Below are 57,100 nucleotides of genomic sequence, written 5' to 3' on the forward strand. Positions count from 1 at the left end.
TGTTGGGTCTCGCTTGATTGTATACCGCATGATAAGGCCCCCCTGTTTCATGCGCGGGAGTGGTTGAGTATTGTGGCCGATGATCCAACGCAGGACTGACCTCATGGCGAGTACCATTCATTCCAACGCGCGAACGACCCCCCAGATCCGGCGTGAGCTCCAGGAGGCACCGTCCAGCGTCAGCGACCCTGAACTGGCGCGGCGGTACGGCATCACCCGTGCAACGGTGCGCAAGTGGCGCCGCCGGCGTACGGAAGTGGAAGACCGCTCGCACTGTCCCCAGACCCTGCACACGACCCTGACGCCGGAGCAGGAGGCGATCGTTGTGCAGGTGCGGGAAGTGGCCCTGCTGTCGCTGGATGATCTGCTGATCGTCGCCCGGGAATTCCTGAACCCGGATCTCACGCGGGCATCGCTGGACCGCTGCCTGCGTCGGCACGGGGTGGGCAACCTTCAGGCGCTCAAGCGTGAGCAGGCCACAGAGCCCGTGGAGCCGGGGCACAAGCCGTTTCGGGAGTACGTCCCAGGCTTTGTCCATGTGGATGTCAAGTACCTGCCGCAGATGGCCGACCAGCCTTCGCGCGGCTACCTGCTCGTGGCCATCGACCGCGCGTCGCGCTGGGTCTATCTCGAGGTGCGGCGCTCGAAGACCGCCGAGGCAGCGTGGGGCTTTCTGAAGGGAACCTCGATCAATGACTTTTCCGTCCGCCAATCCATCATACCCATGGGGGACCATGGAATCGCCTCCTGTGATCCAGCGTGTTGATCGGAACCCGACGGGTACAAGGTCACCCAATAGGGGTGATTCTGAAGTGGTTTTCTCCTCTCCATGACCCTGGATAGTCCATCCACCTCATGCGGCCACCCCTTGCAGGTAGGGCCACCGCCGGAGGTTGTACACGATGTTGTTCAGGCCGATCTTCAATCGCGCCCGGGCCAGACCGATGGTCCGCACCAGTTGTCCCCCCATGGCCGCCTGACTGGCAAACACGTGCTCCACCCGCGCCCGCACCTTGGAGCGTTTGTGATTGGCCTTCTGCTGCCGCTCATTCAGCGGCCGGTTCTTTCGGCCCCGGGCGTGGATATGGCTACGGTACCCCTGGCGGGCCAGTTGCTCTTCCCGTTCCCGGGATCGGTAGGTCGAGTCGGCCCATACGTCCGCGCTGGTGTTGTGCTCGTCCAGGAGGAAGTCGACCATCTGGCTGTCGTGGACACTGGCATCGGTCACCTCGAAGTGCCGGACCAGCTTGTGCCTGCGGTCGATGCCCACGTGGTTCTTGTAGCCGTAGAAGGTCTTGCCGTGCTTCTGGGTCCAGCGGGCGTCGCGATCCTTCTGCCGCAGCTTGTTGGGCTGGTCTTCCCAGCCTTCGGGCATCCCGCCCTGCTTGATCGCCTCGTTTTCCTTGCGGCGGTTGCGCTGGCGGGGGGCCTGAACCATGCTCGCATCCGCGATCTGCCCTTGCCTGGGGATGAAGCCGGCGGCCTCGATCTCCCGCATCAGCGCGGCAAACAGCTCGTCCACCAGGTCCAGTTCCTTCAGCCGCTCCCGGAACAGCCACACCGTCTTCCCGTCTGGTACTCGTCCCTCCGGGGTCAGGCCCAGGAAGCGGCAGAAGGAGTAGCGGTCCCGGATCTGGAACTCCACCTGGTCATCCGACAGGTTGTACAGGTGCTGGATCACCAGGACCTTGAACATCAGCACCACGTCATACGGCTTGCGGCCGGCCTTGCTCTTGCGGGGCTTGTCGTACACCTTGGCCAGCGTCGGCCTAAAGGCCTCCCAGTCCACCACGCGGTTGAGCTGGGGCAACGGGTCGCCCAGCTTCTCCAGCAGGGCGTACCGGTCTTCCAGGTCAAAGAATCCAGGCTGCATGGCGAGGGTTCATCCGTTCAGCAGGCTTTGGGGGTATAGGGAACTTCGATCAATGAGTTCCCTTTCCTCAAATCAGTCATGCCCGTTCAGGTTCATGGATTCATAGCCCATGACCTTGCGTGATGATCGGAACCGGGCGGTTATGCGGGCAACCAGGAGAGGTAATCGCGAGGCGGTTGCACCCCTCATCATAGCTCCGGATAGCTCATCCTCCTCATGCGGCCACCCCTTGCAGGTAGGGCCACCGCCGGAGGTTGTACACGATGTTGTTCAGGCCGATCTTCAATCGCGCCCGGGCCAGACCGATGGTCCGCACCAGTTGTCCCCCCATGGCCGCCTGACTGGCAAACACGTGCTCCACCCGCGCCCGCACCTTGGAGCGTTTGTGATTGGCCTTCTGCTGCCGCTCATTCAGCGGCCGGTTCTTTCGGCCCCGGGCGTGGATATGGCTACGGTACCCCTGGCGGGCCAGTTGCTCTTCCCGTTCCCGGGATCGGTAGGCCGAGTCGGCCCATACGTCCGCGCTGGTGTTGTGCTCGTCCAGGAGGAAGTCGATCATCTGGCTGTCGTGGACACTGGCATCGGTCACCTCGAAGTGCCGAACCAGCTTGTGCCTGCGGTCGATGCCCACGTGGTTCTTGTAGCCGTAGAAGGTCTTGCCGTGCTTCTTGGTCCAGCGGGCGTCGCGATCCTTCTGCCGCAGCTTGTTGGGCTGGTCTTCCCAGCCTTCGGGCATCTCGCCCTGCTTGATCGCCTCGTTCTCCTTGCGGCGGTTGCGCTGGCGGGGGGGCTGCACCAGGCTCGCGTCCACGATCTGCCCTTGCCTGGGGATGAAGCCGGCGGCCTCGATCTCCCGCATCAGCGCGGCAAACAGCTCGTCCACCAGCTCCAGTTCCTTCAGCCGCTCCCGGAACAGCCATACCGTCTTCCCGTCCGGTACTCGCCCCTCCGGGGTCAGGCCCAGGAAGCGGCAGAAGGAGTAGCGGTCCCGGATCTGGAACTCCACCTGGTCATCCGACAAGTTGTACAGGTGCTGGATCACCAGGACCTTGAACATCAGCACCACGTCATAGGGCTTGCGGCCGGCCTTGCTCTTGCGGGGCTTGTCGTACACCTTGGCCAGCGTTGGCCTAAAGGCCTCCCAGGCCACCACGCGGTTGAGCTGGGGCAACGGGTCGCCCAGCTTCTCCAGCAGGGCGTACCGGTCTTCCAGGTCAAAGAATCCAGGCTGCATGGCGAGGGTTCATCCGTTCAGCAGGCTTTGGGGGTATAGTGCACGGGATGGGGCGATTTTTCGAGGTGCCCTGTTGTATACTTGCGGGCCTACCCTCGTTTAATCATGCACGAACCCTCATCTCCCTGCTCCGGATTTCTCATGCTCAACGACAAGGTTAAACCCCCGGGCGCCCAAAGCCTGTCTTCACAAGTCTGCTTTTTCATTCCTAGCTTTGGGGACGGCGGTGTCGAAAGGATGCTCGTCAACACTGCCCGAGGCATGATCTCTCTCGGAGCCCGGGTCGACTTTATCGTCAACCAGACACATGCCCCTTATCTCGAACAACTCCCCGAAAGCCTCAGGCTGATTGAGCTTAAGGAAGACTCAAAAAGGAGCATCATCCGAAAGTTTCGCGAGTACTTAAAAACATATAAACCGGATGCAGTGATCTCGGCAAAAGGCAGAGATCACCGCATAGCAATAGCCGCCAAAAAGGTGGGTCCGCCTGAAACCCGGTTCTACTTTCGGCTCGGAACTGCGGTGTCCGCAAGAATCGATAACCGACGGATCCACCCCCTGAGACGTTGGTGGAAGCTTCGTGGTATCCGACGCCTCTACGCACAGGCAGACGGGATCATTGCCGTGTCCGAAGGCGTAGCGGAAGACATTGCACAAAGCGCATGTATCCCTCGATCAGAAATCACCGTCATCCGCAATCCGAACATCACACCGGAATTCTTCCAGATGGGAGCAGAACCACCGGAACATCCGTGGTTCGAAAACTCATCGATTCCCGTCATCGTCGGCATGGGAGGCCTTCGTCGGCAAAAGGACTTCCCAACACTGCTCCGCGCCTTTGCAAAGCTGCGGACCCATCGACCCGCACGACTGGTGATCTTTGGGGAGGGCCGCCAGCACGAGAGGCTGGAATCACTGGCGCGGGGACTTGGTATCGCCGAAGACGTCGACTTGCCCGGCTTCACTCGCAACCCCTATTCACACCTGAGTTGCTCAGCGATGTTTGTCCTCTCATCGCTTTGGGAGGGGTCGCCGAATGTACTGACCGAAGCCATGGCTTTGGGCACCCCGGTTGTCGCGACTGATTGTCACAGCGGCCCCAGAGAAATCCTGGACGGAGGTCGGCTGGGCAAACTGGTCCCCGTTGGCGACCCTGAAGCCCTGGCCCGGGCAATGCAGGAGACACTGGACCGGCCGTGGTCGACTAACGACCTTAAGGCAGCCACAGCAGAATACACGATGGAAAAAAGCGCCGGGCGATATCTGGATACCATGGGAATCGATATCCGAAACGCCAACAGCCACATTCAGAGATAAGAAAATTGTATCATGTGCGGTATTGCCGGAATCCTGATGCGCTCAAACGTGCCAGACCGAAACACACTCGAAACCACGGCACAAATGCTCCGCCACCGGGGTCCAGACGATTTCGGCATTCACGTGGAAGGGCCGCTGGGGCTCGTCCATACGCGACTGTCTATCGTGGACCTGAAAGGCGGTCATCAGCCCCTAGAAGGCCCGGACGGCCAACAGGTGCTAGTGGCCAACGGGGAGATCTACAACGACCCCGAACTGCGCGAAGTCCATGCTCACCGCGGCATCCAACCGCGAACCAGGTCAGACTCGGAAAGCATCCTGCATGCCTATGCCTTGAAAGGCATCGACGGTGTGGCAGACCTTCATGGCATGTTTGCCTTCGCCCTCTTCGACCGCAGGGACGGCAGTCTTTTGCTTGGCCGAGACCGTATAGGCATCAAGCCTCTGTTCGTCGCGCGCCTGCAGGATCGCATCGCATTCGCATCGGAGATCAAGGCCCTCCTGCCCCTGCTGCCCCGACAGCCGGACCTTGAACCGGGCGCCATTGCCCAGTTCCTCGAAAACCAGTTTAGCACCGGGCCTCACACAGTATTCCGGGGCATCGAACGCCTGGAGCCAGGGACCTGCCTGCGCATCAGCCCGGATCTGGACTGCCAATCGGTCCGTTACTGGTCCGCACTCAACGTGAAGACCCAGGATATTGGCCTCGAAGAGGCGACTGAAACATTCGAGTCGCTTTTCAATAAGGTGATCCGAGAACACATGCGCGCCGACGTGCCGTTCGGGCTGTTCCTGTCCGGGGGCCTGGATTCCAGCATTCTGGCCAGTGAACTCACCCGACGTATGAATACGCCCCTCCAAACCTTTTCCGTAGGGTTCAAGGGGGCCAGGATGGATGACGAACTGGATGCTGCCACAGCGCTTGCCAAACGGCTCGGCACTCACCACACCCCTATGGAACTGACCCGCGATCAAGTCTTTGGCCGGCTGGTGCACAGTATCTGGGCAGCGGATGAGCTGATGCGGGACTACGCCAATCTCCCCACCTCGCTGCTCTCGGAAACCGCGGCCCGAGACCTGAAGGTGGTGTTTTCTGGCGAGGGTGGGGACGAAGCCTTTGCCGGCTACCGCCGGTACCGCCCCTCCATGGAAAGGCGGCTCAAAGCCCTCCTGCGTCCCGGATCCGGCGGTTTTCGCACTCGTGGCCAGTGGAGTGGCCGCCAGGCTTCCCGAACCTTCGGTCCAGCCCTGCACCGCGCCATAAAAGAGACCAGACAGCCCTTCATCAATGCCTGGCAGGGCACGCCCGGGTACTGGTCGGACATCCAGCGTTCCCAGTACACCGACCTGACCACCGCACTCCCCGACAACCTACTGGTCAAGACCGATCGCATGACGATGGGATTCGGGCTCGAGGGGCGGGTGCCGTTCTGCGACCATCGCATCATTGAGTTCGGGCTCTCACTGCCAGACGAACTCAAGATCCGGGGTCGAGAAGGCAAGCATTTCCTCAAACACTGGGCCGAAAGCCGCCTACCCGCCACGCATCTAAGACAGCCCAAGCGCGGTTTCCATGTTCCAATCGGTGAATGGCTCCAGGGGGAATTCCTGGACCGCTTGGGCAAACGACTGACTAACAACCGGGCGGTGAACGAGTGGTTCCGCCCCGAGGGCATCAGTGCGCTGATCGAGAATCAGCGCCGCTTTGGTACGGCCAGCCGGGAGCTTTGGTGCGTGATGCAGTTTGCCATCTGGCACCGGCTGTTCGTGGAAGGCCCTATCCAGGTGCCTCGGACATTCGAAGACCCACTGGACTGGATCATATGACCGTCGCTAAAATCAGCTGTTTCTTTTCCACCTCCGGCCACAGCGGCGTGGACCGCATCATGCAGCGGCTGCTGCCGGCCATGGCCGCACGCGGTCACGAAATCACTCTCCTCAAGCTCCAGGACCACGGACCGCATCTCGAGTCAAGCAAAAACCTCTCCGTCGTCGAGTTACGGGCCAGCCATGTCTCTACCTCGCTGGGGGAACTGGTAAACCATCTGAAGGAATGGCAACCGAATGTCCTGTTCACCGACAAGGACAAAGTCAATCGTATGGCCCGCCGAGCGCGGAACCGTGCCGGTACGGATACCCGGCTCATTATGCGAAACGGCACCACGGTGAGCGTGGACCTGGCCCAGAGAAAGCCCTTCGACCGCTGGCTGCAACGCCGCTCCATGCGACTTACGTATGCCGATTCCGACGCTGCCCTCATGCCTTCCAGGGGCGCGGCCGATGACTTTATCTCCGTCACCGGCCTCCAGCCCGAACGGGTACAGGTCGTACCCAGCCCGGTGGTCTGCGACGAGCTCTTCGAGCTGGCCAGGCAGCCTGTGGAGCATCACTGGCTAAAGGACAAGCAGTACCCAGTGATTCTGGGGGTCGGCGAGCTCTGCGTGAGAAAGGATTTCGAAACCCTGATCCGGGCCTTTGCCTACACCCGGACCCACCGGCCAGCCCGGCTGATTATCCTGGGGCGCGGAAAACGACGGGAACGCCTGATGGCGCTCGCCGACGAACTTGGTGTGGCCGAAGACGTCGATCTCCCCGGCTTCGATCCCAACCCCTACCGCTACATGCGCCGGGCCGACGCCTTTGCCCTTTCTTCCCGCTGGGAGGGCCTAGGCCTGGTGCTGGTCGAAGCCTTGGCCCTTGGTCTTCCGGTGGTGGCAACGGATTGCCCCAGCGGACCACAGGAAATTCTACAAGGCGGACGCATCGGACCTCTGGTACCCGTTGGTGACGATCGGGCCCTGGCAACGGGGCTTGCATCCTTACTGGATAACCCACCTGACAAAAAGCTCATGCAGGCAGCCGTGGCTCCATACCACGTGCGGGCGAGCACCTCTGCCTATTTGGAGGCCATGGGCCTGGATACTTTCCCGCAATAGGCGGTTTGCTCGGACCTCGTGCATCTTCAAGACCGATACCATAAAATCCCCGCAACTGGAGCATGGGTCTACCAAGGGAGCGTCCTGTACCCACCAACTCTCGCTTCAATCCCAATCGAAACCAGGAGACATAATCACCCGTGATGCGCCGATTCTTCGTTGTTGGATGCTCCAGGTCCGGCACGTCTCTCGTCCAACATCGCCTCGCGATGCACCCAGACATTTTCTCACTCCCGGAAACTGACTTCTTCGGCCGCCTGCTCGGCAATCGGATCTGGACATTACTGGGCACAGCCGGTCTGGTTCGTAGGAAGGCGGCCAAACGCGCACTGACCCACCTTGGCCACGTCATGGAACGCCCCATTGAGAAGCCTGACTGGAAGCCTCTGATGTCCACCGCAGAAAATGTCACCCTTTTTATCGAATCGATGGACCGCCTCGCGAGCGAACAAGAATGTTCGGCATGGATCGAGAAGACGCCAAAACACTTCCGCTACATCCCCCAGATCGCCTCTTACATCCCGGATGCTCAATTTCTACATGTTGTACGGGAAGGACGTGCCGTAGTCGCATCAATCCGTGATCGCGCCCAAAAATACCCAGCTGCCTTTGGCCATCAGATGGATCCGCGTTACGGGATCCGCTTGTGGAATGCCGCCGTGCGCCGTGCCGCTAACCGATGTGCGCGGGGAAAGGACCATTTCATTTTCTACGAGGATTTCTGCAAGGACCCTGAGCGGGCCTTGCGCCAGGCCTGCATGTTGTGGGGCCTAGCATATGATGCCCGGATGCTGAGTGATCAAGGTGCCACCCATTCTATCGCGCGCCCGGAGGAAACCTGGAAATCCAACGTTGCCCACAACATCAAGCCAGCCACCTCGAAATTCGAGGAGGTATTCTCCGAATCCGAGAAAGCCTTCGTGGAAAAACACCTGGACTGGGCTGCCTATGAATCGCTCCGCCACTGCGTGGAAGCCAGAGAAACCCGGCATGCCTCGCCCTGACTCACAACATTTACCCATCCTCCTCTCCCTCTCCGGTGAAGGTGGCGTGGAACGCATGGTCCTGAACCTGGTTCGCCAACTGGCTTTGGAGGGTTACGGGATCGATCTGCTGGTGATCCGGGAGGAGAGCCGTCACCTGGCGGATCTGCCCGCGAACGTGCGCATCATCCGCCTGGGGACGCGGCACGCCGGCCTGGCGGTACAACCCCTGACCCGGTATCTGCGCGCCCACCGCCCTTCGGTGCTGCTGGCGGCCAAGGACCGGGCCGGGCGGGCGGCCCTGAAGGCGGTGCGACGGGCGGGAACGGGTACCCGGGTGTTCATCCGCCTGGGCACCACCCTGTCCCAGGCCCTGGAGGGGCGTTCGTGGGTGCGTCGCTGGTTGCGCTACCGGCCCATGCGGCGCTGGTATCCCCATGCCGCCGGGATCATCGCCGTCTCCCGGGGCGTGGCCGACGACGTGCGCCAGATCACGAACCTGCCCCGGGAACGGCTGCACGTAGTGCGTAACCCGGTGATCACCGCGGACCTGGACTCCCGGGCCATGGCCCCGGCCCCGCACCCCTGGCTGGAGGACAAGGGCGATCCGGTCCTCCTCGCCATGGGCCGACTGACACGGCAGAAGGACTTCCCCACCCTGCTGCGGGCCTTCGCCCGGCTGCAACAGGCACGCCCCACACGGCTGATCCTCCTGGGGGAAGGCGGGGACCGGGAGGCCCTGGAGGCCCTGGCAAAGACACTGGAGATTTCCGAGCGGGTGCACATGCCTGGGTTCGCCGCCAATCCCTACCCCTGGCTGGCCCGGGCCCGGCTGTTCGTCCTCTCCTCCGCCTGGGAGGGCTCCCCCAACGCCCTCACCGAGGCCATGGCACTGGGGGTGCCCGTGGTCTCCACGGACTGCCGCAGCGGCCCCCGGGAGATCCTGCAGGGGGGACGCTACGGCCCCCTGGTTCCGGTGGGGGATGATGCAGCCCTGGCAGAGGCCATGGACCGGGTCCTCGGCAACCCGCCGGATCCACGGCAGATCCGTGAGGCCGTGGCGGAATACCGCGCCGAGACCAGCGCCCGGCGCTACCTGGAGGTCATGGGTCTCGAAGCCCCGCAATGAACGCCTCCACCTGCTCCACATAGCGCTTGTAGTCCCGCAGACAGCTGCCGATGGAGCGATGCAGGATGCGTCGGTCCACGTCGTTGTAGTCATGCACCAGGATGTTCCTAAGCCCGGCGCTGGCGGCGATCTCCCGGGCGAATTCCGGGGTACAGAGCCCGACATCCGCCAGGGCGAGAAAGGTGTCCCGGTAGGGTGCGTCGGGCGGGAGTCGTTCCGCCAGCAGGTGTTCGTTCACGCCCACGGCCCGCATGACGATCCGCTCGATGATGCGCTCCACGGCGGCAAGGCGGATATCATCGGCCAGCAGTTGGTCCAGGGTCAGGTCCTTGAAGCGCAGCAGATGCCCCAGGTCTTCGCCGATCAGCTGCAGTTTGCGGCGGATGAAGTCCTCACGAATCATGCAACTGCTGCTCCAGCCAGCGCAGGTCCGCGGAATCCACGTAGTCCCGGAAGGCATAGGCCCGGTACTCGCAAAAGAGATCCGGGTCCCCCAGAGACAAAGGCCCCGGGACAGCACCTCGTAACGCAGCAGGGGATCGGCCGCCTCCAGGCGGATCTATCCCCGGTGGACACCCGCAGCCCTGGGCTGGATACTTGGCCCCCGCTTCACCGTCCCGATGATCCGCCATGCTGCTCTCCCTGAAACACAACTTCCTCTTCGTGCACATCGCCAAGACCGGCGGCACCAGCGTGCGCGCGGCCCTGTCCCGCTACCGCTACCGGGGGCGCCACGGCCTGCCCCTGTTCCTGGCCGACAAGCTGGACCAGATGACGGGACACCGCATCGGCGCCAAGTTCCCGCGCCATGCCAAGGCCATCGCCGCCCGGGAGATGCTGCCGGCCGAGGTGTACGACCGGCTGTTCAAGTTCGTCTTCGTGCGCAACCCCTGGGACCTGCAGGTGAGTTCCTACTTCCACATCCGCCGGGAGCGGCCCCGGGTCCTGGAGGGGGTGGCGGACTTCGAGGCCTTCATGCGCCTGAAGTTCGACCCGGATCGCCCCTGGAATTACCTGCTGGACACCGCCCTGGAACTGCAGCGGGACTACGTGGTGGACCTGCACGGGCGCACCATCGTGGACTTCATCGGCCACTACGAGAGCCTGCAGGCGGACTTCGACCAGGTATGCCGGCGCATCGGCCTGCCCGGGATCCCCCTGCCCCACCGCCGCCGGGCCGAGGGCCGGGACGACTACCGCCGCTACTACAGCGACGAGACCGCCGCCCTGGTGGCGGAGCACTACCGCCCGGACATCGAGCTGTTCGGTTACCGCTTCGATCCGCCCCAGAACCCGGAAGGGGGGGATCTCACCCCGAGCGCACCCGGCGCGCGTTCAGGGCCATGAGCCGCCGGTAGAAGCCGGCCACGTCCTCGCTCACCCGGAGCACGTCGTAGTCCCGGGCGAAGGCCCGGGCGCGGGCCGCCAGGTCCTTGCGCCCCTGCTCGTCCTCCAGCAGACGGATCACGCGTGTGCCCCACTCGGCCACGTCCTCCGGGGTCTTGTAACCGTTGACCCCGTCCTGCACCACATCGTCGATGCCGCTGGCGCGCACCGCCACCACGGGCAGCCCCGCGGCCATGGCCTCCAGGATCACCATGCCCTGGGTCTCGGACTTGGAGGCGAAGACGAAGGCATCGCAGATCTGGTAGTAGGCCGGGATGTCGGCGGGTGCCACGGAGCCCACCAGCTCCACGCAGTCCTGCAGCCCCAGCTCAGCAATGCGCCGCTCCAGCCGCGTCCGCTCCGGGCCATCCCCCACCATGAGCAGGCGGAACGGCGCGCTGCTGTGGCGGCGCACCCAGGCCAGCCCCTCCAGCATGAAGTCGATGTTCTTCTCCCGGCCCAGGCGGGACACGCTCACCAGCAGGGTTCCGCCGCTCCCCCCGTGCTCGCGCCGCAGCCGTTCCAGGGTGCCGGGATCCGCCTGCTGCATGGCCTCGCAGTCCACCCCGGTGGGACGCACCAGGATCTGCGAGCGCACGCCGATCACGTGCAGGTACTCCTCGGCGGAATAGGTGGGCACCACCACCCCGTCGCACTTGTTGGCAAAGTGCTCCACCAGGTAATGGGCGATGAAATTACGGAACAGCAGCCCCGGCAGGGGCACGTAGTGGGCATACTGCTCCAGCCGGGTGTGATAGGTGAACACCACGGGGATCCTCAGGCGGCGGCCGATGAACAGCCCCAGGGAGCCGAGCCAGAAGGGATGATGCACATGGATCACGTTGGGGCGGAAGGCGCGGGTGGCCACAGCGATGCGCGTGGAGAGGACATTGGCCAGGCGGAAGTCGCCGTTTCGCCCCCAGTTCAGCAACGAGGGCACCCGCAGGACATGCTCCTCCTCGTCCGACTCGGTGCCGTATTCCGGGGCCACCACCAGCACCCGGCCCCCCTGGCGCTGCAGCCCGTGGGCCAGACGCTGGATGGAGATGGGCACCCCGCCGATGAAGGGCAGATAATTGTTGGTGAACATCATCACCCGCAGGGGCTGGGGCGTGTCCTCGGCGGAGGGATGGCTGAAGTCCCGGTAGTAGTTCTTCTCCATGAACACGGCCTTGTACAGCCGGATGGCCACCAGGGCCACCACGCACACCACCAGCAGGAAGTTGAGATAGCCCACATAGAACAGGGAATAGATGAGGAACCACAGCCCCTCCAGCATGCGCAGCAGGCGGCCCGGGGCCTGCTCCATCTTCACCGGGGAGACGGTCACCCCCTGGGGATCCACCTCCACCCGGACAAAATGGTAGAAGCTGTCCTCCCCGCTCAGGAGCTGACCGCCGCCCCCGCCCGTGGTCACGAACGCCGTCTCCCCCACCCTGCGACGGTCCAGTACCCGTTGCGACGGGGAGAAGACCGCCGCCACCGGGTGCTTCGCCACCAGGGCAAGGAAATCCCCGAGGAAATCCGGATGCCGCGCCAGTCCGGAGGCGCGGGCCTCCCCCTGGCGCTGGACGGGCAGGACCGGTTCCCCGAGGAAGACGAAGGCCCGTTCCCCCCGCGCCCGGACCGCCTCCAGTTCGTCCTCGAACCAGCGCAACTGCCAGGCCAGGGGGGTCTTGCCCGTCACATCCAGGAAGATAAAGCGCGCACCGCCCGCCGAGAAGGAGTAGAAATACGGCCCGAACATGTCGTAGAAGCGGAAGCTGCCGAACTCGCTCTCCTCCTCCCCGGCGAAGGTGAGCACATAGGGGATCTGCAGACGCTGCATGGAGCCGTAGAGGGCCTGGTAGTTGTCCTCCCCGCCCCCGCTGACCACATTGCCGGCGGAAACCAGGAAATCCACACCGGAGCGGTTCAGTGCGGGGATCATCCGCCGCTCGAAGACCCCGATGGAGTTGCGCACATTCCCCACCACGGCAAAGCTGAAGTCCTCCCGCCCCTGCAGATCGGCCTCGATGTGCTCGATCTGGCGGGCGTGCAGGGCCTCGAAGGTGTCCTTGAAGAAGCTCAGGTAGAGCTTGTACCCCAGCAGGCCCAGCAGGGTCAGGAGGACGACAAAGAAGGCGAGGCTGAGGAGGCTGCTGCGCCTAAACATCCCGTCCCGACCGCCAGGCCAGCACCTGGATGGCATCCCGCTTGAGGATCAAAAAGCCGATGAACATGCCCAGATAGATGGTAAGCAGGCGCCAGCAGAAGGTGACCAGCAGGACATGGCCCGGGGCCACCAGATTGGAGAAGAAATGGGCAAAGGCCCCCTCGGCGATCCCCGAGGCCCCCGGTGTGGGGGCGAAATACATGACGAAGGTGGTCACCGTCTGGATCCCGATCACCTGCAGATAGTCCAGATCATAGCCCAGGGCATGGAGCAGCACCGCCGGGAAGGAGAACAGGCTCAAAAGGAAGATCAGGGTGAAGAGCACGGCCAGCAGGCGCGCCCCGCCCCGCCCCGAGAGGAAATCCAGGAAACCGCGATGCAACAGCACCAGCTCCCGGCAGAGGCGAAAGCGCAGGCGCCGCGCCCGGGGTTCACGCATCAGATGCAGGCGCGCGGCCAGTTGCAGCAGCCGGGAAACGGGCACCAACAGCCAGCGGCTGCGGAAGATGGCCACCGCCAGCACCCCCAGGTAGGCGGCGATGAAGGTCACCAGGTACAGGGTCAGGCGCGTGGACCAGTTCAGCGCCTGGGTGAGGAAGTCCATGGAGAGCAGAAACACCGGGGTCAGGGAGAAGATCACCAGCACCGCCAGGGTGGTGCGGATGGTGGTGGCCGCCGCCGCCGTCCCCAGGGGGACGCCGGCATGGCGCAGATACCACACCTGCACCACCCCGCCACCGGTGGCCATGGGGGTGATGTTGGAGACGAAGATATTGACAAAGACCAGGCGCACCAGCATGGGCAGGGGCACGCGGTGGCCCAGGGCGCGCACCGTGTAGTACAGGCGCAGGCCGTCGGCGGCAAAGTAGACCAGCAGCAGGGCCGCGCACAGGACCAGGTTCTGCGGCGCCAGCAGACGGGGATCGAGGTGCAGGGGGCCCGCGTCGAAACGGTGGTAGACCAGGGCCCCGCCCAGCAGGGTGAAGGCCACGAACAGGGTGGAGAAGATCAGGAACCGGTTGTTGCGAAAGAGCAGCCGGATCTGGGCCTTGCCCGGAACGTTCATGGGGCGGATCCCCTGGAGGAGATGGATTCGATGGCGGGGGCACCAAGGCGGTGGCCAGGCCGTGGACCGGGCACGGGGCGCCCCTGGGACCGTCGTCCCATGCCTTCCGTCACGGCGCTGCATGGCGGGTTCGCCGGGGCTCACGCGCCGTGCCCGCCCCCCTCTTCGAGGATGAACTCGGTGCTGCAGTAGGGGCAGAGGATGCGCCCGTCCGGGGCATCCTCGATGGGCAGGTAGACCCGGGGATGGGCATTCCACACGGCCTCGTCCGGCCGCGGGCAGCACAGGGGCAGGTCGGCGGCGGTCACGCGTACGCGCCGGTGCCGGCAGGCCGGCGAGTAGCGGCCCGGCTCCAGGGCCGTCTGCGGGTTGGGCATCGTCACACCCTCCTGAGTCGTCTTCCAGCGTGAAGGCGCCGCAGATCCTGCCGCGGCATCAGAGGTAGGCCAGCCAGTCCTCATGCTTGGGATGGCGGCCCTGGACCACATCGAAGTAGAGCCCCTGCAGGCGCTCGGTGATGGGGCCGCGGCCCCCGTTGCCGATGCTGCGCCCGTCCAGTTCGCGGATGGGGGTCACCTCGGCGGCGGTGCCGGTGAAGAAGGCCTCGTCGGCCGCATAGACCTCGTCGCGGGTGATGCGTTTCTCCCGCACGGGGATCCCCACCTCCTCCGCCAGGGTCATGATGGTGCGGCGGGTGATGCCGTCCAGGGCGGAGGTGAGTTCCGGGGTGTAGATCACCCCGTCGTACACCATGAAGAAGTTCTCGCCGCTGCCTTCGGCCACATAACCCTCGGTATCCAGCAGCAGGGCCTCGTCGCAGCCGCAGCCCAGGGCCTCGTGCAGAGCCATCATGGAGTTCATGTAGTTGCCGTTGGCCTTGGCCTTGCACATGGTCACGTTGACGTGGTGGCGGCTGTAGGAGGAGGTCTTCACCCGGATGCCCCGCTCCAGGTTCTCCGCCCCCAGGTAGGCCCCCCATTCCCAGGCGGCCACGATCACGTGCACCTGGAGGTTGTCCGCGCGCAGCCCCATACCCTCGGAGCCGAGGAAGCACATGGGACGCAGATAGGCACTGGCCAGGCCGTTCTCGCGCACCGCCGCCCGTTGCGCCGCGTTGAGCTCGTCCGGGGTGTAGGGGATGCTCATGCCGAGGATATGGGCCGAGCGGAACAGCCGCCGGGTATGATCCTCCAGGCGGAAGATGGCCGGTCCGCGTTCGGTGGGATAGGCACGGACCCCCTCGAACACCCCCATGCCGTAGTGCAGGGTGTGGGTGAGCACGTGCGTCTGGGCCTCGCGCCAGGGCACCATCCTGCCGTCATACCAGATCACACCGTCGCGGTCGGCCATGGTGGACATGAACTCGTTTCCTCTTGCTTGTCAGGTCATCGGGGCCCCGGTGGGGGTCGGATGGACGGCGTCCCGGGCGTGCAGGGCGCCGCCCGCATCAGTGCATCAGTGTCTTCCAGATCTGCCGGACCCGGTCGCGCTCCTGGCGCCAATCCTCGCCACCGACCCGTGCCGGCTGATCCTGCAGGGTGAGCTCGTGGATGCGGTCCCGGAAGGCCCGGTAGGTATCCATGAGGAACAGGGCGTCCTCCCGGGGGATCAGGCCCGTCTCCATGAGGGTCTCGAGGATGCGGACATTGTCCGGATAGGTGGTCAGCCCCGGGTGGCGATCCGCATGGGCCAGGACCAGATATTGCACCATAAATTCGATATCCGCGATACCGCCGGGGTCCTTCTTGAGATCGAAAAGGCCGGGATCGCGGCTGGCATGTTCCTTCCACATCTTCTCGCGCATCTCCCGCACCTGGCGCCGCAGTTCCTCCGCATCCCGCTGGCGGGACAGCACGCGGGCGCGCATGGCCTGGAAGGCCTCGGCGATGCGCCGGTCCCCGGCCACGGGGCGGGCCCGAACCAGGGCCTGGTGCTCCCAGGTCCAGGCGGAGTGCAGCTGATAGTCCTCGAAGGCGTCCAGGCTCACCACCAGCAGCCCCGCGGCGCCGCTGGGGCGCAGGCGGGTGTCCACCTCATAGAGGCGGCCGGCGCCGGTGAAGGCCCCGAGAAAGTGCAGCACCCGCTGCGCCAGGCGGGCGAAGAACTCGCTGTTGTCCAGGCTGCGCCCGCCATCGGTGCAGGCCTGTTCGCCCCGGCTGTCATGGAGAAAGACCAGGTCCAGGTCCGAACCATAACCCAGCTCCAGCCCCCCCAGCTTGCCGTATCCCACCACGGCGAAACCGGGGGTGTGGGTCTCCCCGTCCACGACACAGCGGGGCCGGCCGTAGCGGGCCACCATCTGCTGCGTCACCAGGGTCACCACCTTCTCCAGGATCACCTCGGCGATCCAGGTGAGATGGTCGCTCACCTGCATCACCGGCAGCACGTCCATGATGTCCGCCGCCGCCACCTTGAGCACCTGCACCTGCTTGAACAGGCGCAGCCGGTCCATCACCTGCTCCAGGTCGTCCAGGGGCACCTGGACCAGCTCCTCCTCCATGGCCGCCGCCAGGCCATGGCGGTCGGGCGGATCGTAGAGGCTGCGGGGATCCAGGAGCTCGTCCAGCAGCAGCGGGTGCCGGGTGAGATGTTCAGCGATCCAGGGGCTGGCCTGGCACAGCCGCGCCAGCTGGGACAGGGCCAGGGGGTTCTCCACCAGCAGGGAGAGATAGACCGAGCGCCGGGCAATGGTCTGAACCAGGCGCAACAGCCGGTCCAGGGTCACGTCCGGGGCCTCCAGCCCCGACAGCAGTCCCAGGATCAGGGGCATGAGCCGGTCCAGGCGACCCCGGCCGGTGGCGGTGAGGGCACGGCAGGTGCTGCTTTCGCGCAGCTGGTCCAGATGCTCCAGGGCCCGGGCAGGTTCCTCCAGGCCCAGTTCCTGCAACACCCCCAGGGCCCGTTCCCGGCCCAGGCCGCCCCCCCAGAGGGCGGCCAGCTCCCGATGGGTCTCGGTCTGGGAGGAGGCCTCGTCCTCCTCGTCCACCCGCTGCGGCGCGGCGAAGACCTGCTCGAACTGCTCATGCACCCACTGCATGTGCCGCTCCAGGGTCTGGTGGAAGGCCGGCCAGTCGTCGAATCCCATGGACCGGGCCAGACGCAGGCGGGCGGCCGGCTCCGTGGGCAGGCAGTGGGTCTGCTGGTCCGCCACCATCTGCAGGTGGTTCTCCGTGCGCCGCAGGAAGGCATAGGCCTCCAGCAGCTGTTCGACGGCATAGGCCGGGATCAGGTCCTGCTCCGCCAGGCGCCGCAGTACGGGGACGATGCCCCGCAGCTGCAGGGAGGGATCGCGGCCGGCGCGGATGAGCTGGAAGGCCTGGCCCACGAACTCCACCTCGCGGATGCCCCCCGCCCCCAGCTTGATGTCCGCCTCCTTGCCCTTGCGCGCCGCCTCCCGGTTGATCAGGGCCTTCATCTCCCGCAGGGAGGCGAAGGCGCCGTAGTCCAGATAACGACGATAGACAAAGGGGCGCAGCAGGGCCTGCAGGTGATCGGCGCTGTCCCGGTCACCGGCCACGGCCCGGGCCTTGATGAGGGCGTAACGCTCCCATTCCCGGCCATGGCTCTCGTAGTAGTCCTCCAGGGCGTCGAAGCTCATCACCAGGGGACCGGCATCGCCGAAGGGGCGCAGGCGCATGTCCACGCGGAAGACGAAGCCGTCGGCGGTCTGCTCGTGCAGGACCTTGATCAGGCGCTGCCCCAGGCGGATGAAGAACTGCTGGTTCTCCAGGGGCCGTGCCCCGTCGGTCTCCCCGGGCTGGGGATAGGCGAAGATGAGGTCGATGTCGGAGGAGAAGTTGAGTTCGCCCCCACCCAGCTTGCCCATGCCCAGCACCACCAGGCGCTGGGGGATGCCGCCGGCATCCCGGGGCTCGCCGTGCCGGCGCACCAGGTCCGCGTGCAGCCAGTCCAGGGCGGCATCGATGAGCCCCTCCGCCAGGTGGGTGAGATCCGCCAGGGTCTCCTCCAGGGGGGCGGCCCCAAGGAGATCACGCCAGGCGATGCGGCACATCTCCCGGTGGCGCAGCCGGCGCAGGGCGCGCATCAGGTCCGTCTCGTCGCTGACCGTCTCCAGGGCGTGCCGGATGCGCTCCCGCAGCCCCTGACCCGACGGGTCGGCCTGGTCCAGGTCGCCGGAGTGCAGCAGCTCCAGGAACAACGCGGGGCGGCGCACGGCGGTGCGGGCCACGAAATCGCTGTGGTACCAGAGGGACCCCAACCCTTCCGGCCAGGGCCCCGGTTCCAGCCCCTGGGCCCTGCAGGCCTCCAGGAAATCCGCCGCCAGGTGGCGCACCCCCTCGCGGGCCGCTTCGGGGACCCCTTCCAGGGGCAGTTGTTCGGGGGACGGCAGGGTCATCCCCTCAGCTTACCCGCAACGCCGCGCCCAAGACCATACCTGCCGGAGTCCCTGTTGAACTCAGGGGGCGGGTGCACCGCGCTGGCGCACGGCCTCAAACTCGGCCTTGTCCAGGGCCTGGTGATAGGCCTCGGCCCCGGTGATGACCCCCGCGTCCAGGAGCCGGCGCAGGGCGGCGTCCCGGGTCTGCATCCCCACCAGGGCACCGGCCTGCATGGTGCCCAGGAGCTGATCGGTGCGCCCCTCGCGGATGAGATTGGACACCGCCGGGGTGTTCACCAGCACCTCCACGGCGGCCACACGCCCGCGGCCATCGGCACGCCGCGCCAGCTGCTGCGAGATGACCCCCCGCAGGGAGGTGGAGAGCATGGCCCGGATCTGGGACTGCTTTACCGACGGGAAGGTGTTGATGATGCGGTCCATGGCGGCGGCGGCGCCGTTGGTGTGCAGCGTGCCCAGCACCAGGATGCCGGTCTCGGCCGCGGTCACCGCCAGGGAGATGGTCTCCAGGTCGCGCATCTCCCCCACCAGGATCACGTCCGGGTCCTCCCGCAGGGCCGAATGCAGGGCCTCGGCGAATCCGGGGGTGTGCAGCCCCACCTGGCGCTGACTGATGAGGCAGCGCCGGCGTTCGTGGAGGAACTCGATGGGGTCCTCGATGGTGAGGATGTGGCCGCGGCGGTTGCGGTTGATGGCATCGATCATGGCGGCCAGGGTGGTGGATTTGCCCGATCCGGTCTTGCCCGCCACCAGGATCAGGCCGTTGCGCTGCATGGCCAGATGGCCGACCACCGGCGGCATTTCCAGTTCCTCCAGGGACAGGGTGCGATCCGGGATGGCACGGAACACCACGGCCAGGCCGTTGAGTTGGCGCAGCAGGTTGACGCGAAAACGGGCCAGGCCCTCGATGGCGTGGGCGAAGTCCGCGCCGTCCTCCCGCTCAAAGACCTCCCGGGCAGTGTCGGGCAGGATCTCCGCCACCACGGCGTCCAGTTCGGCGGCGGTCAGCGGCTGGGTATCCAGTTGCACCAGTTCGCCGTTCAGCCGGATGCGCGGCGGGCTCCCCGCCACCAGGTGCAGGTCCGATCCACCGCGCTCCACCAGGGTGCGCAACAGGCTCTCCGACTGACGCATCGGCTTCATCCTCCGGCCAGGTCGATGCGCGGCAGCAGACCCGCATCGGTGACGTATCGCTGGAAGGCCTGCTTGTCGCTGGCGTAACGGTAGGCATCGTCCGGATCCACCTCGCCCCGCTGGATGGCCTCCAGCAGGGCCTGGTCCAGCAGCTGCATGCCCTGATCCCGCCCCGTCTGCATCTGCGAGGGGATCTGATGCACCTTGTCGGTCATGATCATGCGGGCGATGGCCCGGTTCACCCGCATACACTCCGCCACGGCGCGGCGGCCCCGACCGTCCGCGGTCTTCACCAGGGTCTGGGTGACCACGCCGTGCAGATTCTGGGCGAGGAAGGTCTTGCCCTGCTCCCGCTGCTGCGGCGGCAGGGCGTCCAGGATGCGGTCGATGGTCTTCACCGCCGAGGTGGTGTGCAGCGTGGACAGGACCAGATGCCCCGTCTCGGCGGCGATCATGGACATGATCACCGAGTCCGTGTCCCGCAGCTCCCCCACCAGGATCACGTCCGGATCCTGGCGCAGGGCCGCGCGCAGGCCGGCGGCGTAACCGGGTACGTGGGTCCCCACCTCCCGCTGGATCACCTGGGCGCGGCGGTTGCGGTGGACGAACTCCACCGGGTCCTCCAGGCTGACGATATTCACCGCGCGTTCGGCGTTGATGTGGTCGATGAGGGCCGCCAGGGTGGTGGACTTGCCCGTGCCGGTGGAGCCGGTCACCAGCACCATGCCCTGGGTGTGGTCCACCAGCTCCCCCAGCACCGGCGGCAGACCCAGGGTCTCCAGGGCGGGGACCTGGGCGGGGATGTGACGGAAGGTGGCGCCCACCCCCGTGGCCTTGCGGAAGAGGTTGGCGCGAAAACGCCCTTCGTGGGCATCCACATAGGCGAAATCCAGGTCCTCCCCCCCCTGGAAGCGCTGGCGCTGGGCCGGGGTCAGGATCTCCAGGACGTAGGCCTCCAGTTCCCGGTCCCCCAGATCCCGGAAGCGGATGGGCATGAGCTCACCGTTCATGCGCAGCATGGGGGGCACCCCCACCGCCAGGTGCAGGTCGGAACAGCCCTGTTCCCGGGCCAGCTTGAGAAAGGCATCGATTCTCGGCATCAGTCGGTCTCCCCGGGGGCCGCCCCCCGGTGCGCATCCCCGCCGGCGGGCGGGCACCCCCCCTGGAGGAACTCTAGCAGAGCCGCGCGCACCGCCCCCATGGAGGCGGGCCGGTCGGCGGGTTCCACGGCCATCATCCCCTGGACCAGGGCATTGAGCCGGGGATCGATGGCCGGATTCAATTCCACGGGGGGCGTGGCCCGGCCCTGCACGTGCTGGTAGACCAGGGCGATCTGATCCTCGCCCTCGAAGGGGGGGCGGCCGGTGAGCATCTCATAGAGCACCACCCCCAGGGCATAGATGTCGGCACTGGCGGTCACACGGCCGCCGGTGGCCTGTTCGGGGGCCATGTACCGGGGCGTGCCCACCAGGATACCGGTGCGGGTGAGGCGGGTGTCGCCCCCCCCGGTGACCGCGGCGATACCAAAGTCCACGATCTTCACCAGACCGTGCTCATTGATGAGTACGTTGCCGGGTTTCAGGTCGCGGTGGATGACCCCCACCTCGTGGGCCGCCGCCATGCCGGCGGCCACGGCGGCGGCATGGCGCACAGCCTGCTCCTGGGGCAGCGGGGCCTGTTGGCGCAGCAGGGCGGCCAGGGTCTGCGACGGGAAGTACTCCATGGAGATGGCCAGGGCCCCGCCCACGGAGAGGAAATCGAAGATGCGGATGACATTCTCGTGGGTGATGCGGCGCGACAACCGCAACTCCTGCACGAACCGCCGGATCATCTCCTCGTCCGTGGCCAGCCGGGAATTCATCACCTTGAGGATGATGCGCTCGGCGATCATCACGTCCTCCATGAGCAGGACGCTGCCGAAGGCCCCGCGGCCGACGCGGCGCACGAAGCGGTAGCGTTCCCCCAAGAGGTCCCCGGGGGCGAGGGCATCCACTTCCAGCCCCGGTCCGCGCACGACACGCCCCGCCAGGGCCCGGCCCTCGGTATCATCGCCGGCGAGGGCGGTGACCGTGGACCCGTCCGCCCCACCGGCGCGGGATGCAGATACGGCGAAACGCGCCTCCAGGTGGTCCGCCGTATCCCGGGCGAGATCGCCCCATTCCCCACCGCTCCTCTGCGCGTCGCGGCGCAGGGCCGTGAGGATCGCCCCCACACTGCCGGCATCGGCCAGCTCCTCCAGGGCATGCACGGCCTCGGTGCGCACCCCCTCCTCGTCGTCCTGCAGGCGTTGCAGCAGGACGGGCACGGCGCGTTCATCCCCCAGGCGGGCCAGGGCACGGATCACCAGCGGGGCCGCCTCCCGGTCCCGCTGCAGCATGCCCAGCAGGGCCGGCACCGCGGCGCGGTTGCCGATGGCCGCCAGGGCGTCCACCGCCCGCTCCCGCACCCACCAGTCGGCATCCTCCAGGGCGGCGACGAGATGGGTCAGGGCGGTCTCATCCTGGGTGGCGTTGAGGATCTCCACCGCCGCGCGGCGCACGAACTCGTCCTCGTCCCGCAGCAACTGCACCACCGCCTGCACCACCCGCGGGCCGCCGATGCGGGCCAGGGCATCGGCGGAACGGGCCCGGACCCACCAGTCCTCGTCCCGGATGGAGACCAGCAGCTGCTTGATGTTGGTGCTGTTGCCGATACCGTTGAGCACCTCCACGGCGGCCCGGCGGACGTACTCCGAGGCATCCCCCAGAAGCGGCAGCAGATGCGCCGGGGTTTCGGGATCGTTGCGCCGCACCACGGCATCCACCGCCTTCTGCTGCACCGTGAGATCCCCGTCCCGCAGCAGGGTGCACAGGGCCCCCAGGGGCAGATCCCGGGCCCCCTGCGCCAGCAGGGCCTGCAGGGCGGCGCGGCGCACGCCGGGATCGTCATCCTGCAGGGCCTCCTGCAGGACGCTGCGCGCCCGGGGCTCCGGGAAGCGCCCCAGCACCTCCATCACCAGGCGACGGATGGCCGGGTCCTTGCCCGAGGCGCGGTTGATGAGATCGGGCAGCACACGCGCATCGGCCACCTCCCGGATCAGCCGGAACAGGGCGCCCCGGGAGGCGGCATCCAGCTCCGGGGCCAGGCGCAGGAGGGTGTCGGCATCGAGCCGCTCCCGCTGCCCCTCCAGCACCTCCAGCAGGGCCGCGCGGGGTAGCTCCGGGTCCCGCAGGGCACGGGCCACGCGATGGGGATCGACCCCCCGGGCGCGGGCCAGTACCTGTGTGATGCGGGCAAGCTGGGGGGCGGGGGCACCCTGCAGCTGGTGCAGGAACAGGGGCAGGGTGTCATCGTCCGCCAGCCTCTGCAGCAGTTCCATGGCGCGCACCCCCCAGGCATCGGTGGCGGGGCCTTCCAGGGTCTGCAGCAGCCGCGGCACGGCGGCCCCGGCAACGCTGGCCAGCCGGGACAGGAGCGCACGGGCCTCGGGTCCGTCCAGATCCTCCAGCCGGGACAGGCGGCGGATGAGACGCTCGGCCCGGAAATCGGCAAATACGCTCATGAGCGGGGCAACCCCTCCCGAGCGCGCGCGGGCCGATGCCGTGACGGCACCCCGGAAGGGTCAGTCCCGGGGGCCCGGTTCATCGGGCGTGACGCGCACGATGTAGGCCTTGTTGACCAGCGCCGCCTCCGTGTCCGAGAGGAACAGGCGCACGAAACGGTGTTCGTGGATGTTGATGTAATCGAACAGGCGCGCCTTCTGCGGATCCAGCATCTCGCGGATCACCCCCTCCAGATTGGAGCCGTCCATGAGATGCAGCCGCGCCGGGAGGTATACGGCATAGTCACCGGGGGGGCCCTCGTCCAGGGTATATTCCATGCGCACCACGGAGTGCTTGTTGTAGAAGCGGAGCTCCCGGGCGCTGCCGCACTCCATGACGAAAAAGGGTTCCGGTCCGTTGAGGACCTCGGCGGGCTCCTCCTCCCCCGGGCGGTGGGCACTTTGCAGATGGACAAAGAGGGAGCCCAGCACCAGGCCATCGGGATGGACCCAGACCTTCACCGGCTTGCGTCTCTTGGGAATCTTCAGCGCGTCTGTATCCACCATACCCCCCCTGCGGCCAGGCCGTGCTGCGGGTTTCACCTCAGTGGACGCCAGTATGCCGGAAAAGGAGAGGGACTGGGGAGCCGTGTCCCCTTCCCGGCTCCGGAAGCGCCCTGCGGGCGATGCCCCGAAAAGGACCTCCCACGGGCTTTAAAAATGCCCCGTGAAGGGGTATCTTTGCGCCCGTTCCCGCAGTCGCCCCAGGCCCCCGGGGCCGGGCGCGCGGGGACACTTCCGAGGCCACAGAGGATCAACCTTCGTATGGACGGCTGTAGTTCAGCACGCGCGCACGTGATGCCCCGGAAGGGGTGCACGCGGGCGGTGCGGGACGTGCGCCGCTAGGAGCCTCCCGGAACGGTCATGGGACCGCCCCAGGGCTCCGCGCAGCACGCGCCACACCCCCGGATCACACGGCAGACCCCATGACCGGCCCCCGCCAGGGGGTTCAAGGGCCCCGCCCCGAGGCGGCAGGCCCTTCGTCATCTTCCTGTCGTGCCCCCCTTCCCACGGTCTTCACGCCCGCCGTGCCGGCGGCCCTGCCGCACCACCGGTATCCGAAATGTTCATCCCCGGGCGGGGAGGAGGAATCAACGACATGACTGAAACGATGCACAACCCACACACCGGCTTCCAGGGCATCGAGGCCCAGGGCATCCATTGGATCGACGAACGCCAGGATCCCGCGCTGCAGACCGTGGACCGGGCGGTGCGCCAGGGGCAGTACCACACGGCGCGCACCCGCTTTCTGCGCCTGGCGGAGGACTCCCAGATCCGGATCCTGCAGCACATCCCCCAGGCGGATGCGGTGCGCCTGGCCGGTGGACTGCCCACCTATACCGTGGCGCGCCTGTTCGAACAACTGCCCCGCCCCCTGGGCCGCGCCATCGTCCAGTCCCTGCCCGAGGGCAAGCGTGAAGGGGTGGTGGTGATCCTCAATCACCGGCGTCGCACGCCCCAGCGCTTTCACCACAGCTGATCCTCCTCCCCTCGCGGGCGCAAGGGATGCCCCGGGACAAACGCCGTGCGAAATCGGCCGCGGGTCCATACCCGCGGCCTCCCGTCGGCTGCGGCGATTCATTAGAATATCCTGGCCACGCCCCGCATCCGCCACCGCCGCCATCCCCCGGCACCGGCCAGAGGAACCGTCACCCCGCCATGAGAACCGCCCGCGCCATCCTCCCCCCCGCCGCGGGCGGTCCCGGCCGGCGGCGGACATGGGGCCAGGCCATGGGCCTGCTCGGACTCTGCCTGCTCCTGGCCCCGCCCCTGACGGCCCAGACACGGCCCACCCTGGAGATCCGTGGCGTGGAAGGGGCCCCGGCGGAGAACATCCGCGCCCACCTGAACCTGGAGCGGGCGGACTGCAACCTGCCCGCCTGGCAGGAGGCTCCGTTGCTGGAGGATGCCGAGGCGGACATCCGCCGCGCCCTGAGGGCCCTGGGCTTCTATACCCCCAGCGTCGACCTGGACCTGCGGCGCACCGGGGACTGCTGGCAACTGGAGGCACACGTGGCGCCCGGTGCGGCGGTGCGGGTACAGCGCGTGGAGATCCGTCTGCAGGGAGAGGCGGCGGAGGACCCGGCCTTCAGCGCCCTGCTGGAGGCCCCCCCCATCCGCGAGGGCCAGGTCCTGCGCCATGACGACTACGCCCGGCTGAAATCCGAACTGGGCCGCCTGGCCTCCGCCCGGGGCTATTTCGACAACCGCTTCACGCGCACAGAGCTGCGGGTGGACCCCAAGGCCCGGAGCGCCCAGGTCCTCGTCCACATGGACAGCGGCCCCCGCTACCGCCTGGGTGCGGTCACCCTGGAACAGGACGCCTTCCACGAGCCCCTGCTGCGGCGCTTCGTGCCCTTTGCGGAGGGGGAACCCTACGCCACGGAGCCGCTGATCCGCATGCAGCAGGCCTTCATCGACAGCGGCTACTTCAGCCAGGTGCGGGTGGAGCCGCAACCCGGCGCCGCCGGCGACCGGTCGGTCCCCATCCATGTGCGCCTGACCCCGCGCAACCGCTGGTCCTACCTGGCGGGGATCGGTGCCAGCACCGACACCGGACCGCGCCTGCGCCTGGGGGTGGAGAACCACCGCGCCAACCGCGCGGGCCACCGCTACGATGCCCGGCTGGAACTCTCCCCGGTACGTTCCAGTGCCAACCTGGACTACGAGATCCCCCGGGGGGACCCCGCCCGGGAACGCATCCAGCTCAGCGCCGGCTGGCAGACCGAGGACACCGACAGCAGCGACAGCGACCTCTATGGCCTGGGCATCGCCCATGTGCGGCAGATGCCCTCCGGCTGGATGCGGACCCGCGCCCTGCGCTACGAACGGGAGACCTACCGCATCTCCGGCGAGGAGGACACCAGCCATCTGCTCATCCCCAGCCTGGAACTGAGCCGCACCCGGGCCGACGACCCCGTCTTCCCGCGGCGGGGCTGGCACCTGAGGGGCACCCTGCGGGGGGCCGCCGAACCCATCCTCTCCTCCACCAGCTTCCTCCAGGCCCACGGCAGCGCCAAGTACATCCGTCCCCTGGGACAGGGCCGTCTGCTGCTGCGGGCCGAACTGGGCGCCACCAGCGTGGACCACCTGGAACAACTGCCCAGCTCCCTGCGCTTCTTCGCCGGCGGGGACGCCAGCGTGCGGGGCTACGCCTACCAGGCCCTGGGCCCGCGGGATGCCGACGGCGAGGTCATCGGCGGACGCCATCTCATCGCCGCCAGCCTGGAGGTGGACCATCCCGTGAAGGGCCCCTGGGGCGTGGCCGCCTTCATCGATGGCGGCAATACCTTCAACCGTCTGGGGGACTACAGCCCCCGCTACGGCGCCGGCGTGGGCCTGCGCTGGCGCTCCCCCATCGGCCCCGTGCGGGTGGACCTGGCCCACCCCCTGGACGGGGACGATCTCGTGCGCCTGCATCTGAGCATGGGGATGGACCTGTGACGGGCCGGGTGCGCCGTCTCACCCGGACCCTGGCCATCACCCTGGCCCTGGTGCCGCTGCTGCTGGCCGCCCTGCTCCTGCTGGCGGTGACCACCCAGCCCGGCGCCCGCCTGCTGCTGCACCAGGGGGCAGGCTTCCTCCCCGGGGAACTGCAGATCGGCGGGATCCAGGGCAGTCTGGCCGGGGGTCTGCAGCTGCGGGACCTGACCTACACCCATCCCGCCCTGCGGGCCCGGGCAGAGCAACTGGACCTGGATCTGGACCTGACCGCCCTGGTGCAGCGGACCGTGCAGGTGGACCACCTGGCAACCCGGGGCCTGGAGGTCATCCTCACCCCCGGCGAGGAGGCCCCCGACCCGGCCCGGGCCCCCTTCACCCTGCCCGACGCCATCCCCATGCCCGTCACCGTAGACCTGCGCCAGGGGGTGCTCCAGGACAGCCGCATCCACCCCACCGCAGACGGCGATCCCATTGTCGTGGACCGGCTCGCCCTGGGCCTGCACCTGGACGCCCGCCGCCTGCAGCTGCGCCACCTGGACCTGCAGGCCCCCCAGGGACGCATCCAGGCCCTGGGACGGGTGACCCTGGCGCGGCCCTACGCCCTGGGCCTGGCCGCCGACTGGTCCCTGACCCTGCCCCCGGCAGCCGCCCGGCCCCTGCCGGCGGACCGGGCGCAGGGCCGCCTGGTGCTGGACGGGGATCTCACCGACCTGGCCCTGCAACACCACCTGCGTTCCCCCCTGCAGGCCCACACCGCAGGCCGCATCCGTCATCCCCTCACCGCCCCCGTCTGGGATCTGAACCATCGGTGGGAGGCCCTGACCCTGGCCCTGCCGGAGGATCGTCGGCTGCAGCTGGATGGCGGCACCCTGGTGACCCGGGGGGATCCCGGCGACTACCGCCTGGGCCTGCACACCACCCTGACCGCCGCCCCCCTGCCCCGCCAGGACCTGGCCCTCTCCGCCCGGGGGGATACCCAAGGCCTGCAACTGGCCCCCCTGAGCCTCTCCGGGGAGGCCGGGCAACTGCAGGTGGCGGGGCGGGTCGGCTGGGCCCGGGGCCTGGACTGGATGCTGGAGCTGAATGGCCGGGACCTGGTCCCATCCGTCCTCGCCCCCCAGCTGCCGGGCCGGCTGCAGCTGCGGGCCGACACCCGGGGCCGCCTGGCTCCCGATGCCCCCCTGGAGGTCCGGGTGAACCTGGCGCAGCTCTCCGGCACCCTGCGCGACCGCCCCATCCAGGGCCATGGCGAGGTCCGGGTGAGCGGCCGCCGGCTGGAGATCCCCGGGCTGCACCTGGCCGCGGGGGACAACCGCCTGGAGGCCCGGGGCCGCCTGGCGGACACCCTGGATCTGGATTTTCGCCTCCAGGCCCCGACCCTGGAGACCCTGTGGCCCGGACTCCTGGGCCGACTCGAGGCCGAAGGCCAGGTTCAGGGCCCCTCGGAGGCGCCGGTGCTCACCGCCCGGGCCCGGGGCGAAGGCCTGGAACTGGGGGGCCTGGGCCTGACTCAACTCAATCTGGACCTGCAGGCCGGTGCCGCAGCGAATGCCCCCCTGGGGCTGGACCTGCGCCTGGGGAATCTGCGCACCACCGCCGGCACCGTACTGGAAGAACTGACCCTGGAGGGGCGGGGCACCGCGGCCGACCACCATCTGACCCTGGCCCTGGCAGGCCGCGACACCCGGGGGCAACTGGCCCTGGAGGGGAGCCTGCCCGGCGGCCTGCTGTCCGGCCCACCCCGCTGGAGCGGCGTCCTCACCACCCTGGACATCCGCCCCCCCATGGGGGGTCCCTGGGCCCTTCAGGAACCCGTGGCCCTGCACGCCGCTGCCAACGCCGCCGGCGCCGATCCCCTCTGCCTGCAACAGGGCGGGGCCCGCCTCTGCCTGCAGGGGGACTGGTCCGACGAGACCGGCGTCACCCGGGCCGAGGCCCGGCTCACGCAGCTGCCCCTGGACCTGCTAGAGGCCTGGCTGCCCCCCAATCTGGGCCTGGAGGGACAACTGGACGGCGGGGCCCGCCTGCGCCTGGACCCGGAGCGGACCCCAGCGTGGACCCTGGAGGCCCACCTGACCCCGGGGGCCGGCCACCTGCGGATCCTGGATGAGGAAGGTACCCGGCAGACAGTCCCCTTCCGCAATGCCCGGGCCGATCTGCAGTTGCAGGGGCGGGACCTGGAAGCGAGCCTGGCATTGGACATCGCCAGCCAGGGCCGCATCCGGGGCCAACTGCAGGGCCTGGGCCGGGAGGACGGGGACCTGGCCCTGGACGGCCGGGCGGAGCTGACCCTGGAGGATCTCACCTGGCTGGATCCCCTGATCCCCCAGATGCGGGACCTGAAAGGACGTGTACAGGGGGACCTGGATATCGGCGGCCGCCTGCAGGCCCCCCGGCTGGACGGCCACCTGGCCCTGTCCGGGGGAACGGTCACCCTGCCCGAGGCGGGCATCACCCTGGAGGAGATCCACCTGGACCTGCACAACGAAGGCCGGGAGCGCCTGCAACTCACCGGACGGATGCGTTCCGGGGAAGGCAACCTGACTCTGGAAGGCGAGGTGCAGCGGGGCGGGGACGGTCCGCCCCCGGTGCGCCTGCAGGTCCGGGGGGAGGACTTCCTGGCCCTGCGCCGCCCGGATGTGCAGGTGGTGATCTCCCCGGATCTGGACGTCACCACCATCGGCCGGCGCGTCATTGTCACCGGTGACGTGGCCGTGCCCCGGGCCCGGGTGGAACTGGTGGAGCTACCCCCCCAGGCCGTGGCCGTCTCGGGGGACGAGATCATCGTGCAGGAGGCGGGGGAGGAACCCGGGGAACCGCTGGTGGTGGTGGCCCGGTTGGGGGTCACCCTGGGGGAGGATGTGCGCATCCGCGGCTACGGCCTGGATGCCCGCCTCGGGGGGACGCTCAAGGTGCAGCAATCCCCGGGGCTGCCCACGCGGCTACTGGGGCAGATCCGCATCCCCGAGGGCCGCTACAAGGCCTACGGCCAGGACCTCACCGTGGAGCGGGGGCTGCTGCTGTTCCAGGGCCCGCCGGAGAACCCGGGGCTGGACCTGCGGGCCGTGCGCCGCATCCCTGCCCATGAGGTGACGGTGGGCCTGGAGATGGGTGGCACCCTGGAACAGCCCCGCTCCCGGGTGTTCTCCGAGCCGCCCATGGAGGAGACCGAGGCCCTGGCCTTCCTGGTCACCGGCCGCCCCCTGTCCGGGGCCGGCGAGGGGGACGGCAATGCCATCGCCTCCGCCATCGCCCTCTACGGCATCGAGCGCGGGGCCTTCATCACCGACCGCCTGGGCAGCGAACTGGGCCTGGACGAATTCACCGTGGACACGGAGACGGGCCTGGACGAGGCCGCCCTGATGATGGGCAAGCAGCTCTCCTCCCGGCTGTTCCTGCGCTACAGCGTCGGCCTGTTCGACCGGGTGAACACCCTCATGCTGCGCTACAGCCTGTCCCCCCACCTGAGCCTGGAGACCCAGTCCAGTTCGGAGGCCCAGAGCATGGACCTGATCTACCGCCTGGAGCGCTGAGCGCCGGGGTCAGCCCCCGGCGCCGGAGGCCCCTTCCGCCAGCCCGTCCTCATCCCGGGGCACCGCCCGCAGGCAGCGCTCGGGGGCCTCGATGGCGGTGGCATTGGGGAACATGCTCATGAACGGGATGCGCCAGCCGTAGCCGTGCACGATCACGGCCTCCTCCGGGCAGCGTTCCTTGACGCGCCGGGCAACGGACTGCAGATCCGCCGAGTCGAACTTGAAGTACGGAGGGAAGAAACCGGCATCCTCGTTGCGGAAGATGAGGGTCCTGGAGGTGCCGGCGTACACCGTTTCGATACGATACTGGATATCCCGTCCATCACCGGTGGTGCCGGTGATCTGCACCTCCCAGGAATCGGGTCCCCAGCGCAGCCAGGTGAAGACCAGAAGCAGCACCAGGAGGGTGATGAGGAAGGTGAGCAGTTTCTTCTTCATGATGGCCAACGTCCTCGCAATGGGGGCCTCGGGATCCTCTGCAGGACAAGGATCCCGTGGTGATGGGATGCCCGGGGGCCCGGGCAGGGCCACCCCCGGGCGGTCTCCCGGGAAGACTAGCGCCTCGGGGTCACCTGGGAGAGGTCACGCACGGCCCCCTGGGAGGCGGAACTGGCCAGGAGGGCGTAGGCCTGGAGGGCTCGGCTCACCACCCGCTGCCGGTTTGCGGGCTTCCAGGCCCGGTCCTCGCCCCGGGCCTCCATGGCGGCCCGGCGCCGGGACAGGGTCTCTTCGTCCACGGCGATGCGGATACTGCGCCCGGGGATGTCGATCTCGATGGTATCCCCTTCCTCCACCAGGGCGATGTTGCCCCCCTCGGCCGCCTCGGGGGAGACATGGCCGATGGACAGCCCCGAGGTGCCGCCGGAGAAGCGCCCGTCGGTGATCAGGGCGCAGGCCTTGCCCAGCCCCCTGGATTTCAGGTAGCTGGTGGGATAGAGCATCTCCTGCATGCCGGGGCCGCCCTTGGGACCCTCGTAGCGGATGATCACCACATCCCCCGCCTGCACCCGGTCCCCCAGGATCGCCTCCACGGCGGATTCCTGGCTCTCGAAGACCCGGGCCGGACCGGAGAACACCAGGATGCTCTCGTCCACGCCGGCGGTCTTGACGATGCAGCCGTCACTGGCCAGGTTGCCATGGAGCACCGCCAGGCCGCCGTCGCTGGAATAGGCATGGGCGATGTCGCGGATGCAGCCACCGCTGCGGTCCAGGTCCGGGCTGTCCCAGGTCTGGGACTGGGAGAAGGCCTCCTGGCTCGGCACGCCGCCGGGGGCCGCCAGGTAGCGCTGGCGGGCCGCGTCGGTGCAGGTGTCCCGCATCAGGTCCCAGGCATCCAGGGCCTCGCCCAGGGTGGGGGCGTGCACGGTATGGGCATCCCGGTGCAACAGCCCGCCCCGGTCCAGTTCCCCCAGGATCCCCAGCACGCCGCCAGCACGGTGCACGTCCTCCATGTGATACTGCTGCGTCGCCGGGGCCACCTTGCAGATGTTGGGCACCCGCCGGGAGAGGCGGTCGATGTCGGTCATGTCGAAGGCCACCTCCCCTTCCCGGGCCGCCGCCAGCAGGTGCAGCACGGTGTTGGTGGAACCGCCCATGGCGATGTCCAGGCTCATGGCGTTCTCGAAGGCCTCCCGGGTGGCGATGGACCGGGGCAGTACCGAGGCGTCATCCCCCTCGTAGTAGCGCCTGGCCAGATCGACGATGCGCCGGCCCGCCTCCAGGAACAGCTCCTTGCGGGCGGCATGGGTGGCCAGCAGGGAGCCGTTGCCCGGCAGGGAGAGCCCCAGGGCCTCGGTGAGGCAGTTCATGGAATTGGCGGTGAACATGCCCGAACAGGAGCCGCAGGTGGGGCAGGCGGAGCGTTCCAGACTCATCACGTCCTCGTCGCTCTCGCCGGGGGTGGCGGCGGCCACCATGGCGTCCACCAGGTCCAGATGGATCACCTGCTCCCCCCGCTGCACCTTGCCCGCCTCCATGGGACCGCCGGAGACGAAGATCACGGGGATGTTCAGGCGCATGGCGGCATTGAGCATCCCGGGGGTGATCTTGTCGCAGTTGGAGATGCACACCAGGGCATCGGCGCAATGGGCGTTGACCATGTATTCCACGGCGTCGGCGATCACCTCCCGGGAAGGCAGGGAGTAGAGCATGCCGCCGTGGCCCATGGCGATGCCGTCGTCCACGGCGATGGTGTTGAATTCCTTGGCCACGCCGCCGGCCTTCTCGATCTCCCGGGCCACCAGCTGGCCCAGGTCCTTCAGGTGCACGTGTCCGGGCACGAACTGGGTGAAGGAGTTGGCGATGGCGATGATGGGTTTGTCGAAGTCCCCGTCCTTCATGCCGGTGGCGCGCCACAGGGCGCGGGCCCCGGCCATGTTGCGTCCGTGGGTGGTGGTGCGGGATCTGTACTCGGGCATGGCGCGATCCAGGGTGTTTGAACGATAGGCCTCATTTTACACCCTGGGTCAACGTCCGGGGCAGCGGGATGGCATCTGTCGTCCCGGTTTACAGAAAGGGTCGAGGGGGCTACCCCTTCCTCATCCAAGCCACTGATCCGGGAGATGAACCCGATTTAGGCATCATTCCTGCTTACAACCTCGTGCCGCCCCCTGTGCCGGCGGCATCCCCTCCCCGGGCAAAAGCGCATGCCCCCGTCCCGGGATGCACACCGCACCCGCCCCACCGGCACAGGTCCATGGAGGCCCATACCCAGATGGATTCCGGTTCCCGCTCCGCCCAGCGACTGCTCTGGCTCGCCCCCATGGACGTGGACACGGCACCCTGTCCGCAAGGCCCATGGGAATGGCAGCGGGCCGACTCCCTGCGCCGGGGGGAACAGATCCTGGAGGAGCAGCGGATCCTGGTGGGCATCTTCCTGCTGGCGCGCAAGGGCCTGGACAACCTGCCGCATCTGGAGGCCTTCCTGCGGCGGCACTGCCAGGTGGAGTGGGTGGCGCTGGTGGATCCGGAGCTGCTCTGGGAACCCCGGGTACGGGATCTCCTGGGTCACTGGTGCTATGACTTCCACTCCACGCCCGTGGACCCCAACCGCCTGCGGGTGATCCTGGGCCACGCCCTGGGCATGGCCCGGTTGCTCACCTGCGGGGAACCCGGCCCCCTGCCGGGACAGGCCGGGGGCCTGCTGGTGGGCGAGAGCCCCGCCATGCGCCAGGTCCTGCGCACCATCACCAAGGTGGGACGGGTGGACGCCCCCGTGCTGATCACCGGCGAGAGCGGCACCGGCAAGGAACTGGCGGCCCGGGCCGTGCACGATGCCTCCCCCCGGGCCAGTGGCCCCTTCGAGGCCATCAACTGCGCCGCCGTGCCCGCCGCCCTGGTGCAGTCCGAGCTCTTCGGCCACGAGCGCGGGGCGTTCACCGGCGCCCACCGGGCCCGCCAGGGGCACGTGTGCCGGGCCGATGGCGGCACCCTGTTCCTGGACGAGATCGGCGATCTGCCCCTGGAGGTGCAGTCCACCCTGCTGCGCTTTCTGCAGAACCAGACCGTGCAACGCATCGGCAGCGACCGGGAGGAGAAGGTGGACGTGCGCGTGGTGGCGGCCACCCACGTGGACCTGGAGGCGGCCGTGCGGGAGGGCCGCTTCCGCGAAGACCTCTTCTACCGGCTGGATGTCCTGCGCTTTCATCTGCCACCGTTGCGGGACCGGGATGCGGATGCCGTGCTCCTGGCACGGCACTTCTACCAGACCTTCAGCCGGGAACGGGGGCATCGGGTCAAGGGTTTCAGCGCCGCCGCCCTGGAGGCGATCCGCCTGCACCGCTGGCCCGGGAACGTACGCGAACTCATCAACCGGGTACGCCGGGCCATGGTGCTGTGTGAGAGCCGCTATATTCAGCCCTGGGACCTGGGACTGGAGGCCGTGCTGGAGACCCCCGCCAGCCTCCGTCCCCTGGAGGAGGTGCGCGCCGACGCGGAACGGGAGGCCATCACCCGGGCCCTGGCCCTGCACCAGGGCAACGTCTCCGCCGCCGCGCGGCACCTGGAGGTCTCCCGCATCACCCTCTACCGCATGGCGCGCCGCTACGGCATCCCCCTCCCCGGGTCCCGCGGCGGCGAAAGTGAAGGGCCATGAGCTCGCATTCAGCCGCCCTCTGAACATCCGGGGCATCCACCATCCAACACGAGGGACCTGTGCATGTTTCATCTCAGCAAGTATCTGACCGCCACGACCATCCCTTTGCTGCTCCTGGCCGTCCCCGCCGCCCGGGCACAGGCCCCGCAGGAACCGGTGGGCGAACGCCCCGCCGAGGAACGCACCCAGCCGGATGTGGCGGCGGTGTTCGAGGAGCGCGGTCTGCTCACCCCGCCGGGGGCGTGGGTGGTGGAACCGGCCCTGCAGTACGTGCACAGTTCCTCCACCACGGTGGCCATCGACGGGTTCACCATCCTGCCCGCCATCGCCATCGGGCTGATCGACATCAGCGAGGTGCAGCGGGACACCCTCACCGCCTCCCTGGCCCTGCGCTATGGGCTGACCGAGCGTCTGGAGGTGGGGCTGCGCCTGCCCTACGTGTGGCGGGATGAATCCCTGCGCCGCCGCGAGGTCCTGCAGGGCAGCGACACCCCTCAGGTGGCCGACTCCTCGGGCCAGGACCTGGGGGACGTGGAACTGGGACTGCATCTGCAGTTCAACCGGGCGGTCACCGGAAAACCGTTCTTCATCGGCAACCTGCGGGTGAAGTCCACCACCGGAACCTCCCCCTTCGACGTGGATCGCGTCCCGGCAAAAAATCCGGATGGCTCCGACTCGGGCGTGGATATCCTCCTGGAGCAACCCACCGGCTCCGGTTTCTGGGCCTTCCAGCCCAGCCTGACCATGATCTACCCCACCGACCCGGCGGTGATCTACGGCAACATCAGCTATCTGTGGAACGTGGAACGGGACCAGGGGGAGGACTACGGGCGCATCGATCCCGGGGATGCCCTGGGCCTGAGCCTGGGGACCGGCATCTCCCTGAACAACCGCACCTCCATCAGCCTGGGCTATGACCACAGCATGGTCTTCAAGACCGAGCGGGAAGGCGTGACCCTCGATCCCGCCTTCGAGCGCATCCAGGTGGGCAGCTTCATCTGGGGCCTGTCGCAACGTCTCTCTCCTCACACCAGCCTGAATCTCTCGGTGGCCGTGGGCGCCACCTCCGCCGCACCCGATGCCCAGGTCGCCCTGCGGCTGCCCATGCGGTTCTGAAGGGCCCAACCGGCGGGGACGGACTAATACCCCCGCAGCCCCTGGATGATCTCCGCATCCAGGAGCCGGCCCAGGTCCGTCCCCGACAGGTCCACCCCCCGCAGGCCCACATCCATGAGGGTGTGACTGGTGATGATCTGACGGTCCAGGGCATTCTGGACGACGGTGACCCCGGGAAGATCCTCCAGGGAGGCGATGCGCAGGCCCTCCAGGGTGCTGCGCACCTGCACCCCGGCGAGGGAGGTGGCATCCACGGCCTGCCCCGCCGGATCCCTGAGTACCGTGCGGGCCACCACTTCGCCGTTGATGGCGGTGAGCCGCTGGATACCCAGGGTGAGTTCGAAACCGTCCCCCCGGATCAGGCCACCCCGGAGCTGTGCCAGCTCGGCCTCCGGCACCACCGCCCAGGCCAGCCCCTGCAGGGGGTCCTGGGCCGGCGCCGGAACGGGCGATGCTCCGGCCAGGAGCCCCAGGGCCAGGATCACGACCCGGGCCAGGGCCCCGTCCATCCTGCCTGTGTGCCTACGGCCCATGGGGATCACCTCGCTCACCAGTCGGAGGGGCGCGGCAGGGCGAGGAGGAACGTGCCCAGTCCCTCCCGTGCCAACGCCGTGCCATAGGGTGGCGCGGCCAGGGCCTGCCAGCTCACCGGATCGTTGAAATGGGCGCGCGCCGTCTGCAGGCGGTCGCGGATCAGGAAGAGAATGTCATTGCTCCAGATGCGGTGGAATCCGTCACGGCTGTAGGCCTTCACCCCCAGGGCCGGGTCCCCCACCAGCACGCCGTCCTCACGGATGCCCTTGATCACCACAAAGTGGCGGTAACCCTCGATCTCCACCAGGGCGATGGCCGGGACCCCCAGTTCCTCCAGCTTCTTCAGGGGCAGACGAAAACCGTCCGAGCGCAGTCCCACCTCCGCCAGGTAACGCTTCATGTCCAGCATGGAGAACCCCTGGGCCCGGATCTGTTCCTGGTCACCCCGGGCATACATGACATCGAAGGCCTCGCGCTCCGTGGTGGGGCGCTCGTAGTGATGGGTCAGCAGTGTGGCCAGGGCCGCCGAACCGCAACTGAAATCATATTGTTGCGGGATCACGGTCTTGAAACGCATATCCCGCAGGCTGGTCACCGCCACGGCATGGCTGCCCAGGATACCGGGAACCGGCACCAGGCCCGATGCCTGCACCGGATTCCCCGCCAGGGTCGCCAGCAACGCCAGCGGGGCGGCCAGCGTCAGCAACCGGAAGGACCGGCGGAATGGGGGTTCAGGGGGCCACATGGACGTTCAGCATCAGGGATTCCTGGATCACCACGTTATGACCCGAGTTCTGGATCACCGTGGTCATGCCCTGGGCATTCTCCAGGGCCCCATGCTCCAGGATATTGTCGCCGCTGGTAAAAGATCCCTCCATGAGGGTCTCCGCCACCTGGGCATTGGATGTAATCTGCCCCAGCTGCATCGCCGGGATCTTGTACATGGCGCGCTGGTCCTCCAGCGTCGCGGTATCCACCGCGCCGGGAAGGGCCATGGTCTCTGCGCCCAGAACGGTGCCGGGCAGGCATGCCGCAGCGGTCAGCAGCAGCCAGGGCACCGCCGCGGATGAGGATCCGAATCCGAACATCGCCCTTCTCCTACGGGAATGTGGAACCGAACCGGAGACCGGGGCGGCGGACCGCAATCCGCCGCCGCCCCGAAATCATCCGGCATCCATCGGCGGGGCTTACTCAGCCGCGCCCAGACCCAGATGGGCCTGCACGGACACCTGCTGCTGCGTGAGGCTGTTGGCACCGCTGTTCTGGGACACCTGGGTGATGCCCGCGGAATTGCTCAGGGCTTCCTCGCCCACCATGTTGTAGGAGGTGTAGGACGATTCCCCTTCCACCATCAGCGAGGTATTGCTCACCGTGCCGCTCAGGGCATTCTCGCTCACCACCATGGTGTTATAGGAGTCATTGATACTGCTGTTATTGAACGAATCGTTGGTGCTGTTATCGGAGCTATCGTTGTAGGAATCGGCGATGTTCGTATTGCCGGAGTCGTTGGTGCTGTTATCGGAATTATTGGTGTTGTCGGTCTTGTAGGCATCCGAGAACGTGGTATTGCCCGAATCATTCGTGCTGTTGTCCGCATTGAACGAATCATTCGTACTGTTATCGGAATTATTGCTGTTATCCGTGTTCTGGGAATCCGTCAGGTTGGTATTCCCGGAGTCATTGGTGCTGTTATCCGCATTGAACGAATCGTTGGTGCTGTTATTCGCATTGAACGAATCGTTGGTGCTGTTATCGGAGTTATTGGTGTTGTCGGTCTTGTAGGCATCCGAGAACGTGGTATTGCCCGAATCGTTGGTGCTGTTATCTGAGTTATTGCTGTTGTCCGTATTCTGGGAATCCGTCAGGTTGGTATTCCCGGAGTCATTGGTGCTGTTGTCCGCATTGTTGGTATTGTCGGTGTTCAGCGAATCCGTCCAGGCGGTGCTGTTGTCCGAGTTGTTGCTGTTGTCCGCATTCTGGGAATCCGCCAGGCTGGTGTTCCCGGAATCATTGGTGCTGTTGTCGGGGTTCTGGGAATCCGCCCAGCTGTTGTTACCCGAATCATTGGTACTGTTGTCGGGGTTCTGGGAATCCGCCCAGCTGTTGTTACCCGAATCATTGGTGCTGTTGTTGGGGTTCTGGGAGTCCGCCCAGGACATGCTGTTATCCGAGCTGTCGTTGGCGGAATCGGTGTAGTTGCCGGAGTCCGTGTTCTGGATGGCGCTCTGGTCCCCGAACTCGCCTTCGCCGGTGTTGCCCGAATCGGCCCAGCCGGGTGCGGCGATGCCAAAGGTCATGGCGATGGCGGCGGAGATGGCGGTCTTCTTGAAGTTCAACATGGGGATGCTCCTTGTACTTTCCAGGGGTGTCGTCCGGCTGGCTGGGCATCGCCCCCGCCGGTCCGTGCCATGGTTAAAGCAATCCTCAGACCAACCTGCAAAAAAGCCCGCAGAACCACCCATCTGGAACCACCCCACACGAAAAGTGTGGGTGAATGCCCGAATTTGAAACCCTGAACCGTTTCCCCGAAGCAACACCCCCGCGGCACGAAGGCCCGAAGCATCCTCCCTGACCCCCGGATGGACTGGGTTTCGGGCGTTTCCCATGGCTGTAACACCAGTGATACATCTCCCCCATCATTGCGACACTCCGCATACCGTGACGGTTTGTCCCGCCGCCTCCAGGGGGCGTATGTTGAAGGTGCGCACCCTGGGACGGCGCATGGGCCGCCCCCCGGTGCCACAGGAATCCCCTCAATCCGCCCACGGAACCGCGCACATGCCCCGACCTTCCCTGCAGTACATGCTGGAGCGGCTCATCGCCCTCCCCTCCGTCAGCAGCGTCTCGCCGCAATGGGACATGGGCAACCGCGGTCTCATCGACGAAATGGCCCAGTGGTGCGCCGATGCCGGATTCCGGGTGGAGGTGCTGCCCTTGCCGGGGGAACCCGCCCGGGCCAACCTGGTGGCCACCCTGGGAAGCGGCCCCGGGGGATTGGTGCTGGCGGGCCACACGGACACGGTGCCCTGCGATGCCGAACGCTGGAGCCAGGCCCCCTTCCGCGCCGTGGTCCGGGACGGACGCCTCTACGGGCTGGGCAGTTGTGACATGAAGAGCTTCCTTGCCCTGGCCCTGGAGGCCGCCGCCGACCTGGACCCCAAAACGCTGCGCCAGCCCCTGGTGATCCTGGCCACCGCCGATGAGGAGAGTTCCATGGACGGCGCCCGGGCCCTGGCGGAGGCGGGGCAGCCCCTGGGGCGGCAGGCCGTCATCGGCGAGCCCACCGGACTGCGCCCGATACGCATGCACAAGGGGATGCTCATGGAGGGGGTGCACATCACCGGCCGCGCCGGTCATTCCAGCGATCCCCGTCTGGGCAATAGCGCCCTGGAGGGGATGCACCGGGTGATGGCGGCGCTCCTGGACTGGCGCGAGGCACTGCAGGCGAGGCACCGCAACGAGGCCTTCGAAATCCCCATCCCCACCCTGAACCTGGGGGCCATCCGCGGCGGTGATAATCCCAACCGCATCTGCGGTGAATGCGAACTGCACCTGGATCTGCGGCCCCTGCCGGGCATGGACCCGGCACAGCTGCGGGCAGCGCTGGAGGCACGGGTGGCGTCGGCCCTGGACGCATCGGGCCTGGAGTACCGGGTCTTTCGGCTGATCCCCGGGGTGCCGCCCCTGGAGACCCCGGCGGATGCCCCCGTGGTGCGGGCGGCCGAGGCCCTCACCGGAGTCCCGGCCGGGGCCGTGGCCTTCGGTACCGAGGCCCCTTTCCTGCAGCGACTGGGCATGGATGTGTTGATCCTGGGGCCCGGCGATATCGCCCAGGCCCACCAGCCCGATGAATTCCTGGCCCTGGACCGCATCCCGCCGACCCTGGAGATCCTGCGGGGTCTGATCCGGCGCTTCTGCCTGACGGAGGAGAGCGCCGGAGATTGAACCTGTGTCCGGGAAGCAGTGGCCCCGACAACCCGGAGTTGAGTACCATCCTGGCCTGCGTTCAGAGCGTCCCCGCAGGGACTTCCACGCTTGCCTCCGCCGCCCGTTCTTGCGTCCAGCCCATGAATTCAAAGAAACGCCCCATCTCCCCCCACGTCGCCTGGTTCCGGGAGGCGGCCCCGTACATCAATGCCCACCGGGAACGCACCTTCGTCGTCTGCATCGGCGGCGAGATGGCCCTGCAGGAGGGTTTTGCCGCTCTGCTGCACGACATCGCCATCCTGCAGACCCTGGGGGTGCGTCTGGTGCTGGTGCACGGCGCCCGGCCGCAGATCGAGCAGCGTCTGCGGGAGCGGGGGGCGGACATGCAGTACGTCCACGGCCTGCGCCTGACGGACGCGGTGGCCCTGCAGGCGGTGAAGGAGGCGGCGGGGGCCCTGCGCGCCGAGATCGAGGCCCTGCTGTCCATGGGTCTGCCCAATACCCCCATGTCGGGGGTGCGTCTGCGGGTCTCCTCGGGCAACTACGTGACGGCGCGGCCCCTGGGGGTGCGCGACGGCGTGGACTACCAGCACACGGGGGAGGTGCGGCGCGTGGACACCGACGGCCTGCGGCGACCCCTGCAGGCGGGGAACCTGGTGCTGCTGCCGCCCCTGGGGTACTCCCCCACCGGCGAGATCTTCAACCTGAGCGCCGAGGAGGTGGCCACGGAGGTGGCCATCGCCCTGCAGGCGGACAAGCTGGTCTTCTTCAGCCACACCGACGCCCTGCGGGACGGCCACCGACGCCCCCTGATGCAGCTCACCGCCGATCAGGCCGGGGACCTGCTGCAGGGCCAACGCCCCCTGCCGGAGGACCTGGCCGCCCAGCTGCTCTGCGCCACCCGCGCCTCCCGCGCCGGGGTGCCCCGCATCCACCTGGTGGACCGAGACCGGGACGGGGCCCTGCTCATGGAGCTCTACACCCGCGAGGGCGCGGGCACCCTGGTCACCGGCGAGCGTTACGAGCGCCTGCGCCAGGCCCACATCGAAGACGTGGGGGGATTGCTGGAACTGATCCAGCCCCTGGAGGCGGAGGGGATCCTGGTGCGCCGCTCCCGGGAACAACTGGAGCTGGAGATCGGGCGCTTCTCGGTGATCGAGCGGGACGGGATGATCCTGGCCTGCGCCGCCCTCTATCCCTTCCCCGAGGAGGGGCTGGCGGAACTGGCCTGCGTGGCGGTGCACCCGGACTACCGGGGTGCCGGACGGGCGGAGACCCTGGTGGCCCACCAGGAACAGCAGGCGGCCCGCCTGGGCATCGGACGGGTCTTCGTGCTCACCACCCGTACCGCCCACTGGTTCCGGGAGCGGGGCTACGAGCCGGGGGACATGGACGCCCTGCCCATCGAGCGCCGCCGCATGTACAACTTCCAGCGCAACTCCAAGATCTTCATCAAGCGCCTCGACCCCCGCGGGAAACCCGGCCGCGACGCCCCGCCGCCGCGGCCCTGAGCCACGACAGCGGGGCTCAGCGCCGCCGCGCCAGGGTGAGCCCGTCCCCCAGGGGCAACAGGCTCAGGCTCACCGCGGGGTCCTCGTGGGCCAGGGCGTTGAAGGCGCGCAGGGCCTCAGTGTCCGACGCGTGATTGTCGGGATCCGCCACGCGGCCGCCCCAGAGGGTGTTGTCCAGGCAGACCACGCCGCCACGGCGCACCAGGCGCAGGCAGCGGCGGTAGTAGTTCACGTAGTTGCCCTTGTCGGCATCGATGAAGGCCAGGTCGAAACCGCCGGCCCCGCCCTCCGAGAGCAGGGTGTCCAGGGTGTCCAGGGCGGGGGCCAGGCGCAATTCGATGCGGTCGCTCAGGCCGGCCTCGTTCCAGTAACGGGCGGCGATGTCCGTCCACTCGCGGCTGATATCGCAGCAGACGAGACGGCCGTCCTCCGGCAGGGCACCGGCCATCCACAGGGCGCTGTAGCCGGTGAAGGTACCGATCTCCAGGATGCGCCGCGCCCCCAGGAGTTCCACCAGCAGGGCCAGGAACTGCCCCTGCTCCGGGGCCAGTTGCATCTGGTGCTCCGGCAGGTGGGAGGTCTCCTCGCGCAGACGACGGTAGAGGGGCGGCTCGCGCACGGAAACCGACTGCAGATAGGCCCGCAGGCGGGGCTCCAGGGGGGTCTTGGTATCGGGCATGCATTTCTCCATGCGGGTGCGACAATGCGCATCCTGTCAAGGCACTGTCAATCGGCCCCGCTATACTGCCACAATAGCACCGGGACGTCGGCGTGTGCCCCAGGGCATGCCAACCGGTGCACATCCCCATCGCTCAAGGAGGGTCGACGAATCATGAGCCTGACGGGACTTACGGCGCGCCCCCTGCGCGTGCTCCAGATCAGCGACCTGCACCTCTGTCCCGACCCCGGAGACGTCATGGGCTCCGGGGTCGACACCGACGACAGCCTGGCGCAGGTCCTGGACCGGGTGCAGCAGCGGGAACACCCACTGGACCTGATGATGGTCAGCGGCGACCTGGCCCATACCCCGGAGGCCGGCGCCTACCGGCGCCTGCGGCGCACCTTCAACCGCCTGCCCTGGCCCGTGCACTGCCTGCCGGGCAATCACGACGACCCGGACCTCATGGAGGACACCCTGGCCGGGGACAACATCGACTGCCGCAAGGTGCTCATCCGCGGGGACTGGCTCATCCTCCTGCTGGACAGCGTCGTGCCCGGGGAATCCGCCGGCCGCCTGGACGATCACGAACTGGCCCTGCTGGAGGAGACCCTCTCCCGTCACCCGGCACGCAACGCCCTCATCTGCCTGCACCATCCGGTGATCCCCCTGGGCAGCGCCTGGATGGACCGCATCGGCCTGGCCAATGCCCAGGACCTCTTCCAGGTGATCGATGCCCACCCCAAGGTGCGCGGGATCCTCTTCGGCCACGCCCACCGGGAGGTGGACGAGATGCGCCACGGGGTGCGCCTCCTGGGGGCCCCGTCCACCGGCGTGCAGTTCGCCCCCCACACCCCCGAACCCCGGGTGGATGACCTGCCCCCGGGCTACCGCCATCTGGAACTCCATGGCGACGGCCGCATCCAGACCCGGGTGGAATACCTGCCCCAGCAGGCCGGTCTGCGGCGCCAGGCCTCCTGAAGGCCCTCAGTCGATGCCGTTGCCGGTTGGCGGCGCGGGGCGGCTGGCATTCACCAGCAGCACCATAGAGCGCCCCTGCAGGGGGTAGAGTTCGTGGCTGTGGAATTTGCGCTGGTCCGGCCGCGGCCCGCGGGGATAGACCGTATCCACCAGCACCTCCCAGCGGGTGCGCTCCGGCTTCGCCGGCAGGCGGAAGGAGATGGGGTCGTGATCCGCATTCAAAAGCAGGATCATGTCCGTATCCCGCACCCGGCGGCCGCGCTCGTCGTATTCCTCGAACAGGTCCCCGGCGATGAACATCCCCAGGCTGCGGGCAAACCCCTGGCCCCAGTCCTCCTCGGCCATCTCCTCGCCGTCGGGCCGCAGCCAGGCCAGATCCTTCACCCCGGCCCCCATGATGGGGCGCCCCTGGAAGAAATGCCGCCGCCGCAGGGCCGCATGCTGGCGGCGCAGACCGATGAGATACTGGGTGAAGGGCAGCAGGTCCCGGCCGTAGGCATCCAGGTCCCAGTCCAGCCAGGAGAGCTCGTTGTCCTGGCAGTAGGCGTTGTTGTTGCCCTGCTGGGTGCGGCCGCGCTCATCCCCTGCCAGCAGCATGGGGATCCCCTGGGAAAGAAACAGGGTGGCCAGAAGGTTGCGTTTCTGGCGGGCCCGCAGATCCATGATGTGCTTGCTGCGGGTGGGCCCCTCCTCGCCACAGTTCCAGGACAGGTTGTGGCTCTCCCCGTCGCGGTTGTCCTCGCCGTTGGCCTCGTTGTGCTTTTCGTTGTAGCTGACCAGGTCCTCCAGGGTGAAGCCGTCGTGACAGGTGACGAAATTGATGCTGGCATAGGGGCGCCGGCCGCTGGACTCGTACAGGTCCGATGAGCCGGTGAGGCGATAGGCCATGTCCCCCACCAGACCGGGCTCCCCCTTCCAGTAGGCCCGCACCGTGTCCCGGTAGCGGCCGTTCCATTCCGTCCAGCCCACGGGGAAGTTGCCCACCTGATAGCCCCCCTCCCCCAGGTCCCAGGGCTCGGCGATGAGCTTCACCTGGGAGAGCACCGGATCCTGGTGGATGATGTCGAAAAACGCCCCCAGGCGGTCCACCTCATGCAGCTCCCGTGCCAGGGCCGAGGCCAGATCGAAGCGGAAGCCGTCCACGTGCATCTCCTGCACCCAGTAGCGCAGGGACTCCATGATCAGCTGCAGCACCCGGGGATGCTGCATGTTCAGGGTATTGCCGCAACCGGTGTAGTCCATGTAATAGCGCCGGTCGTCGTGCACCAGGCGATAGTAGGCGTTGTTATCGATGCCCCGGAAGGAGAGGGTGGGCCCCAGGTGATTGCCCTCGGCGGTGTGGTTGTAGACCACGTCCAGGATCACCTCGATGCCCGCCGAGTGTAGGGTCTTGACCATGGTCTTGAACTCATTCACATGGCCCGAGGCGCAGTAGCGCATGTCCGGGGCGAAAAAGCCCATGGAGTTGTAGCCCCAGTAGTTGCGCAGCCCCTTCTCCACCAGATGGCGGTCATCCAGAAAGGCGTGCACGGGCATCAACTCCACCGCCGTCACCCCAAGGCGCTGCAGGTAGGCGATGACCGGGGCGGTGGCCAGCCCGGCATAGGTGCCCCGCAGGGCGGGATGGACCTGGGGATGGCGGGCGGTGAAGCCCTTCACGTGCAGTTCGTAGATGACGGTCTCATGCCAGGGGGTGCGCGGCGGGGCGTCATTGCCCCAGGTGAAGGCGGTGTCGATCACCTGGCTCTTGGGCATCCCGGGGGCCGAATCCCGCCCGTCGGGCTCCAGATCCTCCTGCTCGGCGCCGATGGGGTAGCCGAACAGGGCGTCGCTCCACTTCACCTGGCCATGGAAGGCCTTGGCATAGGGGTCCAGCAGCAGCTTGTGGGGATTGAAGCGGTGTCCGGCGGCGGGATCGTAGGGGCCATGGACCCGGTACCCGTAGAGCAGCCCGGGCCGGGCCTCCGGCAGGTAGCAGTGGAACACCTGATCCGTCTGCCAGCGCATCCCGATGCGCTCCAGTTCCCGCCGCCCGGTGGCGCTGAAGATGCACAACTCCACCTTCTCTGCGTGTTCGGAAAACAGGGCGAAATTCACCCCCTCCCCGTCCCAGGTGGCACCCAGGGGATAGGGACTGCCGGGCCAGACCGCCCAGTTGGGATGGGTCATGCACACTTCCTTCCGCGCCCTTGGCGCATCTACGCATACGGGGACACCAACGGGAGGGCCCGGGGGCTATGGGCCGTGTCCGCGAGGAGCATGTATCATCACCCGGGTGCCCCCCCTGCGGTCAATGCCCGGGGGCATGCCGCTCTTGCAGTGCAACATACGCCCCATGCGGGGCCGGGAGACCAGGCATCCCCATGACAACCCCCACACTTGATCCCCGGCAACGTGAAGAGGCCATGCAGCGCTGGCTGCACGGCGTATTGGGGGAGCATATCCCGAAACCGACCCTGCTCTCCGCCGATGCCAGCTTCCGGCGCTATTTCCGCCTGCGGGATCACAACACCTGCCGGGTGATCATGGATGCCCCCCCCAGCCATGAGTCGGCCCAGGACTTCGTGCGCATCGGCCAGCTGCTGCAGGAGCTGGGACTGAGCGCCCCCCGCATCCATGCCTTCGAGCGTGCACAGGGCTTCCTGCTGCTGGAGGATCTGGGGGATCACACTTTCAGCCGCGCCCTGGGGGAGGGGGGGGACGAATTCGGGCTCTACCGCCTGGCCACGGATACCCTCATCGCCCTGCACCGGCGCTGGTCGCGCCATCATGCCGCGGACATCCCCCCCTACGACGCCACCACCCTGCTGGCCGAGGCGGCCCTGTTCCTGGACTGGTACTGGCCCGAGGCCTTCGGCGCCCCCTGCCCCGACCCTCTGCGTTCGGAGTTCCTGGCGGCCTGGGAGACGGCCCTGGAACCCGCCCTCATGCTACCCCCCACCCTGGTGCTGCGGGATTACCACGTGGACAACCTCATGGTCCTGGCGGGCCGTCAAGGAGTGAACGCCTGCGGCCTTTTGGACTTCCAGGATGCGCTTGTGGGGCCGCCCGCCTACGATCTGGTCTCCCTGCTGCGGGACGCCCGCCGGGACGTGGACCCCGGCGTCGCCGAGGCCATGACGGCCCGCTACCGGGATGCCTTCCCGGGCCTGGACGCCCGCCTGCTGGACGACAGCTTCTGGCTCCTGGGGGCGCAGCGCACCACCAAGATCATCGGCATCTTCACCCGCCTGTGGCGGCGGGACGACAAGCCCGGCTACCTGCGCCACCTGCCCCGTCTGTGGCGTCTGCTGGAACAGGAACTGGCCCACCCCGCCCTGGCACCGGTGCGCACCTGGTTCGACGCCCACCTGCCCCCCGGCCGCCGCCTGGCCCTCAAGGCGGGGATGGGGGCCGACGCCGAGGAAACGCCGCAACTGGCGTATGGGGCCGGGGTGCCGGCCCTCTCCACGCCCCCCACGGGAGAAGATCCGTGCACGCCATGATCCTGGCCGCCGGCCGGGGCGAGCGCATGCGCCCCCTGACGGACCACACCCCCAAACCCCTGCTGTCCGCCGGCGGACGCCCCCTCATCGTGCACCACCTGGAACGCCTGGCCGGGGCCGGCTACCGGGACGTGGTCATCAACCTGGCCTACCGGGGAGCCCAGATCCGGGACCACCTGGGGGATGGCAGCCCCTGGGGCCTGCGCATCCGCTATTCCCCCGAAGCCCGGGGTCTGGAGACCGGGGGCGGCATCCGCAATGCCCTGCCCCTGCTGCACAGCGACCCGTTTCTGGTGATCAACGGCGATGTCTGGAGCGATCATCCCCTGACCGCCCCCACCCTGGCCGCGGGGGACCTGGCCCACCTGGTGCTGGTGGACAACCCGCCGCACCATCCCGGGGGGGACTTCATCCTGTGCGGGGACCGTGTCCATGAAGAGGGGGCGGATGGCCCCCGCCTCACCTTCGCCGGCATCGGCTGGTACCGCCCGGCCCTGCTGGCGGACACGCCGCCGGGGGCCTTCCCCCTGGCACCGCTGCTGCGCGCGGCCATGGCCCGGGGGCGGATCGGCGGCAGCCATTACCGGGGCACCTGGATGGACGTGGGCACGGTGGAACGTCTGACCGCCCTGGAACGGCGACTGAGCCACGACCCGGGCCCCCTCGCAAGCGGGTAGCCCCCACAGCCGGGCCACCGCCTTGGGGCACGGACTCAGAACGGATAGAATTTTCCCATCGCTTTGGGATCACCCGACCCATACCACCCCATAGATCACAGGTGCATGCCATGCCGCTTCCCAAGCCCCCCGTCCTGCTGCCCCTGGGTGTCGCCCTGCGCCTGCTGCCCGATGCGGTGCACACCCGCGTCTTCACCGCCCTGGTGAACCACCTGCTGCGGGGCCAGCCCGCCGCCGAGGAGCTGGGCCCCCTGGAGGGCAAGCGCATCTGCCTGTCGGTCACCGACCATCGCGGCGGGGTGTGCTTCCTCGTGCGCGACCAGGGCATCACCCCCTGGCGGGCCCGCGGCACCGACGACTGGGACGTGCGCATCCGCGGCCGCCTGGAGGACTTCTGGCGCCTGGCCACCCGCTCCGAGGACCCGGACACCCTCTTCTTCAGCCGGCGCCTGGACCTGGAGGGGGAGACCGAGGCGGGCCTGTACCTGAAAAACCTCCTGGACACCGCCGAGCCGGACTGGGAGAGCCACATCCACGCCGTGCTGGGGGAACGGGCCGGGCGGCGCATGGTGTGCCTGCTCAACCGCCTGGGCCTGGGCCGTCACCTCCCCGGCGGCCTGCACGTCACCGACCCCTGAATCCGACTACAGGGTACGGGCGAAGAGGTCGTGGTCGGAGCAGTCCTCCACCACCACCTCGGCCCAATCCCCCGGCTGCAGCCGGGTCCCCCCTTCCACGAACACCAGGCCATCGATCTCCGGGGCATCGGCGCTGGAGCGGGCGATGGCCGTCCCCTCCTCATCGATGGCATCCACCAGCACGGTGAGACGGCGCCCCACCCGGGCCTGCAGACGCTCCCGGCTGATCTGGGCCTGCACCTCCATGAACCGGGCCATGCGCTCCTCTTTCACGGGCCCGGGCACCGCCCCGGGGAGCGCGTTGGCCGGCGCCCCCTCCACCGGTGAATAGGTAAAGCACCCCACCCGGTCCAGGCGGGCCTCCCGCAGGAACTCCAGCAGGGTCTCGAAGTCCGCCTCCGTCTCCCCCGGGAAGCCCACGATGAAGGTGCTGCGCAGGGTCAGGTCCGGACACAGGGCCCGCCACCGCTGGATGCGCTCCAGCACCCGCTCCGCCGCGGCGGGCCGGCGCATGGCCTTGAGGATGGGGCCACTGCCATGCTGCAGGGGGATATCCAGGTAGGGCAGGATCCGCCCCTCGGCCATGAGCGGCAGCAGGGCATCCACATGGGGATAGGGATAGACATAGTGCAGCCGCACCCACACCCCCAGCTCCCCCAGGGCCGAGGCCAGGGTATGGAGATCGGTACGCAGGGGACGACCGCCCCAGAACCCCGTGCGATGCTTCACGTCCAGGCCATAGGCCCCGGAATCCTGGGCGATCACCAAAAGCTCCCGGACACCGGCCTCCACCAGCCGCTGGGCCTCGTCCATCACCTCGCCGATGGGCCGGCTCACCAGGCGGCCGCGGAAACGGGGGATGACACAGAAGCTGCACTGGTGATTGCAGCCCTCGGAGATCTTCAGATAGGCGTAGTGGTCCGGCGTCAGGCGCACCCCCTGGGGCGGCACCAGGCGCTCGAAGGGGAGATGGGGCGCCGGCAGATACCGGTGCACCGCCGTCATCACCGCCTCCAGGGCATGGGGGCCGGTCACCGCCAGGACCCCGGGATGGACCCGGCGCACCCGTTCGGCCTCCGCCCCCAGGCAACCGGTGACGATCACCCGCCCGTTCTCGGCCAGGGCCTCGCCGATGGCCTCCAGGGACTCCTCCACCGCCGCATCGATGAAACCGCAGGTGTTCACCACCACCAGATCCGCGTCCCCGTAGGTGGAGGACACGGCATAGCCCTCGGCCCGCAGGCGGGTGAGGATGCGTTCCGAATCCGACAGGGCCTTGGGGCAACCCAGGCTCACGAACCCCACCCGGGGCGGCGTCATGGCGGTGCTCACCGTGCACCACCCGGCCCCGCGGGCCGCTTCTTATGCACAGATCCGCGGCAGCCCGGAAAACAGGCGATGGGGGCTGTCAAGGGCCTGGTGCCACTTGCGTAATCATCTTTTTTATGCATTAGAAACAATCACTTGGAAGGGTGAACAAAAAATGACCGATCTGTCTCCCGGCCCGCATTCATGCGGCCCGGAGAGGAAATCCCCCACTTCATCCACAAAGTTATCCACAGGTTTTGTGGAAAAGGGGAAAAAGCCCTTGGGGCGAAGGAGGTTGCCAGCGGAATCTCAACCGGTGCGTGGATTCCCCCGCGCAAGTGGCGTCCTCACCGGGAACCGCGCTTGCCAGCACAGCGGGTTTCCAGTATATTTCTCTCCCTTTTCCAGCGCTACAGGCTTTCGAGGGTGCTTGCATGAAGCCGGAGATCCATCCCGATTACCACGAAGTGACCGTGACCTGCAGTTGCGGAAACACGATCCAGACCCGCTCGACCCACAAGGGGTCCGAACTGCACGTGGAAGTCTGTTCCGCCTGCCATCCCTTCTATACCGGGAAGCAGAAGATCGTCGACACCGCCGGCCAGGTGGACAAGTTCCGCCGCCGCTACGGGATGTGATCCCGACCGGATCCATGGCGGTCCATCGTGGTTCCATGCAAAGGGCGCTGCTGAGCAGCGCCCTTTGTCTTTGCGTCCTCCTCGCCCCGGCGGCCCAGGGGCGGGATCTGCCCCCCGGGTGCAACGCCCCCGGGGGCCTCACCCGCACGGGGGTGGTGGATCATGTCAATGACGGGGACACCGTGCGTCTGGAGGACGGCACCCGGGTACGCCTCATCGGCCTGGACACCCCGGAGATCCACTGGGGGCGGGACGAGGCCGAACCCTATGCCCGGGAGGCGCGGCGCGCCCTGGAGGAGATCCTGGACACCCACGATGACCGGGTGATTCTGCAGCCGGATACCGAGGCCCGGGACCCCCACGGCCGCACCCTGGCCCACCTGTTCACCCCCGACGGCCACCCCATCGCCGCCCTTCTCCTGGACCGCGGCCTGGCCACCGCCCTCACCATCCCCCCCAACGATCGCCACCTGGAGTGCTACCGCACGGCCGAGGCCCGGGCCCGGGCCGCCCGGGAAGGGCTCTGGTCCCTGCCCCGCCACCAGGTGTTCCAGGCGGAGGAACTCCCCCGGGACGCCACGGGATTCCGCCGGGTGGAAGGGAAGGTCACCCGCATCGGGGAGAGCCGCCGCGCCCACTGGATCAATCTGGACGAGGGCGCCGTCGCCCTGCGCATCGACAAGGCCGATATGGGATATTTTCCGGGGCTCGACCCGGAGAGCCTGGAAGGGAAGCGGGTGCAGGGGCGGGGGTCTGTCTACACCCATCGCGGCCAGCCCAGGATGCGCATCCACCATCCCGCCGACCTGGAAATCCTGGAGGACGCCGGGGACTGACCCCGGTACGCGGGGCATCGCAGCGATGCCCCGCGCCCAGCGCCCGTGCCGCCGGGGCACGGGCCGCGGCCATCAGGGCAGCAGGTGGGCCACCCCGTCCCGCTCCTCACGCAACTCCTGTTCCGTGGCCTGCATGCGCCCGCGGCTGAAGTCGTCGATCTCCAGCCCCTGCACGATCCGGTAATCGCCGCCACTGCAGGTGACGGGGAAGGAGTAGATCAGGCCCTTTTCGATGCCGTAGCTGCCATCGGAGGGGATGGCCATGCTGGTCCAGTCCCCCTCCGGCGTGCCCAGCACCCAGTCGCGCACGTGATCCACGGCGGAACTGGCGGCGGAGGCGGCGCTGGAGGCCCCCCGGGCCTTGATGATGGCCGCGCCCCGCTGCTGCACCGTGGGGATGAAGGTGGACTCGTACCAGTCCCGGGGCACCAGGTCCGCGGCGGCCTCGCCGCGCACCGTGGCCTGACTGATGTCCGGATACTGGGTGGCGGAGTGGTTGCCCCAGACGATCATGCGCCGGATCTGGGTGGTGTCCGCCCCGGTCTTTTCCGACAACTGGGCCATGGCGCGGTTGTGGTCCAGACGGGTCATGGCGGTGAAGTTGCGGGCGTCCAGATCCGGGGCGTTGCGCTGGGCGATGAGGGCGTTGGTGTTGGCGGGATTGCCCACCACCAGGACCTTCACCTCGCGGCTGGCGGCGGCGTTCAGGGCCCGGCCCTGCTCGGAGAAGATGGCGGCATTGGCCTCCAGCAGGTCCTTGCGCTCCATGCCGGGGCCCCGGGGACGCGCCCCCACCAGCAGGGCCACGTCGGCCCCCTCGAAGGCCTCCTCGGCACGGTCGGAGGTGGTGATCCCCGCCAGCAGCGGGAAGGCACAATCCTCCAGCTCCATGACCACACCGCGCAGCGCGTCCATGGCCGGGGGGATTTCCAGCAACTGCAGGATGACGGGCTGATCCTTGCCCAGCATGTCGCCGGCGGCGATGCGGAACAACAGGCTGTAGGCGATCTGGCCAGCCGCGCCGGTCACGGCGACGCGCATGGGATTGTTCATGAAGCTACCTCCGGATGATCGTTCAGGGATGGATCGACGCGGCGGAACCCTCCGCCCCGTGGCCCGGCGGGCCCGGGGCCGATTCTACCAGAGCGGGGCCGCCCTCAGGTCCGGCCGGAAGCGGCGGTTACCCGCGGAATCAACCCTCCTTGTCCCTGCCGGAGGGCCGTTCCCCCTGTGGGTTGAAGGCCTGCCAGAACAGCTTCTGGAAGGCGTCCATGCCGGCGGCGCCGCTTTGCAGCATGGGCTGCATCAGGGTCAGGGCATCGTAGCCCTGCTGCCCCTCGCGCATGCGCCGGGCCAGTTCGTCCAGCATCTCCTGCTGCAGCGGCGCCACGTCCGGCAGGCCCAGGAAGGCCCGCATCTCCTGGGGCGTGGCTTCCACCTCCACGTTGAACTTCATCTCGCCTCCCGGCCCCAAGGGGCCCGATGCATTCGATCCAGGGCCCACCGTATCAAATGCCGCGAAGATGCGCAGCGGCCGCAGCCGGATCCCATCTGTTAGACTGCCCCCGTGACCGCACCCACCTATCTCGTCGACGCCAGCATCTTCATCTTCCGGGCCTGGTTCGCCCTGCCCGGGGACATCACCAGCCGCGACGGCCATCCCGCCAACGCGGCCCACGGCTTTGCGCGTTTTGTCCACGGACTGCTGCAGGCGGAACGCCCGCAACGCATCGCCTTCGCCTTCGACGAGGGCCAGAAGGGCTCCCACCGCCACACCCTATTCCCCGATTACAAGGCCAACCGCCCGCCGGCCCCGGAGGACCTCAAGCGCCAGTTCCCCTGGTGCCGGGCCCTGGTGGAGGCCCTGGGATTGACCACCCTCTCCAGCCCCCGCTTCGAGGCGGACGACCTCATCGGCACCCTGGCGGACCGGGAACGGGAACGCGGCCGCAGCGTGACCGTGGTCACCGGCGACAAGGACCTGACCCAGCTGATCACCGCGGGGGATCACTGGTGGGACCCGCGCCATCCCCGGCGGCTGGACCCGGCGGGCGTCGAGAAGCGCCTGGGGGTGCGCCCGGAACAGGTGGCCGACCAGCTGGCCCTGGCCGGGGACAAGGTGGACAACATCCCGGGCATCCCCGGGGTGGGCATGGCCACGGCCGCGCGCCTGCTGCGCCGCGCCGGCAGCCTGCCGGCCCTGCTGGAGGACATCCCCGCCATCGGCCGCATGCCCCTGCGCGGGGCACGGCGCCTCATGACCCTGGTGGAGACCCACCAGGACACCGTGCGCCTGGCCCGGCAGCTCACCGGCATCCACTGCGAGGCCGACCTGCCCCCGGGGCTGAGCCTGGAGCGCCGCCCCGCGGATGCGGCCCAGCTGGCCGCCCTGGCCGAACACCTGGACCTGCCCGTGCCCCTGCGCCATGGCCTCTAAGGGGCATCGGGGAGGCAAACAGCGCCCCCGGCGCGCCAGGGAGCGGAAGGCCATACCGGCGGGACCGCCCCGCATCCTGCTGTTCAACAAGCCCTACGACTTCCTCACCCAGTTCACCGACGCCGCCGGGCGGCGCACCCTGGCGGACTTCATCCCCGTGCCGGGGGTCTACCCCGCCGGGCGCCTGGACCGGGACAGCGAGGGCCTGGTGGTGCTCACCGACGACGGCCGCCTGCAGGCCCGCATCACCGACCCGGCCCACGCCATGAGCAAGACCTACTGGGCCCAGGTGGAGGGCATCCCCGACGCGGCCGCCCTGGAGGCCCTGCGCCACGGGGTGGTCCTCAAGGACGGCCCCACGCGCCCCGCCGGGGCCCGCCCCATGGACCCGCCGGCCGCCCTCTGGCCCCGGGATCCCCCCATCCGGCAGCGCCGCCACATCCCCACCACCTGGCTGGAGCTCACCCTGGCGGAAGGACGCAACCGCCAGGTGCGGCGCATGACCGCCGCCGTGGGGCATCCCACCCTGCGCCTCATCCGCTACCGCGTGGGCTCCTGGACCCTGGACGGCCTGCAACCGGGCCAGTGGTACCGGGTGGGGGGCCACCCCGTCGGCTGACGGCCCGCCGCCCCTTGCGGCCCCGGGGCAAGGCTCCTAGAGTCGTATATGGACTGCCCCCACGCCAGGGTGGCAGTGTGCGCGCCCATCCCGAACCCACGCCCCGGACCCCCGGAAGGAGTCTCGTCATGCCCATCCCGGCGCGCCTGGCCGGCCTGCTGCTGACGTTCATTGCCCTGAGTCTTCCGGCCCTGGCGGCCCCCACGGATCCCGCCCCCCTGCGCGGACATTTCCTCGAGGCCGAGGCCGCGCTGGAACGGGGGGACCGGGAGTCCTTCCGCCGGCATCTGGCGGCCCTGGAGGCCTATCCCCTGCGCCCCTACCTGCTGTATGACGACCTGAACGCCCGGCTGCAGCAGGCTGAGGACAGGGAGATCCGCCGTTTCCTGGAACGCTGGGGCGACACCCCCCCGGGCCGGCGGCTACGCGCCCGCTGGCTGGCCCATCTGGCGCAGGCAGGCCGCTGGACCGCCTTCCTGGAAGACTACCGCGACGGACTGGGCACCCCCCTGGCCTGCCACCGCCATACCGCCCTCCTGCGCACCGGGCAACGCCAGGCGGCCCTGGAGGGGGTCGAGGGCCTGTGGCTGGTGGGGCATTCCCAACCCGGGGCCTGCGATGAGGTGTTCGATGCCTGGCGCGCCGCCGGACGGCTCACCCCCGACCTGGCCTGGGAACGATTCGGGCTGGCCATGAAGGCGGGACAGACCGGACTGGCCCGCTATCTCACCCGTTACCTCGCCGCGGACGACGCCCCCTGGGCACAACGCTGGCTTAAACTGCACCAGGATCCCCAGGAAATCGCCCATGCGGACTGGCGGGCGGACCTTCATCCCCGTGCCGGGGAGGTCCTGGAGGACACCCTGCGCCGACTGGCCCGGCGCGAACCCCGCCAGGCCCTGGCGGCCTGGGAGGCGGCGGATGACCACTGGGGCCTGCCCCGGCAGGCCGCCCGGGAGATGCGCCGCTACATCGCCCTGCGCCTGACCCTGCGGGAGATGGCGGATGCCCTGCCCCACCTGGAGACCCTGCCCGCCGCCGTCTTCGATGATCAGCTGCGCGCCTGGCAGACCCGGGCCGCCCTCTCGGTACAGGACTGGCAGAGCGTGGCCGAGGGCATCACGCGCATGTCCCCCGAGGCCCGGGAGGAAGCCCCCTGGCGCTACTGGCACGCCCGGGCCCTGGAACGGCTGGGGGACCGGGACAGCGCCCGCCGGCTCTATGCCCAGGTGGCCCGGGAGCGCAATTTCTACGGCTTTCTGGCCGCGGACCGCATCCAGGCCCCCTACCGCATCGGCCACCGCCCCCTGCAGGTCTCCGCCGCCCGGCTGCAGGCGGTGGCCGAACACCCGACCCTGCAGCGGGCCCTGGAACTCCACGCCCTGGGGCGGATCATCGAGGCCCGCCGCGAGTGGTACCGGCTGCAACACGCACTGCAGGGCCGGGACCTGCTGGCGGCCGCGCAGCTGGCCCATGAGCAGGGCTGGCACGACCGGGCCATCTTCGCCGTCGCCCGCGCCGGCCACTACGACGACATCGACCTGCGCTTCCCCCTGGTGCACCCGGGGCTGTTCCGGGACAAGGCCGGTGCCCAGGGCATCGACCCCGCCTGGGCCATGGCCGTGGCGCGCCAGGAGAGCGCCTTCATGGCCGACGCCCGTTCCCACGCCGGCGCCCTGGGGCTGATGCAGATCATGCCCGCCACGGGACGGGCCATGGCCCCCCATGTGGGCCTGCAGCTGGGCCATCCCTTCCGGCTCCTGGAGCCGGAGGTGAACGTGAGCATCGGCACCTACTACCTGCGGCGCAACCTGGACCGCTTCGGCGGCCATCCCATGCTCTCCACCGCCGCCTACAACGCCGGCGCGGGGCGGGTGGACCGCTGGCTGCCCGGCGACCGCCCGCTGGCCGCCGACATCTGGGCCGAACTCATCCCCTACGCGGAGACCCGCAAGTACGTGCGCCGCGTGTTCACCTACCGGGTGCTCTACGAGGTGCGCATGGGGCAGACCCCCACCACCCTGAGCAGCCTGCTCCCCCCCGTCCCCCCGGCCGACCGGCTGATGCAGTCGGCCACGGCCCAGCAGACCCGCTGGCAGGGGGACGGCGCGGACCCGGCACGCACCCCCATCTGCGACGCCCCGGGGTACACGGACCGGTCCTGCCTCTGAGGGCCGGACCCCGAACCCATCCCCTGCTGCAGCGATATCCCGGCATGACCTTCTGGCAGACCCTGAGCGAAGAGATCACCCACGCCACCGGCAGCCCCTTCACCCCGGCGGACCAGCGCACCGCCGGGGGCGGCTGCATCAACGAGGCCACGGTCCTCCAGGGCACGGATGGCAGGCGCTTCTTCGTCAAACTCAACCGCCCGGAGCTGGCGGAGATGTTCGCCGCCGAGGCCGAGGGCCTGCATGCCCTGCGCGAGCCGGGGGCCATCCGTGTCCCCGAGCCCCTGTGCCACGGCACCGCCGGCGGCAGGGCCTACCTGGTGATGGAGCATATCCCCCTGGGGGGCCCCCGGGATGCCCGCCGCTTCGGGGAAGAGCTGGCGCGGCTGCATCAGTGCACCCGGGAGCGTTTCGGCTGGCACCGGGACAACACCATCGGCAGCACACCGCAGATCAACACCTGGGAACCGGACTGGATCGCCTTCTGGCGCCGGCACCGCCTGGGATACCAGCTGGAACGGGCACGCCGCCAGGGAGGGGGCCGGGGACTGCTGCAGGCGGTGGAGGCCCTCATGGAGGTCCTCCCCGCCTTCTTCGACGGCTATACGCCCCGCCCCTCCCTGCTCCACGGGGACCTGTGGGGCGGCAACCAGGATGCCGACGCCCAGGGCAACCCGGTGATCTTCGACCCGGCGGTCTACTTCGGCGACCGGGAGGCGGACGTGGCCATGACCGAACTCTTCGGCGGCTTCGGACCGGACTTCTACGCCGCCTACGATGCCGTCTGGCCCCGGGACCCCGGCTACCGGGTACGCCGCGACCTGTACAACCTCTACCACCTGCTCAACCACTTCAACCTCTTCGGCGGTGGCTACGCCGGCCAGTCGGAACGCCTGGCGCGGCGCCTGCTGGCCGCGGCCCGGGGCGACTGACCCGCAGGTGCCTCAGGCCGCGGCGTGATGCGGGGAAGGATCGCGGCGTTCACTCCCCGTCCACGGCCACCAGCAGACCTGCCACCGCGCCCGCGCCGGTGTGGCGCAGCACGGACCAGCCCTCCGGCAGCGCCGGCGGCGCGGCATCCCCGGCATGCTCCAGATAGATCCGGGCCCCGGGACGCAGGCACCCCGGCCGGGACAGCCGGGCGATGCACCCGGGCAGGAGATCCAGGCCATAGGGGGGATCGAGAAAGACCAGGTCGAAGGCCTCATCACACCGCGCCAGATAGGCCAGGCCGTCGCCGCTCTGCACCGCCACCGTATCCTCCGCCTCCAGCTCCCGGGTCTGCTGGCGCAGGTGCTGCGCCAGGCGGCGATCCCGTTCCACCATCACCACGCGCAGCGCCCC

General features: G+C 68.2%; 47 protein-coding genes and 1 pseudogene (1 of these 48 cut by a window edge). 24 read left to right on the forward strand and 24 right to left on the reverse strand.

Annotated elements, in window-relative coordinates; genetic code table 11:
• Positions 1–103 precede the first annotated feature (103 nt).
• Positions 104–679: pseudogene (locus CKO33_RS06555) on the forward strand (transposase family protein); the annotation flags it as partial.
• A gap of 174 nt (positions 680–853) precedes the next feature.
• Here the strand turns inward: CKO33_RS06555 and CKO33_RS06560 are convergent.
• Complete coding sequence (locus tag CKO33_RS06560) at positions 854–1,873, reverse strand: IS5 family transposase (protein ID WP_200180558.1); 1,020 nt, start codon at positions 1,871–1,873, stop codon at positions 854–856.
• Between the two features lie 214 nt (positions 1,874–2,087).
• The gene (locus tag CKO33_RS06565) at positions 2,088–3,107 is read right to left on the reverse strand and encodes an IS5 family transposase (RefSeq protein WP_200180560.1); all 1,020 of its coding nucleotides are present in this window, start codon (positions 3,105–3,107) and stop codon (positions 2,088–2,090) included.
• Positions 3,108–3,248: 141 nt separating this feature from the next.
• Here CKO33_RS06565 and CKO33_RS06570 point away from each other — a divergent pair, with 141 nt between their 5' ends.
• The 5 genes from CKO33_RS06570 to CKO33_RS06590 all read left to right on the forward strand — a co-directional run bounded on the left by CKO33_RS06570 (position 3,249) and on the right by CKO33_RS06590 (position 9,472).
• Positions 3,249–4,424: a glycosyltransferase gene (locus CKO33_RS06570; RefSeq protein ID WP_200180562.1), complete on the forward strand. Its 1,176-nt coding sequence runs from the start codon at positions 3,249–3,251 to the stop codon at positions 4,422–4,424.
• 12 nt (positions 4,425–4,436) lie between these two features.
• Positions 4,437–6,251 carry an asparagine synthase (glutamine-hydrolyzing) gene (gene asnB / locus CKO33_RS06575; protein ID WP_200180568.1) on the forward strand — a complete coding sequence of 605 codons (1,815 nt, stop codon included), beginning with the start codon at positions 4,437–4,439 and terminating at the stop codon, positions 6,249–6,251.
• The gene (locus tag CKO33_RS06580; RefSeq protein WP_200180570.1) at positions 6,248–7,360 is read left to right on the forward strand and encodes a glycosyltransferase; all 1,113 of its coding nucleotides are present in this window, start codon (positions 6,248–6,250) and stop codon (positions 7,358–7,360) included. Before asnB ends, CKO33_RS06580 begins: the two co-directional genes overlap by 4 nt.
• 143 nt (positions 7,361–7,503) lie before the next feature.
• Entirely contained in the window at positions 7,504–8,364 is an 861-nt protein-coding gene (locus CKO33_RS06585) for a sulfotransferase family protein (RefSeq protein ID WP_242472517.1), read from the forward strand.
• Positions 8,351–9,472, forward strand: coding sequence for a glycosyltransferase (locus tag CKO33_RS06590; RefSeq protein ID WP_274600739.1), 1,122 nt, complete (start codon positions 8,351–8,353; stop codon positions 9,470–9,472). The genes CKO33_RS06585 and CKO33_RS06590 overlap by 14 nt, the downstream gene beginning before the upstream one ends.
• Here the strand turns inward: CKO33_RS06590 and hepT are convergent.
• The gene (hepT, locus tag CKO33_RS06595) at positions 9,447–9,875 is read right to left on the reverse strand and encodes a type VII toxin-antitoxin system HepT family RNase toxin (protein ID WP_200180574.1); all 429 of its coding nucleotides are present in this window, start codon (positions 9,873–9,875) and stop codon (positions 9,447–9,449) included. The two genes, CKO33_RS06590 and hepT, sit on opposite strands and share 26 nt — an antisense overlap.
• A gap of 227 nt (positions 9,876–10,102) precedes the next feature.
• Here hepT and CKO33_RS06600 point away from each other — a divergent pair, with 227 nt between their 5' ends.
• A complete protein-coding gene (locus CKO33_RS06600) occupies positions 10,103–10,819 on the forward strand; it encodes a sulfotransferase family 2 domain-containing protein (protein WP_200180581.1) in 717 nt (238 codons plus the stop codon).
• Here CKO33_RS06600 and CKO33_RS06605 read toward each other — a convergent pair.
• From CKO33_RS06605 to CKO33_RS06645, 9 genes are all read right to left on the reverse strand, one after another.
• Entirely contained in the window at positions 10,782–13,013 is a 2,232-nt protein-coding gene (locus CKO33_RS06605) for a glycosyltransferase (protein WP_200180583.1), read from the reverse strand. The two genes, CKO33_RS06600 and CKO33_RS06605, sit on opposite strands and share 38 nt — an antisense overlap.
• Positions 13,006–14,079, reverse strand: coding sequence for a lysylphosphatidylglycerol synthase transmembrane domain-containing protein (locus CKO33_RS06610; protein WP_200180585.1), 1,074 nt, complete (start codon positions 14,077–14,079; stop codon positions 13,006–13,008). The genes CKO33_RS06605 and CKO33_RS06610 overlap by 8 nt, the downstream gene beginning before the upstream one ends.
• 140 nt (positions 14,080–14,219) lie before the next feature.
• A complete protein-coding gene (locus CKO33_RS06615; protein WP_200180586.1) occupies positions 14,220–14,456 on the reverse strand; it encodes a zinc-finger domain-containing protein in 237 nt (78 codons plus the stop codon).
• A gap of 58 nt (positions 14,457–14,514) precedes the next feature.
• Complete coding sequence (locus CKO33_RS06620; RefSeq protein WP_200180588.1) at positions 14,515–15,438, reverse strand: branched-chain amino acid transaminase; 924 nt, start codon at positions 15,436–15,438, stop codon at positions 14,515–14,517.
• Positions 15,439–15,526: 88 nt separating this feature from the next.
• The gene (glnE, locus tag CKO33_RS06625) at positions 15,527–18,436 is read right to left on the reverse strand and encodes a bifunctional [glutamate--ammonia ligase]-adenylyl-L-tyrosine phosphorylase/[glutamate--ammonia-ligase] adenylyltransferase (protein WP_200180595.1); all 2,910 of its coding nucleotides are present in this window, start codon (positions 18,434–18,436) and stop codon (positions 15,527–15,529) included.
• 60 nt (positions 18,437–18,496) lie between these two features.
• On the reverse strand, positions 18,497–19,570 hold the full coding sequence (locus CKO33_RS06630) for a type IV pilus twitching motility protein PilT (protein ID WP_200180596.1): 1,074 nt from the start codon (positions 19,568–19,570) through the stop codon (positions 18,497–18,499).
• 5 nt (positions 19,571–19,575) lie between these two features.
• The gene (locus CKO33_RS06635; RefSeq protein ID WP_200180598.1) at positions 19,576–20,670 is read right to left on the reverse strand and encodes a type IV pilus twitching motility protein PilT; all 1,095 of its coding nucleotides are present in this window, start codon (positions 20,668–20,670) and stop codon (positions 19,576–19,578) included.
• A complete protein-coding gene (locus CKO33_RS06640; protein WP_200180600.1) occupies positions 20,670–23,111 on the reverse strand; it encodes a HEAT repeat domain-containing protein in 2,442 nt (813 codons plus the stop codon). The genes CKO33_RS06635 and CKO33_RS06640 overlap by 1 nt, the downstream gene beginning before the upstream one ends.
• A gap of 60 nt (positions 23,112–23,171) precedes the next feature.
• Complete coding sequence (locus CKO33_RS06645; protein ID WP_207146473.1) at positions 23,172–23,657, reverse strand: hypothetical protein; 486 nt, start codon at positions 23,655–23,657, stop codon at positions 23,172–23,174.
• A 592-nt stretch (positions 23,658–24,249) separates the two neighbouring features.
• On the opposite strand from CKO33_RS06645, the gene CKO33_RS06650 reads away from it, so the two are divergent.
• The 3 genes from CKO33_RS06650 to CKO33_RS13925 all read left to right on the forward strand — a co-directional run bounded on the left by CKO33_RS06650 (position 24,250) and on the right by CKO33_RS13925 (position 30,127).
• Positions 24,250–24,630 carry a magnesium and cobalt transport protein CorA gene (locus CKO33_RS06650; RefSeq protein ID WP_242472510.1) on the forward strand — a complete coding sequence of 127 codons (381 nt, stop codon included), beginning with the start codon at positions 24,250–24,252 and terminating at the stop codon, positions 24,628–24,630.
• Positions 24,631–24,809: 179 nt separating this feature from the next.
• Complete coding sequence (locus CKO33_RS06655) at positions 24,810–26,594, forward strand: autotransporter assembly complex protein TamA (protein WP_242472511.1); 1,785 nt, start codon at positions 24,810–24,812, stop codon at positions 26,592–26,594.
• The gene (locus CKO33_RS13925; RefSeq protein WP_200180607.1) at positions 26,591–30,127 is read left to right on the forward strand and encodes a translocation/assembly module TamB domain-containing protein; all 3,537 of its coding nucleotides are present in this window, start codon (positions 26,591–26,593) and stop codon (positions 30,125–30,127) included. Before CKO33_RS06655 ends, CKO33_RS13925 begins: the two co-directional genes overlap by 4 nt.
• 9 nt (positions 30,128–30,136) lie before the next feature.
• Here CKO33_RS13925 and CKO33_RS06665 read toward each other — a convergent pair whose 3' ends face one another.
• Positions 30,137–30,565, reverse strand: a complete 429-nt coding sequence (locus tag CKO33_RS06665; protein ID WP_200180609.1) for a DUF1523 family protein — start codon at positions 30,563–30,565, stop codon at positions 30,137–30,139.
• Between the two features lie 116 nt (positions 30,566–30,681).
• Entirely contained in the window at positions 30,682–32,544 is a 1,863-nt protein-coding gene (gene ilvD / locus CKO33_RS06670) for a dihydroxy-acid dehydratase (RefSeq protein ID WP_200180611.1), read from the reverse strand.
• A gap of 278 nt (positions 32,545–32,822) precedes the next feature.
• On the opposite strand from ilvD, the gene CKO33_RS06675 reads away from it, so the two are divergent.
• Both CKO33_RS06675 and CKO33_RS06680 read left to right on the forward strand, forming a co-directional pair.
• Positions 32,823–34,220 (forward strand): sigma-54 dependent transcriptional regulator, encoded by a 1,398-nt coding sequence (locus tag CKO33_RS06675; RefSeq protein ID WP_200180613.1) that lies wholly within the window; start codon positions 32,823–32,825, stop codon positions 34,218–34,220.
• 63 nt (positions 34,221–34,283) lie between these two features.
• Positions 34,284–35,336, forward strand: a complete 1,053-nt coding sequence (locus CKO33_RS06680; protein WP_242472512.1) for a transporter — start codon at positions 34,284–34,286, stop codon at positions 35,334–35,336.
• Between the two features lie 23 nt (positions 35,337–35,359).
• Here the strand turns inward: CKO33_RS06680 and CKO33_RS06685 are convergent, their stop codons facing one another.
• From CKO33_RS06685 to CKO33_RS06700, 4 genes are all read right to left on the reverse strand, one after another.
• Entirely contained in the window at positions 35,360–35,869 is a 510-nt protein-coding gene (locus tag CKO33_RS06685; protein ID WP_200180615.1) for a hypothetical protein, read from the reverse strand.
• A gap of 14 nt (positions 35,870–35,883) precedes the next feature.
• Positions 35,884–36,615, reverse strand: coding sequence for a C39 family peptidase (locus CKO33_RS06690; protein ID WP_200180618.1), 732 nt, complete (start codon positions 36,613–36,615; stop codon positions 35,884–35,886).
• Complete coding sequence (locus tag CKO33_RS06695) at positions 36,602–36,958, reverse strand: hypothetical protein (RefSeq protein WP_200180621.1); 357 nt, start codon at positions 36,956–36,958, stop codon at positions 36,602–36,604. The genes CKO33_RS06690 and CKO33_RS06695 overlap by 14 nt, the downstream gene beginning before the upstream one ends.
• 99 nt (positions 36,959–37,057) lie before the next feature.
• Positions 37,058–38,209 carry a hypothetical protein gene (locus CKO33_RS06700; protein WP_242472514.1) on the reverse strand — a complete coding sequence of 384 codons (1,152 nt, stop codon included), beginning with the start codon at positions 38,207–38,209 and terminating at the stop codon, positions 37,058–37,060.
• 439 nt (positions 38,210–38,648) lie between these two features.
• Here CKO33_RS06700 and argE point away from each other — a divergent pair, with 439 nt between their 5' ends.
• Entirely contained in the window at positions 38,649–39,815 is a 1,167-nt protein-coding gene (gene argE, locus CKO33_RS06705) for an acetylornithine deacetylase (RefSeq protein WP_200180628.1), read from the forward strand.
• A gap of 122 nt (positions 39,816–39,937) precedes the next feature.
• The gene (argA, locus tag CKO33_RS06710; RefSeq protein WP_200180635.1) at positions 39,938–41,308 is read left to right on the forward strand and encodes an amino-acid N-acetyltransferase; all 1,371 of its coding nucleotides are present in this window, start codon (positions 39,938–39,940) and stop codon (positions 41,306–41,308) included.
• 16 nt (positions 41,309–41,324) lie between these two features.
• Here argA and CKO33_RS06715 read toward each other — a convergent pair whose 3' ends face one another.
• Complete coding sequence (locus CKO33_RS06715) at positions 41,325–41,987, reverse strand: class I SAM-dependent methyltransferase (protein ID WP_200180637.1); 663 nt, start codon at positions 41,985–41,987, stop codon at positions 41,325–41,327.
• Between the two features lie 153 nt (positions 41,988–42,140).
• Between CKO33_RS06715 and cpdA the strand changes: the two genes are divergently transcribed.
• A complete protein-coding gene (gene cpdA, locus CKO33_RS06720; RefSeq protein ID WP_200180639.1) occupies positions 42,141–42,947 on the forward strand; it encodes a 3',5'-cyclic-AMP phosphodiesterase in 807 nt (268 codons plus the stop codon).
• 6 nt (positions 42,948–42,953) lie between these two features.
• Here the strand turns inward: cpdA and glgX are convergent, their stop codons facing one another.
• Entirely contained in the window at positions 42,954–45,116 is a 2,163-nt protein-coding gene (gene glgX / locus CKO33_RS06725) for a glycogen debranching protein GlgX (RefSeq protein WP_200180641.1), read from the reverse strand.
• Positions 45,117–45,310: 194 nt separating this feature from the next.
• Between glgX and CKO33_RS06730 the strand changes: the two genes are divergently transcribed.
• The 3 genes from CKO33_RS06730 (at position 45,311) to ubiT (ending at position 47,747) form a co-directional block, all read left to right on the forward strand.
• Positions 45,311–46,432, forward strand: coding sequence for an aminoglycoside phosphotransferase family protein (locus CKO33_RS06730; protein WP_200180650.1), 1,122 nt, complete (start codon positions 45,311–45,313; stop codon positions 46,430–46,432).
• Positions 46,420–47,109, forward strand: a complete 690-nt coding sequence (gene murU, locus CKO33_RS06735) for an N-acetylmuramate alpha-1-phosphate uridylyltransferase MurU (RefSeq protein WP_200180652.1) — start codon at positions 46,420–46,422, stop codon at positions 47,107–47,109. The genes CKO33_RS06730 and murU overlap by 13 nt, the downstream gene beginning before the upstream one ends.
• Before the next feature lie 110 nt (positions 47,110–47,219).
• Entirely contained in the window at positions 47,220–47,747 is a 528-nt protein-coding gene (ubiT, locus tag CKO33_RS06740) for a ubiquinone anaerobic biosynthesis accessory factor UbiT (protein ID WP_200180658.1), read from the forward strand.
• A 6-nt stretch (positions 47,748–47,753) separates the two neighbouring features.
• On the opposite strand, the gene rimO is transcribed toward ubiT, so the two are convergent.
• On the reverse strand, positions 47,754–49,067 hold the full coding sequence (gene rimO / locus CKO33_RS06745) for a 30S ribosomal protein S12 methylthiotransferase RimO (RefSeq protein ID WP_200180731.1): 1,314 nt from the start codon (positions 49,065–49,067) through the stop codon (positions 47,754–47,756).
• Positions 49,068–49,489: 422 nt separating this feature from the next.
• On the opposite strand from rimO, the gene rpmE reads away from it, so the two are divergent.
• Together rpmE and CKO33_RS06755 are read left to right on the forward strand one after the other, a co-directional pair.
• Positions 49,490–49,693 (forward strand): 50S ribosomal protein L31, encoded by a 204-nt coding sequence (rpmE, locus tag CKO33_RS06750; RefSeq protein ID WP_090486372.1) that lies wholly within the window; start codon positions 49,490–49,492, stop codon positions 49,691–49,693.
• Positions 49,694–49,728: 35 nt separating this feature from the next.
• Positions 49,729–50,529 (forward strand): thermonuclease family protein, encoded by an 801-nt coding sequence (locus CKO33_RS06755; RefSeq protein WP_200180666.1) that lies wholly within the window; start codon positions 49,729–49,731, stop codon positions 50,527–50,529.
• A 72-nt stretch (positions 50,530–50,601) separates the two neighbouring features.
• Here CKO33_RS06755 and CKO33_RS06760 read toward each other — a convergent pair whose 3' ends face one another.
• On the reverse strand, positions 50,602–51,582 hold the full coding sequence (locus tag CKO33_RS06760; RefSeq protein ID WP_200180668.1) for a malate dehydrogenase: 981 nt from the start codon (positions 51,580–51,582) through the stop codon (positions 50,602–50,604).
• A gap of 139 nt (positions 51,583–51,721) precedes the next feature.
• A complete protein-coding gene (locus CKO33_RS06765; protein ID WP_200180669.1) occupies positions 51,722–51,985 on the reverse strand; it encodes a DUF6489 family protein in 264 nt (87 codons plus the stop codon).
• A 111-nt stretch (positions 51,986–52,096) separates the two neighbouring features.
• Between CKO33_RS06765 and CKO33_RS13930 the strand changes: the two genes are divergently transcribed.
• The 4 genes from CKO33_RS13930 to CKO33_RS06785 all read left to right on the forward strand — a co-directional run bounded on the left by CKO33_RS13930 (position 52,097) and on the right by CKO33_RS06785 (position 56,688).
• A complete protein-coding gene (locus tag CKO33_RS13930) occupies positions 52,097–52,966 on the forward strand; it encodes a 5'-3' exonuclease H3TH domain-containing protein (protein ID WP_200180671.1) in 870 nt (289 codons plus the stop codon).
• Positions 52,956–53,585 carry a pseudouridine synthase gene (locus CKO33_RS06775; RefSeq protein ID WP_200180673.1) on the forward strand — a complete coding sequence of 210 codons (630 nt, stop codon included), beginning with the start codon at positions 52,956–52,958 and terminating at the stop codon, positions 53,583–53,585. Before CKO33_RS13930 ends, CKO33_RS06775 begins: the two co-directional genes overlap by 11 nt.
• A gap of 128 nt (positions 53,586–53,713) precedes the next feature.
• Complete coding sequence (locus CKO33_RS06780; RefSeq protein ID WP_200180680.1) at positions 53,714–55,756, forward strand: transglycosylase SLT domain-containing protein; 2,043 nt, start codon at positions 53,714–53,716, stop codon at positions 55,754–55,756.
• 44 nt (positions 55,757–55,800) lie between these two features.
• Positions 55,801–56,688 (forward strand): fructosamine kinase family protein, encoded by an 888-nt coding sequence (locus CKO33_RS06785; RefSeq protein WP_200180682.1) that lies wholly within the window; start codon positions 55,801–55,803, stop codon positions 56,686–56,688.
• A gap of 49 nt (positions 56,689–56,737) precedes the next feature.
• On the opposite strand, the gene rsmD is transcribed toward CKO33_RS06785, so the two are convergent.
• A protein-coding gene (rsmD, locus tag CKO33_RS06790; protein ID WP_200180687.1) for a 16S rRNA (guanine(966)-N(2))-methyltransferase RsmD crosses the window boundary here: on the reverse strand, positions 56,738–57,100 show its 3' portion. The gene runs 186 nt beyond the window's last position; 363 of the gene's 549 nt are visible here — the last part of the coding sequence; the start codon falls outside the window, past its right edge; its stop codon occupies positions 56,738–56,740.

The sequence above is a fragment of the Ectothiorhodospira mobilis genome, assembly GCF_016584115.1.
Classification (GTDB): domain Bacteria; phylum Pseudomonadota; class Gammaproteobacteria; order Ectothiorhodospirales; family Ectothiorhodospiraceae; genus Ectothiorhodospira; species Ectothiorhodospira mobilis.

Excerpts from the sequence above, each read along its gene's own strand:
- CKO33_RS06645 (WP_207146473.1), bottom strand. The coding sequence starts at position 23,657 with ATGGTGGATACAGACGCGCTGAAGATTCCCAAGAGACGCAAGCCGGTG.
- CKO33_RS06600 (WP_200180581.1), top strand. The coding sequence starts at position 10,103 with ATGCTGCTCTCCCTGAAACACAACTTCCTCTTCGTGCACATCGCCAAG.
- CKO33_RS06570 (WP_200180562.1), top strand. The coding sequence starts at position 3,249 with ATGCTCAACGACAAGGTTAAACCCCCGGGCGCCCAAAGCCTGTCTTCA.
- CKO33_RS06560 (WP_200180558.1), bottom strand. The coding sequence starts at position 1,873 with ATGCAGCCTGGATTCTTTGACCTGGAAGACCGGTACGCCCTGCTGGAG.
- CKO33_RS06785 (WP_200180682.1), top strand. The coding sequence starts at position 55,801 with ATGACCTTCTGGCAGACCCTGAGCGAAGAGATCACCCACGCCACCGGC.
- CKO33_RS06590 (WP_274600739.1), top strand. The coding sequence starts at position 8,351 with ATGCCTCGCCCTGACTCACAACATTTACCCATCCTCCTCTCCCTCTCC.
- CKO33_RS06640 (WP_200180600.1), bottom strand. The coding sequence starts at position 23,111 with ATGAGCGTATTTGCCGATTTCCGGGCCGAGCGTCTCATCCGCCGCCTG.
- CKO33_RS06755 (WP_200180666.1), top strand. The coding sequence starts at position 49,729 with ATGCAAAGGGCGCTGCTGAGCAGCGCCCTTTGTCTTTGCGTCCTCCTC.
- CKO33_RS06635 (WP_200180598.1), bottom strand. The coding sequence starts at position 20,670 with ATGCCGAGAATCGATGCCTTTCTCAAGCTGGCCCGGGAACAGGGCTGT.
- CKO33_RS06580 (WP_200180570.1), top strand. The coding sequence starts at position 6,248 with ATGACCGTCGCTAAAATCAGCTGTTTCTTTTCCACCTCCGGCCACAGC.
- CKO33_RS06615 (WP_200180586.1), bottom strand. The coding sequence starts at position 14,456 with ATGCCCAACCCGCAGACGGCCCTGGAGCCGGGCCGCTACTCGCCGGCC.
- glnE (WP_200180595.1), bottom strand. The coding sequence starts at position 18,436 with ATGACCCTGCCGTCCCCCGAACAACTGCCCCTGGAAGGGGTCCCCGAA.
- CKO33_RS06765 (WP_200180669.1), bottom strand. The coding sequence starts at position 51,985 with ATGAAGTTCAACGTGGAGGTGGAAGCCACGCCCCAGGAGATGCGGGCC.
- CKO33_RS06775 (WP_200180673.1), top strand. The coding sequence starts at position 52,956 with ATGGCCTCTAAGGGGCATCGGGGAGGCAAACAGCGCCCCCGGCGCGCC.
- CKO33_RS06700 (WP_242472514.1), bottom strand. The coding sequence starts at position 38,209 with ATGTTGAACTTCAAGAAGACCGCCATCTCCGCCGCCATCGCCATGACC.
- CKO33_RS06680 (WP_242472512.1), top strand. The coding sequence starts at position 34,284 with ATGTTTCATCTCAGCAAGTATCTGACCGCCACGACCATCCCTTTGCTG.
- CKO33_RS06730 (WP_200180650.1), top strand. The coding sequence starts at position 45,311 with ATGACAACCCCCACACTTGATCCCCGGCAACGTGAAGAGGCCATGCAG.
- rimO (WP_200180731.1), bottom strand. The coding sequence starts at position 49,067 with ATGACGCCGCCCCGGGTGGGGTTCGTGAGCCTGGGTTGCCCCAAGGCC.
- asnB (WP_200180568.1), top strand. The coding sequence starts at position 4,437 with ATGTGCGGTATTGCCGGAATCCTGATGCGCTCAAACGTGCCAGACCGA.
- CKO33_RS06685 (WP_200180615.1), bottom strand. The coding sequence starts at position 35,869 with ATGGGCCGTAGGCACACAGGCAGGATGGACGGGGCCCTGGCCCGGGTC.
- CKO33_RS06690 (WP_200180618.1), bottom strand. The coding sequence starts at position 36,615 with ATGTGGCCCCCTGAACCCCCATTCCGCCGGTCCTTCCGGTTGCTGACG.
- rpmE (WP_090486372.1), top strand. The coding sequence starts at position 49,490 with ATGAAGCCGGAGATCCATCCCGATTACCACGAAGTGACCGTGACCTGC.
- argA (WP_200180635.1), top strand. The coding sequence starts at position 39,938 with ATGAATTCAAAGAAACGCCCCATCTCCCCCCACGTCGCCTGGTTCCGG.
- CKO33_RS06675 (WP_200180613.1), top strand. The coding sequence starts at position 32,823 with ATGGAGGCCCATACCCAGATGGATTCCGGTTCCCGCTCCGCCCAGCGA.
- CKO33_RS06610 (WP_200180585.1), bottom strand. The coding sequence starts at position 14,079 with ATGAACGTTCCGGGCAAGGCCCAGATCCGGCTGCTCTTTCGCAACAAC.
- CKO33_RS06665 (WP_200180609.1), bottom strand. The coding sequence starts at position 30,565 with ATGAAGAAGAAACTGCTCACCTTCCTCATCACCCTCCTGGTGCTGCTT.
- CKO33_RS06605 (WP_200180583.1), bottom strand. The coding sequence starts at position 13,013 with ATGTTTAGGCGCAGCAGCCTCCTCAGCCTCGCCTTCTTTGTCGTCCTC.
- hepT (WP_200180574.1), bottom strand. The coding sequence starts at position 9,875 with ATGATTCGTGAGGACTTCATCCGCCGCAAACTGCAGCTGATCGGCGAA.
- CKO33_RS06630 (WP_200180596.1), bottom strand. The coding sequence starts at position 19,570 with ATGCGTCAGTCGGAGAGCCTGTTGCGCACCCTGGTGGAGCGCGGTGGA.
- ubiT (WP_200180658.1), top strand. The coding sequence starts at position 47,220 with ATGCCGCTTCCCAAGCCCCCCGTCCTGCTGCCCCTGGGTGTCGCCCTG.
- CKO33_RS06620 (WP_200180588.1), bottom strand. The coding sequence starts at position 15,438 with ATGTCCACCATGGCCGACCGCGACGGTGTGATCTGGTATGACGGCAGG.
- CKO33_RS06650 (WP_242472510.1), top strand. The coding sequence starts at position 24,250 with ATGACTGAAACGATGCACAACCCACACACCGGCTTCCAGGGCATCGAG.
- argE (WP_200180628.1), top strand. The coding sequence starts at position 38,649 with ATGCCCCGACCTTCCCTGCAGTACATGCTGGAGCGGCTCATCGCCCTC.
- CKO33_RS06565 (WP_200180560.1), bottom strand. The coding sequence starts at position 3,107 with ATGCAGCCTGGATTCTTTGACCTGGAAGACCGGTACGCCCTGCTGGAG.
- ilvD (WP_200180611.1), bottom strand. The coding sequence starts at position 32,544 with ATGCCCGAGTACAGATCCCGCACCACCACCCACGGACGCAACATGGCC.
- CKO33_RS06760 (WP_200180668.1), bottom strand. The coding sequence starts at position 51,582 with ATGAACAATCCCATGCGCGTCGCCGTGACCGGCGCGGCTGGCCAGATC.
- CKO33_RS06585 (WP_242472517.1), top strand. The coding sequence starts at position 7,504 with ATGCGCCGATTCTTCGTTGTTGGATGCTCCAGGTCCGGCACGTCTCTC.
- glgX (WP_200180641.1), bottom strand. The coding sequence starts at position 45,116 with ATGACCCATCCCAACTGGGCGGTCTGGCCCGGCAGTCCCTATCCCCTG.
- CKO33_RS06695 (WP_200180621.1), bottom strand. The coding sequence starts at position 36,958 with ATGTTCGGATTCGGATCCTCATCCGCGGCGGTGCCCTGGCTGCTGCTG.
- CKO33_RS06655 (WP_242472511.1), top strand. The coding sequence starts at position 24,810 with ATGAGAACCGCCCGCGCCATCCTCCCCCCCGCCGCGGGCGGTCCCGGC.
- CKO33_RS06780 (WP_200180680.1), top strand. The coding sequence starts at position 53,714 with ATGCCCATCCCGGCGCGCCTGGCCGGCCTGCTGCTGACGTTCATTGCC.
- CKO33_RS06715 (WP_200180637.1), bottom strand. The coding sequence starts at position 41,987 with ATGCCCGATACCAAGACCCCCCTGGAGCCCCGCCTGCGGGCCTATCTG.
- cpdA (WP_200180639.1), top strand. The coding sequence starts at position 42,141 with ATGAGCCTGACGGGACTTACGGCGCGCCCCCTGCGCGTGCTCCAGATC.